The organism is Streptomyces roseifaciens (assembly GCF_001445655.1).
In the GTDB taxonomy this organism is placed as follows: Bacteria; Actinomycetota; Actinomycetes; order Streptomycetales; family Streptomycetaceae; genus Streptomyces; species Streptomyces aureoversilis.
In genome coordinates, this window is record NZ_LNBE01000004.1 from 225108 (window position 1) to 282778 (window position 57671).

The window sequence follows — 57671 nt, forward strand, 5'->3', positions numbered from 1 at the left end:
TCACGGCGGGCGTCGGCAACACCGTGCGGCTCTACCTCGCCGACCCGCGCCGCGCGAGCGACGTCAGCGCCGTCACGAACCTGCCCGGCGGCCCGGCCGTGCGGCCCGTGCACAAGACGCTCCTCGCCGACATCGGCGCGTGCCCGTCCCTGGGCGCGACCGCCCGGCAGCCGCAGCCGAACCCGCTGCTGGACAACATCGAGGGGCTCGCCGTCACCCGGCCGGCCACCGGGCGGAACGGAGGATTCCTCCGCCTGCTGCTGGTGAGCGACGACAACCAGAACCCTGCGCAGGTCACCCGGCTCTACTCGCTGACCGTGCGCCTGCCGCGGCCGTAGGGGGAGCGCACCGCCCGCCCTCGCGCCCGTACTTTGTTGCGCCGGGATGAAATCCGCAGCCCAGGGCGTTGGGCCCTCCGTCAGCAGGACGAGAGCGGCAGCGCAGGAGGCTCGGGTGGCAGCGGCGAGGGAAACCACAGGTCAAGGATGGGCCAGGCGGCTCGCCGGCTACTGCTGGCGCTACCGCGGCACGGTGCTCCTCGCCCTCGGCTCCTCGCTCGCCGGCATGGCCGTCATGGCGCTCGTGCCCCTCATACCCAAGCTGATCATCGACGACGTGATCGGCTCGCACCAGCGCCCGCTGGCCCCCTGGGCCACGCTCCTCATAGTCGCCGCCGTAGCCGTCTACGGCCTGACGTACGTCCGCCGCTACTACGGCGGACGCCTCGCCCTCGACGTCCAGCACGACCTGCGGACCGAGATGCACGAGGCCATCGCGCGGCTCGACGGCCGGCGCCAGGACGAGCTGTCCACCGGCCAGGTCGTCGGCCGCGCGACCAGCGACCTCCAGCTGATCCAGAGCCTCCTCTTCATGCTGCCGATGATGATCGGCAACCTCATGCTGTTCGCCATCTCGCTCGTCGTGATGGTGGTCCTCTCCCCGCTGCTGACCGTCGTCGCCCTCGCCGTCGCCCCCGCCCTGTGGATCCTCGCCAAGCACAGCCGCACCCGGCTCTTCCCCGCCACCTGGTACGCCCAGGGGCAGGCCGCGGCCGTCGCCGGCGTCGTGGACGGCTCGGTGACCGGCGTCCGCGTCGTCAAGGGCTTCGGCCAGGAGGCGCAGGAGAGCGCCAAGCTCCGCGAGGTGAGCCGCCGGCTCTTCGCCGGCCGCCTGCGCACCGTGCGCCTCAACTCCCGCTACACCCCGGCCCTGCAGGCCGTCCCCGCGCTCGGCCAGGTGGCCATGCTCGCCCTCGGCGGCTGGATGGCCACCCGCGGCCAGATCACCCTCGGCACGTTCGTCGCCTTCTCGACCTACCTGGCGCAGCTCGTCGGCCCCGTGCGGATGCTCACCATGGTCCTCACCGTCGGCCAGCAGGCCCGCGCGGGCGTCGAGCGCGTCCTCGAACTCGTCGACACCGAGCCGGTCGTCCAGGAGCGGCCCGGCGCCGTCGAGCTGCCCCGGGACGCCCCCGCCACAGTCGAGTTCGACGACGTCACCTTCGGCTACGACCCGGCGCGGCCCGTCCTCGACGGCTTCTCCCTGCGCCTGGAGCCCGGCGAGACCGTGGCCGTCGTCGGCGCCTCCGGCAGCGGCAAGTCCACCGTCTCGCTGCTGCTGCCGCGCTTCTACGACGTCACCGGCGGCGCCGTGCGCGTCGGCGGCCACGACGTCCGCGACCTCACGCTGCCCTCCCTGCGCGCCGCCATCGGGCTCGTCCCCGAGGACAGCTTCCTGTTCTCCGACAGCATCCGCGACAACATCGCCTACGGGCACCCGGACGCCACCGACGAGCAGATCCGCGCCGCCGCGCGCGCCGCGCAGGCCGACGGCTTCATCGGCGAGCTGCCCGACGGCTACGACACCGCCGTCGGCGAGCAGGGCCTGACCCTCTCCGGCGGCCAGCGCCAGCGCATCGCCCTGGCCCGCGCGATCCTCACCGACCCCCGTCTGCTGCTCCTGGACGACGCGACGTCCGCGGTCGACGCGCGCGTGGAGCACGAGATCCACGAGGCGCTGCGGAGCGTCATGGCGGGCCGTACGACCCTGCTGATCGCCCACCGCGCCTCCACGCTGGCGCTCGCCGACCGGATCGCGGTCCTGGACGGCGGCCGGCTCGTGGACGTCGGCACCGCGGACGAGCTGGAGGAGCGCTGCGAGCGGTACCGCCTCCTGCTGACCGATCCGGGTGAGCTGGCCGGGGTGACGAGGGACCCCGCGGGGCGCGCCGCTCCGGTCGCCCTCGCCGGGGTCTTCGACGGAGAGGCGTCCGCCGCGGGCGTCCTCGACCGTACGGATGTCCTCGACCGTACGGACGGCCACGCGCGCGTGGACGCTCCTTCCCGCCCCGAGGTCGACGCGACCCCGGTCAAGCCCCGGCGGTTCCTGGCCGACGGCGTCACCCCCTCCCTGTGGGTGCGCAAGGACGAGCCCGCCGGCAGCTCCGACGGCGTCACGGGCATGCCCGCCACGCCCGAACTGCTCGCCAAGGTGGCCGCACTGCCGCCCGCGGACGACACCCCCGACGTGGACGAGGAGCGGGCCGCGCGCCCGGAGGAGGCCTACGGGCTGCGGCAGCTGCTGCGCGGCTTCCGCACGCCGCTGCTGCTGAGCCTGCTGCTGGTGACGGTCGACGCCGGCGCCGGGCTGCTGCTGCCGGTGCTGATCCGGCACGGCATCGACCAGGGCGTCCAGCAGATCGCCCTGGGAGCGGTCTGGGCGGCCTCCGGGCTGGCCCTGCTCGTGGTCGCGGCCCAGTGGGCCGCCCAGGTCGCGGAGACGCGCATGACGGGCCGCACGGGCGAGCGCATCCTGTACGCCCTGCGCGTGAAGATCTTCGCCCAGCTCCAGCGGCTGGGGCTCGACTACTACGAGCGCGAGCTCACCGGCAAGATCATGACGCGGATGACGACGGACGTGGACGCCCTGTCGACGTTCCTGCAGACCGGCCTGGTCACCGCCGTCGTCTCCGTCCTCACCTTCTTCGGCATACTCGTCGCCCTCCTCGTCATCGACGTCGAACTGGCCCTCGTCGTCTTCGCGACGCTGCCCCCGCTGATCGCCGGGACCGTCGTCTTCCGCCGGCAGAGCGTCAAGGCGTACGAGCTGGCGCGCGAGCGCGTCGGGCTGGTCAACGCCGACCTGCAGGAGAGCGTCGCGGGCCTGCGCATCGTGCAGGCGTTCCGCCGCGAGGCGGCCGGCGCCCGGCGGTTCGCGGAGCGCAGCTGGTCCTACCGGCAGGCGCGCGTCCGCGGCCAGTGGCTGATATCGGTCTACTTCCCCTTCGTCCAGCTGCTGTCGTCCGTCGCCGCCGCCGCGGTGCTGATCGTCGGCGCCGGCCGGGTGGGCGACGGCACGCTCACGGCGGGCGCGCTGGTGGCCTACCTGCTCTACATCGACCTGTTCTTCGCGCCCGTCCAGCAGCTGTCGCAGGTCTTCGACGGCTACCAGCAGGCCACCGTCTCCCTCGGCCGGGTGCAGGGCCTGCTGCGCGAGCCGACCAGCACGCCCGTGGCCGAACGGCCGCGCCCGGTGCGGGAGCTGTCCGGCGAGATCGTCTTCGACGACGTCGCCTTCCACTACGGTGACGGCGAGAACGCCCTGTCCGGCATCAGCCTGACGATCCCGGCCGGGCAGACCGTCGCCTTCGTCGGCGAGACCGGCGCGGGCAAGTCCACCCTCGTCAAGCTGGTGGCGCGGTTCTACGACCCGACGGGCGGCGCGGTCCGCGTGGACGGCCACGACCTGCGCGAGCTGGACCCCACCGGCTACCGGCACCGGCTCGGCGTCGTCCCCCAGGAGCCCTACCTCTTCCCGGGCACGGTGCGCGACGCCATCGCCTACGGGCGTCCGGACGCCGCCGACGCCGAGGTGGAGGCCGCGGCCCGCGCGGTCGGCGCCCACGACATGATCGCCACGCTGGACGGCGGCTACCTGCACCCGGTCACCGAGCGGGGCCGCAACCTCTCCGCCGGCCAGCGCCAGCTGATCGCCCTGGCCCGGGCGGAGCTGGTCGACCCGGACGTCCTGCTGCTGGACGAGGCCACCGCCGCCCTGGACCTGGCCACCGAGGCGCTGGTCAACCGGGCCACGGACCGGCTGGCCGGGCGCCGCACGACGCTCGTGGTCGCCCACCGGCTGACCACGGCCGCCCGCGCGGACCGGGTGGTGGTCCTGGACCACGGCCGCGTCGTCGAGGACGGCACGCACGCCGGGCTGCTGGCCCGCGAGGGGCGCTACGCGGACCTGTGGCGGACGTTCACGGGCGAGGCGGTGCCTGCGTAGGCCGGAGGTGCCCCCGCCCGGTAGGTTGGCGCCGGACAAGCCCGGACCGGCCGTTTCTCACCGAGCGGGGGACTCGTGCGCAAGCTCACCTACTTCATCGCCACCACCATCGACGGCTTCATCGCCGGCCCCGGTGACGAGTTCGAGTTCATGATGTCGATCCTGGACGACGAGTACGTCGCCGCGCTGATCGAGAGCTATCCCGACACCGTCTCCGCGCGCGGCCGCGAGGCCGTCGGGCTCGGCGCGGACAACAGGGACTTCGACACGGTCCTGATGGGCCGCAACACCTACGAGCCGGGCCTGTCGATCGGCATGACCAGCCCGTACCCGCACCTGCGGCAGTACGTCGTCTCGAAGTCCCTCGCCACCAGCCCCGACCCCGCGATCACGGTCTTCTCCGGCGACCCGGTGGAGCTGGTCCGCGACCTCAAGCAGGAGGCGGGCAAGGGGATCTGGCTGTGCGGCGGGGCCAACCTCGCGGGTCAGCTGCGCGGCGAGATCGACGAGCTCGTGGTGAAGATCAACCCGTTCGTGGCGGGGAAGGGCATCCCGCTGTTCTCGGCGGAGTTCTCCCCGCAGCGCTACGACCTGAAGGGGACCCGCTCGTTCGGCAACGGCGTCGTGATGGTGTCGTACGCCAAGCGGACCGGCTGAGCCCGGCGGGCTGCCGGCGGCAGGGGCGGGAAGGGCGGGAGAAAAGGGTCTGGTGCGCAGGTCGGCCCCCCGGGTAGGTTCGCGGCGAACTTGCGAACCCAGGGGAGGGCGAATGCGCAAGGCTCTCAGATGGCTGCTGGCGCTGACGGTGCTCGTGGGCACCGTCGGTGCCGGCAGTGCCACGGCGGGGGCGGCCGACAAGGCCACCGAGCCGGACATCAAGGACCGTGTCCTGAAGATTCCGGGCATGAAGCTGGTCGAGGAGAAGCCCTACGAGGGCTACCGCTACCTCGTTCTGACCTACGATCAGCCGGTCGACCACCGGCACCCGGCCAAGGGCACCTTCCAGCAGCGCTTCACGCTGCTGCACAAGTCGACGGACCGGCCGACCGTCTTCTTCACTTCCGGCTACAACGTCAACACCAACCCCGGCCGCAGCGAGCCGACCCGCATCATCGACGGCAACCAGGTGTCGATGGAGTACCGTTTCTTCACCCCGTCGCGGCCGCAGCCCGCCGACTGGTCGAAGCTCGACATCTACCAGGCGGCCAGTGACCAGCACCGCCTCTTCGCGGCCCTCAAGCCGCTCTACGGCAAGAACTGGCTGGCCACCGGCGGCTCCAAGGGCGGCATGACGGCGACGTACTACCGCCGCTACTTCCCGGACGACATGAACGGCACCGTGGCCTACGTCGCGCCCAACGACATCGACAACAACGACGACTCGGCCTACGACCGGTTCTTCGCGAACGTCGGCGACCAGGCCTGCCGCACCCAGCTCAACTCGGTGCAGCGCCAGGCGCTGCAGCGCCGCGGCGAGTTCGTCGCCCGCTACCAGAAGTGGGCCGACGAGAACGGCAAGACCTTCAAGACCCTCGGCAGCATCGACAAGGCCTTCGAGAACGTCGTGGTCGACCTGGTCTGGTCGTTCTGGCAGTACCACCTGCAGAGCGAGTGCGCGTCCGTGCCCGCCACGAACGCCTCCACCGACGAGCTGTACAAGTTCGTGGACAACATCTCGGGCTTCGACGGCTACACCGACCAGGGCCTGGAGCGCTTCACCCCGTACTACTACCAGGCGGGCACCGAGCTCGGCGCGCCGAGCGTGAAGAACGCGCACCTCAAGGACCTGATCCGGCACCCCGAGGCGCTCAACCCGCGCGCGTACGTGCCGCGGGAGATCCCGATGAAGTTCAAGCGCGGCGCCATGACCGACGTCGACCGCTGGGTGCGCGAGGACAGCGAGCGGATGCTCTTCGTCTACGGGCAGAACGACCCGTGGAGCGGCGAGCCGTTCCGCCTCGGCAGGAACGCGGCCGCGCGTGACGACTACCGCTTCTACGCGCCCGGCGGCAACCACGGCTCGAACATCGCGCAGCTGGTCGCCGACGAGCGGGCCAAGGCCACGGCCAAGGTCCTGCAGTGGGCGGGCGTCGCCCCGGCGGCCGTCCGGCAGGACGAGGCGCACGCCAAGCCGCTCGCCCCGTACGACGCGAAGCTCGACAAGCCGGTCGTCGAGCAGCGGCAGGCCCTGCGGCCGTAACCGCGACCGCCCCCTCGGGGTGGGCTAGACCAGGCGGCGGGCGCACCCGACGGGTGCCCCGCCGCCCACTTGTACGTACAGGTCGGTCGAGGGCGGGCACTCCGGCCGGGCCCCGACCCGGGCCGTGATGCGGTACTCGGGGGCGTGGGCCGCCGAGCCGTCGCAGGCGGTCTCCTTCACGACCCCGTCCCGCTGGGTGTAGAGGCAGTCGCCGGTCACCGTCACCGGCCCGCCGCCCATGCCGGGGTCGCCCGGGTGCGGCGGCTGGAGGTTGCGCATGCAGGCGTAGCCCTCGGGCGCGCTGTGCGCCTCCGAGGCGCCCTGGTCGACGGCCGTGATGTGCAGGACGAAGTCGGTCTCGTCGGGGCAGCGCGGGCCGCCCGGGCGGGGGCCGTTGTAGCGGGCGAGGACCCGCGCCGCGGCCTCCCCGCTCCAGCAGGAGATCTCGGTGAAGGAGCCCGTGTTCCGCCCCGCGCACTCGCCGCGGGCCAGGAACGCCGGATCGCGCCCCGGGCGGGCGTGGGCGGCGGGGGTGCCGGCGGCGCCCGCAGCGGGCTGCTGGGTCCGGCAGCCGCTCAGCGCGGCGGTCGCGCCGGACGCGAGCAGCGCGAGCGCGAGCAGCGCCGTCCGCGGCGCGCCATGGCGCATGATGACCCCCGTCCCCCGATGCGCTCCAGCCTGGCTTCCCGGGCCCGGCGCACACCAGACGTGCCGGGCGCACGGCGGCGGTGGAAACGATGTGTGTGCGGGCGCGTGCCACCGGGCGTACGCCTGGTGCGCACGCCGTGCCCGTACGACCCTGCCCGTACGCCGTACCGTCCGCCCCGCCCGTCCGCCTGTTCCGCCCGGCCGGGCCCGCCGCCGGCGCTGTGGAGCGGGGGGCGCGCCGACGACGGCGTGTTGCCTTCCGCAGGCGGCGGAGAGGGAGAGTCAGCAACCGGCCGGCGGCGCGGGCCGACACCGCTCTGCGGGTACGGCGGCAGCACGGCCCTTGGACGGGCGGCGCCCCGGAGCGGTTCCCGCACCCGGCGCGCGTCAGTCGTGCGCGCGCCGCTTCCCGCCGAGCGCGGGCAGCCGCCGGGTCAGCAGCCGTGCGCGCGGCGCGAGCCGCCGGGCCATCGCGAACACCGACTCCGTACGGGAGCGGTCGCTGTCCAGGACGGTGAAGAGGTTGACTCCGAGGTAGAAGGTGATCGCGGCGTTGGCGAGGTCGCGCGGCGGGGTCAGGCGCGCGAGCGGCGTCCCGCCGATGACCCGCTCCAGGGTCTGCTCGACGAAGACGATCCACGGCTCGGCCCGCTCCCGGATCTCCGCGCGCAGCTCCGGCTTGGCGACGGCAGCGGCGACGAGCTCGGAGAACAGCGTCAGGTGCCCGGCCTCGATGTCGCTGCGGTACACGCGCGTGCCGGCGTCCACCAGGTCCTCGAGGGTGCGGGCGTCCGCGACCGCCTCGGTGAGCAACTCCATGCGCTCGGCGGAGGAGCGGTCGAGCGCCGCGAACAGCAGCGGGTCGACGCCCCCGAAGTGATAGAAGACCAGCGCCGAATTGACCCCCGCCTCCTTGGCGATCGTCCGCGCGCTCGACTTGGCGTACCCCTGCGTCCGCAGCACGGTGTCAGCCGCCCGGATCAGCCGTTCCTTGGTGTCCACCGACATGTGTGCAGCCCTCTCGCCGAGGCTGCATCATACGATTCGAGCGAGTGGTGCAACCATGCGATCAAGCCGGTTGACCAGCTGCTCAATGCCCTCCGGCCGGTGGTTCAGAACGTCCTCAGGGGCCACTGCTCGTGGAGCGTGCGGACGGCCTCGGTGATCGCGGGACGGCGGGCCGTGCCCGTGCGCCACAGGGCGAAGAGCCGCCGTACGGGCACCGGCTCCAGCGGCACGGCGCGCACGCCCGCGGGCAGCGGGCCCCGCCCCAGGCGGGGCATCAGCGTGATGCCGAGGCCCGCGGCGACCAGGGCGACGTGGGTGTGGTTCTCGGCGACCTGGTAGGCGAGGTCCGGCTCGTGCCCGGTGGCGCGCAGCGTCCGTACGAGCCAGTCGTGGCAGACGGCGCCAGGCGGCTGGCAGATCCAGCGGTGGTGCGGCAGGTCCGTCCGGTCGAGCACCTCGCGGCCGGCGAGTGGGTGGCCCTCCGGCACCAGCACGTCGCACCGGTCGTCACCGATCACCGCCCGCTGCAGGCCCTCCGGGGCGGCCAGCGGGGCGATGTCCCAGTCGTGCGTGACCGCGAGGTCGATGACCCCTTGGGAGACCAGGTCGGCCGACAGGTGCGGGTCCACCTCCAGCAGCCGGGCGTCCAGCGCCGGGTGGTCGCTGCCGAGCCGGGCGAGCACGCCGGGCAGCAGGCCGCGCGCGGCCGACGCGAACGCCCCGATGACCAGCCTGCCCGCCGGCCGTCCCCGGCGCTCCTCCAGCTCCGTCTCCGCCTGCTCGACCAGGGCCAGCAGCTGCCGGGCCGTGGCGGCCAGGTGCCGCCCCTCGTCGGTCAGCGCCACGCCCCGCCCGCGCCGCTCCAGCAGCGTCGTGCGCGTCTCCCGCTCCAGCTTGGTGACGGCCTGCGAGACGGCCGACGGCGTGTAGCCCAGGGCCACGGCCGCGGCGCTCACCGAACCGTGCACCGACACCGCGTGCAGCGCCCGCAGGCGGGTCAGGTCCAGCACGGAAGTCCCCCTCGTCGTTTCAGCGTTGCTGAATCCCATCATGAAGGAACCTGTGCTGGTGCTACAGAGTCCGGGCGGCGAGGCTGGCCCGTATGCGTCCCCTGCACCTCTCCCTCGCCGTTCTCGTAGCCGCCGTCTGGGGCGTCAACTTCGTCGTCATCGACGTCGGCCTCGACCACTTCCCGCCGCTGCTCTTCTCCGCCCTGCGCTTCCTCGCCGCGGCCGTGCCCGCCGTCTTCCTCGTCGGGCGGCCGCAGGTCCGGTGGCGCTGGATCGTGGCCGTCGGACTGGTCCTCGGGGTGGGCAAGTTCGGCCTGCTCTTCACCGGCATGCACCTGGGGATGCCGGCCGGCCTGTCCTCGCTCGTGCTGCAGGTGCAGGCGGTCTTCACCGCCCTCTTCGCCGTCGCCGCACTGGGCGAACGGCTCGGCCGCACCCGCCTGCTCGGCATGGCCCTGGCCCTGGCGGGCATCGCGGTTGCCGCCGTCGACGAGGGCACCTCCGGAACGCTCCTCGGCTTCGCGCTCGTCGTGGCCGCCGCGGCCCTGTGGGGCGTGTCCAACGTGATCACCCGCAAGGCTGCGCCGCCCGACGCACTGCGCTTCATGGTGTGGGTGAGCACCGTGCCGGTGCTGCCGCTCCTGCTGCTCTCGCTCCTCTTCGAGGGCCCGGAGGCGGACGCCGCGGCGCTGCGGTCGCTCGACTGGAGCGGCGCCGGGGCGATCCTCTTCGTCGCCTGGGTCTCCACCGTCCTCGGCTTCGGCGCGTGGGGCTTCCTGCTGCGCACCTACGACGCCTCGGCGGTCGCGCCCTTCACCCTGCTGGTGCCCGTCTTCGGCATGTCGTCGGCGGCGCTCGTGCTGGGCGAGGGCGTGAGCCCGCTGCGCTGGGGCGCGGCGGTGCTGCTGGTGTCCGGGGTGGGCGTCACGGCCCTGGCGGGGCGGCGGCGAGCAGGCCGCGCAAGTACTCCGCCCCCGGCGCCGCCAGTTGCCCGAAATCGGCCGCCTGCGGGTACCAGCGCTTCTCGTACTCCCAGCACAGCCAGCCGTCCCAGCCCGACCCGGTGAGCACCCGGACGCACTCGCCGAGCGGCAGCGCCCCCGCGCCCAGCGGCAGCGGATCGAGCGCCCCGGCCGAAGCGACGTCCTTCACCTGGACGTAGCCCAGGTGGGGGGCGAGCACGGGGAAGCTCTCGGCGGGCGTCTCGCCGCCGAGCCAGGTGTGCAGGACGTCCCACAGGGCGCCGATGTTGGCGTGACCCACGGGGCCGAGCACGCGGGCGGCGTCCGCGGCCCGGCGGTGCGAGTCGTGTGTCTCCAGCAGCACGTGGACGCCCCGGTCGGCGGCCAGGGGGGCCACCGTGCCCAGCCGCCGGGCCGCCGTCGCGTCGGCCTCCTCCGCGGGCAGGTCGCCGCCGCCGGGGAAGACCCGCACGTAGCGGGCGCCGAGGTCGGCCGCCAGGTGGACCAGGCCGGACAGCTCGTGCAGCACGGGCGCGTCGTCGCCGGCGGCGGCGACCCGTGCGTACCCGGCCACCGCCAGGATCTCCACGCCCTCGCCGGCGAACTCCGCGACCGCCGCCTCCCGCTCCTTCGCCCCGCACCCGGGGTGCACGGGCTCCTCCGGGTGGGCCCGCAGCTCCACGCCGTCCCAGCCGTGCGCACGGGCCAGCCGCACCACCTCCCACAGGGGCAGTCCGGGCACTCCGAGGGTGGAGAAGGCGAGCTTCATGGGGGTACGGGTTCCCCGGCCCGGAGGAGCTGGAACCTTACCTTCGGTACATCCATGGCTTACCCGGGGTAGCCGGAGGCGTCAAAATCGCACAAGGGGTAACGGAACGATAACTCCTTGAAAGCGCTGCAACCCTTTGCGGCCCGGGTGGGTCGTACTTGGCATCGGGCTTCCCGGGGAGGGATCCGGGGGGATTCAGGGGAAGCCGGTTTTGGGGGGATACGAGGGGCCCGGTCGTCGGACCGGGCCCCTCTGCCTTTCCCGCCCCGGGGGAGTTGTCCACAGGCCCGAACACCTGTCAGACCACGGCGGTACCGTCGGCGCATGGTCCAGATGGCAGTGGTCGAAGGTGTCCTGGAGCGGATCACCTACGCCAATGAGGAGAGCGGCTATACGGTCGCCCGCGTCGACACCGGCCGGGGCAGTGGCGATCTCCTCACGGTGGTCGGCTCGCTGCTCGGGGCGCAGCCGGGGGAGTCGCTGCGCCTGGAGGGCCGCTGGGGCTCCCACCCGCAGTACGGGCGGCAGTTCACCGTCGAGAACTACACCACCGTCCTTCCCGCCACCGTCCAGGGCATCCGCCGCTATCTGGGCTCCGGCCTGATCAAGGGCATCGGCCCGCGCATCGCCGACCGCATCACCGAGCACTTCGGCACCGACACCCTCGACGTCATCGAGCAGCAGCCGGAGCGCCTGATCGAGGTCCCCGGCCTCGGCCCGAAGCGCACGAAGCTGATCGGCGCCGCCTGGGAGGAGCAGAAGGCCATCAAGGAGGTCATGGTCTTCCTCCAGGGGGTGGGCGTCTCCACCTCCATCGCCGTGCGCATCTACAAGAAGTACGGCGACGCCTCCATCTCCGTCACCCGCAACCAGCCCTACCGCCTTGCGGCCGACGTCTGGGGCATCGGCTTCCTCACCGCCGACCGCATCGCCCAGGCCGTCGGCATCCCGCACGACAGCCCCGAGCGGGTCAAGGCCGGCCTGCAGTACGCCCTTTCCCAGTCCACCGACCAGGGCCACTGCTACCTCCCCGAGGAGCGGCTGATCGCGGACGCCGTGAAGCTCCTCCAGGTCGACACCGGTCTCGTCATCGACTGCCTCGCCGAACTGGCCGCCCAGAAGGGCGAGGAGGGTCCGGGCGTCGTCCGCGAGAGCGTTCCCGGCCCGGAGGACGGGCAGCCCGTCACTGCCGTCTACCTCGTCCCCTTCCACCGCGCCGAACTGTCCCTGGCCGGGCAGGTGAAGCGCCTGCTGGGCGCCGAGGGCGACCGGCTCGCCGCCTTCCGGGACGTCGACTGGGACCGGGCCCTCACCTGGCTCGCGGGCCGCACGGGCGCGCAGCTGGCCGCCGAGCAGCGGGAGGCGGTCCGCCTCGCGCTCACCAGCAGGGTCGCGGTGCTCACCGGCGGGCCCGGCTGCGGCAAGTCCTTCACCGTCCGCTCCGTGGTCGAACTGGCCCGGGCCAAGGGGGCGAAGGTGGTGCTCGCGGCGCCCACCGGGCGGGCCGCGAAGCGGCTCTCCGAGCTCACGGGCGCCGAGGCGTCCACCGTCCACCGCCTCCTGGAGCTCAAGCCCGGCGGGGACGCGGCGTACGACAAGGACCGCCCCCTGGACGCCGATCTGGTCGTCGTGGACGAGGCGTCCATGCTCGACCTGCTGCTGGCCAACAAGCTCGTCAAGGCCGTGGCCCCCGGAGCCCACCTGCTCCTGGTGGGCGATGTGGACCAACTGCCCTCCGTGGGCGCCGGGGAGGTGCTGCGCGACCTCCTGGCGCCCGGCGGTCCCGTCCCGGCCGTCCGGCTCACCCGCATCTTCCGGCAGGCGCAGCAGTCCGGCGTGGTCACCAATGCGCACCGCATCAACTCCGGGGCGCAGCCCATCACTCAGGGGATGACGGATTTCTTCCTCTTCGCCGAGGAGGACACCGAGGAGGCGGGCCGGCTCACCGTGGACGTGGCGGCGCGGCGCATCCCCGCCAAGTTCGGGCTCGACCCCCGCCGTGACGTCCAGGTGCTGGCGCCGATGCACCGCGGCCCGGCGGGCGCCGGCACCCTCAACGGACTGCTCCAGCAGGCCATTACGCCCGCCCGGCCCGACCTGCCCGAGAAGCGCTTCGGCGGCCGGGTCTTCCGCGTCGGCGACAAGGTCACCCAAGTGCGCAACAACTACGAAAAGGGGCAGAACGGAGTCTTCAACGGGACGGTGGGCGTCGTCACCGGGCTCGACGTCGTCGAGCAGCGGCTGACCGTGCGCACCGACGAGGACGAGGAGGTGGGCTACGACTTCGACGAACTCGACGAGCTCGCCCACGCCTACGCCGTGACCATCCACCGCTCGCAGGGCAGCGAGTACCCGGCCGTGGTGATCCCCGTCACCACGGGTGCCTGGATGATGCTCCAGCGCAATCTGCTCTATACCGCAGTAACCCGGGCAAAAAGGCTGGTGGTGCTGGTGGGCTCGCGGAAGGCGCTCGGACAGGCCGTACGGACCGTCTCCGCAGGCAGGAGATGTACGGCGCTCGATCACCGGCTGGCGAGGTGAGTCCGCTCGGGGAGGTTTTGTGAAGGGTCTAAAGGGCCATTCCGGCGCGCGAAGGGGCCCCGGGGAGCGCGGATCCGGGGTGGGATTCGTCTCTCATCGGTTTACCAACCGGGGCGAAGGGGGCAGTATGGCCAGGCTGGACGGCACTGAGTGCCGTCTTTAGGCCCTATGGCCGACCCCGAGTGCACGTGCATCGTCCAAATGGGGGAAGGTAGGGGTAGTCAGGGCACCTCGAAGAAGAGGCACAACGTCGGTGAGGGATGACGTGAGCGACAACTCTGTAGTACTGCGGTACGGGGACGGCGAATACACCTACCCGGTGGTCGACAGCACCGTCGGCGACAAGGGCTTCGATATCAGCAAGCTCCGCGCCCAGACCGGGCTGGTGACCCTGGACTCCGGTTACGGCAACACCGCCGCCTACAAATCCGCGATCACCTACCTCGACGGCGAGCAGGGCATCCTGCGCTACCGGGGCTACCCGATCGAGCAGCTCGCCGAGCGCAGCTCCTTCCTCGAGACCGCCTTCCTGCTGATCAACGGCGAGCTCCCGTCGGGCGACGAGCTGGACGCCTTCAAGGGCGAGATCACCCAGCACACCCTGCTCCACGAGGACGTCAAGCGCTTCTACGACGGCTTCCCGCGTGACGCGCACCCGATGGCGATGCTGTCCTCCGTGGTCAGCGCGCTGTCGACGTTCTACCAGGACAGCCACAACCCGTTCGACGAGAAGCAGCGCCACCTCTCCACGATCCGGCTGCTCGCCAAGCTGCCGACGATCGCGGCGTACGCGTACAAGAAGTCGATCGGCCACCCGGTGGTCTACCCGCGCAACGACCTCGGCTACGTCGAGAACTTCCTGCGCATGACCTTCTCGGTGCCCGCCGCCGAGTACGAGCTGGACCCGGTCGTCGTCAGCGCGCTCGACAAGCTGCTGATCCTGCACGCCGACCACGAGCAGAACTGCTCGACCTCGACCGTGCGCCTGGTGGGCTCCTCGCAGGCCAACCTCTTCGCGTCGATCTCCGCCGGCATCAACGCCCTGTGGGGCCCGCTGCACGGTGGCGCCAACCAGTCGGTGCTGGAGATGCTCGAGGGCATCCAGGCCGACGGCGGCGACGTCGACGCCTTCATCCGCAAGGTGAAGAACAAGGAGGACGGCGTCCGCCTGATGGGCTTCGGGCACCGCGTCTACAAGAGCTTCGACCCCCGGGCGAAGATCATCAAGGCGGCGGCGCACGATGTCCTCTCGGCGCTCGGCAAGTCCGACGAGCTGCTCGACATCGCGCTGAAGCTCGAGGAGCACGCGCTCTCCGACGACTACTTCGTCTCGCGCAACCTCTACCCGAACGTGGACTTCTACACCGGTCTGATCTACCGGGCCATGGGCTTCCCGACCGAGATGTTCACCGTGCTCTTCGCGCTCGGCCGCCTTCCGGGCTGGATCGCCCAGTGGCACGAGATGATCAAGGAGCCGGGTTCCCGCATCGGCCGCCCGCGCCAGATCTACACCGGCGTCATCGAGCGCGACCTGCCGGTCGAGCGCGCCTGATCCGTACGAGGCCGCGAGCCGCTAGGCCGCAAGCGAGGCCTTGAGCCGCGAGCGAGGCCTTGAGCCGACAAAAGCCCTGAGAGCCGCCATGGCTCTCAGGGCTTTTCGCAGGGCTGAGAAAAGCGCCCCGCCTCCGATCCCCCCACGGGTCGGAGCGGGGCGCTTCCCCGTTCCCCGGTACGGATTCCCCCCACGGGATCCGGCCGGGAGCCTCGGTGCGCGCGACCGACGCGATCTGCCGGGACGCGTACGTACGGGAGGGCCGCTCAAAGCTCCCCGGGTACGTGCCCCGGCCACGCGTGGCCGGTACCGTCCCCCAAGACGATCCAGCACTGCCTGGTTAGACCCTCGACCCCCCGCAATGGTTACGTTGGGATTGCTGTGATCTAGGTCTCTTGCCATAACGGGCGCAGTCGGGCAAGAGGGCAAGTGTGTGGGTGTTGTGTCACTTATGCGGCCGCGTGGGGCTCCGCGGCCGCCGCAGGTGATGCGTCAGCCGCGGCCGACGAGCTCGTAACCCGCCTCGTCCACCGCGGCGCGGACGGCCTCGTCGTCCAGGAGGGCCGAGGAGGTCACGGTGACCTCGCCGGCGGCGGCCACGGCCTTGACGGACACCACGCCGGGCAGGGCGGAGATCTCCTCCGTCACCGCGGACTCGCAGTGGCCGCAGGTCATGCCGGTCACGCGGTAGACGGTGACGGAGTCGGTGGTCTGGGAGCTCATGACGGTTCTCCTCGGAAGGGGTTGGTCGTGGTGCCGTGTGCCGTGCACCAGTGGGAACACCTTACCCCCTGGGGGTATTCCTGTGGGGGTGAACCGGACATCCGTGCCCGGGGGTTGTGCGCCGGGCGGCCGACCGACGGGGCCCCGGGCCGCACGTGCGGTCCGGGGCCGGAAGGGTGGGTGGGTGGAGGTCAGTTCCCGGTGTCGCGCCGGGAGCGGTTGCCCGGGCGGGCGGCCACCCAGGCACGGACGGTGTCCGCGAACCAGTAGGGCTTGCCGCCCTCGGTCAGATCGGGCTTGGGCAGCAACCCGTGCTTCCGGTAGGTCCGCACGGTATCGGTCTGCACGCCGATGTGCGCTGCGATCTCCTTGTAGGACCAGAGTCGACGGTCAGTCATCTCGCGCCTCTCCGCTGCGCCGCAGCGACGGAGGGGGATCCGTCGGGGGAGCTGCGGCGCGGCCTTGTCGATCACCACGACTGTTGTCCCTTGAACGACGCAGAGTGACCATCGATGAGGCGCTGTCGTACGGCTGTGACGGAAGGGCGGCGGGAATGTGACGCCCGTGACGTACGCATGACCCCGGATCAGCCGGTGACCCCGGATCAGCCGGTGACCCCGGATCAGCCGGTGGGGCCGGATTCCGCGGGGCCGGATTCCGCGGGGGCGGCCGGGCGGACCGGCCGGTTCTCCCGGCGGGACGTCTCGCACGCCTCCGCCACCAGCAGGGCGTGCAAGCCCTCGCGGGCCGGGCAGGGGTTGGGCACCTCGCCGCGGGCCGCCCGCAAGAAGGCGGCCAGCTCGGCGCGGTACGCGGCGCCGAACCGCTCCAGGAAGCCGGTCCAGGGGCGGGCCGGAGGGGGCGGGCCGGACGGCTCGGCGGACGTCGCGGGCGTACGGGCGTCCAGGCCCACGACCCACTGGTCGAGCTCCCCGGACAGCTCCGTCCGCACGTCGTAGCCCGCGCCGTTGCAGCGGGTCGCCGTCGCCGTCACCAGGGTGCCGTCGTCCAGGGTGAGCAGGACGGCGGCCGTGTCCACGTCGCCCGCCGCACGGAAGGCCCCCGCGCCCGCGCCGCCGGTCGCGCCCCGCGCGTACACCTCCGTCACCTCCCGGCCCGTCAGCCAGCGCACCGCGTCGAAGTCGTGCACCAGGCAGTCGCGGATCAGGCCGCCCGAGCGGGCCAGGAAGCCGGGCGGCGGGGGTGCGGGGTCGGACGTCACGGTGCGGATGGTGTGCACGCGGCCGAGCCGCCCCGTGCGCAGCGCCTCGCGCGCGGCGCGGAAACCGGCGTCGAAGCGCCGCTGGAACCCCAGCTGCAGCAGCGTCCCCGCGGCGTCGACCTCGCGCAGCGCGCGCAGCGTCCCGGGGACGTCGAGGGCGACCGGCTTCTCGCAGAACGCGGGCAGGCCGGCGCGGGCCGCGCGCGCGATCAGGCCGGGGTGGGCGGAGGTGGTCGCCGCGATCACGACCGCGTCGACGCCGCCGTCGAACACGGCCTCGGGGGAGGGTGCGGTACGGGCGCCGATGCGCTCGGCGACCGCGGCGGCCCGCTCGTGGTCGGCGTCCGCGACGACGACCTGCCCGACCCCGTCGAGCGCCGCGACCACGGCCGCGTGATGCGCCCCGATCCGCCCGGCCCCGACGACTCCGATCCGCATGACTGACTCCGTCCTGTGGCCCTGACACCACCGAGCCGGAACGGCCGGTGGCCGACCGCCGCGGGGTCCCCTGCCGGGAGGCGTGGCGGCGCCGTGGTGCCGTGGCGCGCGGGCGGTTGGGCACCGCCGGGCTGCGCCGTCGCGGTTGCTTGCCGTTGCGGCGGGGGGTGGATGCCCGGCATCCGAAGCGGTGCGCAGGCGAAGTGGTCCCGCCGCCGCGGTGGACAACCCCCGCCGGGGTGTCCGGCGGTGCCGAACGGCCGCCGTCGGCTGGGCACCGCCGGGCTGCGCCGTCGTGGTTGTCCGCCGTTGCGGCGGGGGGTGGATACCCGGCATCCGGAGCGGTGCGCGCCGGGGGCGTGGGCGGCGTGCATCCGCGAGGTTGCCGGCAGGCGAACTGGTCCCGCCGCCGTGGCGGGCAACCCCCGCCGGGCTGCGCTGTCGTGGTTGCTCGCGGTTGCGGCGGGGGGCCCGGCACCCGGACCGTGCGGGTCGCCGGCAGGGCGGTCCGCCTGCCGCCTCATGCGTACAGAGGTGGTCGCGGCGTCAGGTCCACTTCCGTGCGGGTGCCCGATGACTGGGCTCGGACGCCTGCTTCGCAGACCGCCGCTGCCGCGTACCCGTCCCACACGCTCGGCCCCTCCGTCACCCCGCGCCGCGTGGCGTCGACCCAGTGCTGGATCTCGCGGTCGTACGCGTCGCGGAAGCGGTCCACGTAGTCCTGGGCGACGGCGCCGCCCCAGCGGCCCGCCGCGTTCACGTACAGCCCGTGCGCGTCGCCGAGCCGCGCGCTGCCGCGCTCGGCCACCGCCTCGCACTGCACCTGGTAGCCGAAGCCGCAGTTGACGAAGATCTCGACGTCGGCGACCGCCCCGCCGGACGTTTCCAGGATGACCAGCTGAGGGTCGCTCAGGGCGTCCGGCGCGGCGGACGACGGGGCCGGTTTCACCACGCTCACCGCCGTGATCTCCTGCCCCAGCAGCCACCGCGTGGCGTCGATCTCGTGCACCACCGAGTCGTTGATCATCATCGCCTCGGTGAAGCCGGGCGGCGTGGCCACGTTGCGGTGCCGGCAGTGCAGCATCAGCGCCCGGCCGAGCGCCCCGCCGTCGAGCAGCGCCTTGAGCTGCACGTACTCGGCGTCGTAGCGCCGCATGAACCCCACCTGCACCCGCCGGTGCCCGAGCCGGACCTCCGCGTCCAGCACCCGCAGCGCGGACGCCGCATCGGGCGTGAGGGGCTTCTCGCACAGCACGGGCAGGTCGCGCGCGAGGGCGTCCAGCAGGGCCGCCTCGTGCGCGGGCCCGGGCGAGGCGATGAGCACGGCGTCGACGCCGGGCGCGTCCATCGCCGCGGCGGCGTCGGTGTGCGCCGCGCATCCGGGGATCCCCGCCGCAGCCTTCTCCGCGCGCTCGCCGTCGACGTCTATGACCGCGGCGACCCGGGCCCCGCTGATGACCTCGTCGATGCGCCGGACGTGGTCGGACCCCATCCGCCCCGTGCCGATGACGGCGACGCCGAGGGTGCCTTCGTGCTTCATGCGTCCCACTTTCCTCGTCTCAGACGCCGCAGCCGCGCAGGAACCCCCGCGTGCGCCGAGCGATCGGCAGCGGGCGGTCCGGCGGGCACGGGTACATGTCCTGTTCCACGATGGCGAACAGGTCCGCGTCCAGCCGGGAGGCCGCGTCGATGACGGGTTCCAGCGCGGGAACCCCCTGCGGGGGCTCGCACATGACGCCCTGTCGCACGGCGGGCCCGAAGGCCGTCCCCTTGGCGAGGACGTCCGCGAGGACCTCCGGGTCGACCTGCTTGAGGTGGAGGTAGCCGATCCGCTCCCCGTACGTCTCGATGAGCCGGACGCTGTCCCCGCCGCAGTACGCGTAATGCCCGGTGTCCAGGCAGAGGCTGACCAGCGACGCGTCCGTGGCGTCCAGGAAGCGCTCGACGTGCGCCTCGCCGTCGATGTGGGTGTCGGCGTGCGGGTGGACGACGATGCCGAGCCCGTAGCGCTCGCGGACCTCGCGGGCGAGCCGCTCCGTGCCGGCGGCGAGGTGGCGCCACTGCTCCGCGCTCAGCTCGGGGTCCTCGAGGATCTCGGCGGTCTTGTCGTCGCGCCAGAAGGAGGGGATGACGACGAGGTGGCGGGCGCCCATCGCGGCGGTGAGCTCGGCGACGGGGGCGACGTGCGCCCAGGTCGCCTCCCAGGCGGCCGGCCCGCGGTGCAGCGCGGTGAAGACCGTGCCGGCCGAGACCGTGAGGCCGCGCCGCTGCGTCTCGTCGCGCAGGCGGGCGGCGTCGGTCGGCAGATAGCCGTACGGGCCCAGCTCGATCCACTCGTAGCCCGCCTCGGCGACCTCGTCGAGGAACTGCCGCCACGGCAGCTGCGCGGGATCGTCGGCGAACCAGACGCCCCACGAGTCGGGGGCGGAACCGACCCGGATGCGGCGGCGGTCGGCGGCGGGGGGCGTCGCGTGGGGAGCGGGCATGGTGGCTCTCCTCGGGCGAGGGCGGGATTGCCCGTAGCTTCCTAGGGGGGCGGGGGAGTGTCAAGGCTTCGTCCGGACATACGGACGTAACGTCAAGGCACGTTCCGTTCACGTCTATATGTAAGGACAAATCCTTGACAGGGTCCGGCGGACCCGGCTAGACCTGAGCCGAATCGTCAGGAAGGGCGCCGATGAGCCAGCCGAGTCCGCGTACGTCCCCCACCCCGTTCGACCTGATCACCATGGGCCGGGTCGGCGTGGACCTGTATCCCCTGCAGACCGGCGTGCCGCTGGCGAAGGCCGAGACCTTCGGGAAGTTCCTGGGCGGCTCGCCCGCGAACGTCGCGGTCGCCGCGGCGCGGCTCGGCAGGCGCACGGCGCTCATCAGCCGCACCGGCGCCGACCCCTTCGGCGACTACCTCCACGACGCGCTGCGCGACTTCGGCGTCTCCGATCGGTGGGTGACGCCCGTCGCCGCCTACCCCACGCCCCTGACCTTCTGCGAGATCTTCCCGCCGGACGACTTCCCCCTCTACTTCTACCGCCGCCCCAAGGCCCCCGACCTGGAGATCCACCCCCACGAGCTCGACCTCGGCGCGATCCGGGACGCCCGCATCTTCTGGGCGACCGGCACCGGTCTGTGCGAGGAGCCCAGCCGGGCCGCGACGCTGGCCGCGCTCGCGGCGCGCGGGCGGCGCGGCGTCACGGTCCTCGACCTCGACTGGCGGCCGCTGTTCTGGGGCGGCGAGGGCGGCGCCTCGGGCGCGGGGGGGCGTACGGGGCCCGCCGCCATGGCCGCCGCCCGGCCGCACTACGCCGCCGCCCTCGCCCACGCCACGGTCGCCGTCGGCAACGCCGACGAGTGCGAGGTCGCCACCGGCGAGCGCGCGCCGCACGCCGCCGCGCGGGCGCTGCTCGCCGCCGGGGTCGAACTCGCCGTGGTGAAACGGGGACCCGAGGGCGTCCTCGCCGTCCACCGCGACGGGACGACGGCGGAAGTGCCGCCCGTGGAGGTCGAGGTCGTCAACGGCCTCGGCGCGGGCGACGCGTTCGGCGGTGCCCTGTGCCACGGGCTGCTGGCCGGCTGGCCGCTCGAACGGACGCTGAGGTACGCCAACGCGGCGGGGGCGCTGGTGGCCACGCGGCTGTCGTGCTCGGCGGCGATGCCGACGGGGGAGGAGATCGAGGGGCTGCTGAGCGAGGGCGCGGCGGTTGCCGGCGGGGCCGGCGGGGCCGGCGGGGCCGGCGAGTCCGGGGAGTCCGGTGCGTCCCGGGAGTCGGGTGGCCTCGGCGAATCCGGTGCGCCCGGCGAGTCGGGCGGCCTCGGGGAGCCCGGAGCCCCCGGGGAGTCGGGCGCCCTCGGCAAGTCCGGAGCCCCCGGGGGATCCGAAGCCCTCGGCGGGGCCGCCGCCTCCGGCGCCTCCCGCACTTCCGGCCCGGAAGCCGGCTCCTCCGGCTCGGGAATCGGCTCCTCCGGCCCGGAGGCCGACTTCTCCGGCCCGGGAACCAGTCCCTCCGGTCCGGAAGCCGGCGTCTCCGGCCCGGGAACCCGCCCCTCCGGCCCGGAAGCCCGCGCTCCCCGTACGGAGGTCCCCCGCTCGTGACCGTGCAGATCGCCGAGCTCGCCCGTATCCGCAGCCGGCACCCCGAGGCCATCGCCGAAGCCGCCGCCCGGCGTGCCCGGCGGCCGCTCGTCGGGGACAGCGGGCGCCTGATGATCATCGCGGCGGACCACCCCGCGCGCGGCGCCCTCGGTGTCGGCGACCGGCCCCTCGCCATGGCCGCCCGGCCCGACCTGCTGGAGCGGCTCTGCCTCGCGCTGTCCCGGCCCGGCGTCGACGGGGTCCTCGCCTCCGCCGACATCCTGGACGACCTGCTGCTGCTCGGCGCGCTGGAGAACAAGGTCGTCATCGGCTCCATGAACCGCGGCGGGCTGGCCGGCGCGGCCTTCGAGATGGACGACCGCTTCACCGGGCCCCGCGCGGAGGACCTCGCGGCGCTCGGCTTCGACGCGGGCAAGCTGCTGCTGCGCATCGACCCCGGCGACCCCGGCTCGCTCACGACCCTGCACGCGGCCGCCCGCGCCGTCGACGCGATGGCGGCGCGCCGGCTGCCGGTCTTCGTCGAACCGTTCCTCTCCCGGCGCATCGACGGCAGGGTCGTCAACGACCTGAGCGCCGAGGCCGTCACGAGGGCGATCGCCATCGCCTCCGGGCTGGGGGGCACGTCCGCCTACACCTGGCTCAAGGTGCCGGTGACGGACGACCCCGCGGACATGGCACGGGTGATGGAGACGTCGACACTGCCGGCCGTGCTCCTCGGGGGCGACGTCGGGGACGACCGGGACGCGGCGTACGAGCGCTGGCGGTCGGCGCTGCGCCTGCCGACGGTGCAGGGGCTGGTCGTGGGCCGGGCGCTGCTCTACCCGGCGGACGGGGACGTGGCGGGCGCGGTGGACAGGGCGGTGGGGTTGCTGTGACGGGTGCGCGGGTTGCGGCGCGGCCGGGCGCTACGGGGCGCGTCCGCGGGCGGGCGCGGGTGAGTGACGGCTCGCCGGCCGGTCCCCGCCCGTCACCAGGGGTGGATCCGGCACCGCCGGGCCGGTACGCGGTGGTTGCTCGCCGTTGCGGCGGGGGAAGGGCCCCGGCCCCACCCTTTCACCGTTTCCCGGGGGCAAGCCCCCGGCCCCCGGGGCCCTTCCGTCGCCCACTCCGCCCTCGCCAGGAGGCCTCCCCATGACTCCGCCCCCGATCCCGCCCTACGACGTGGACGTCGCCCCCGAGCAGGCCGGCTGGGCGTACTCCTCCCTCAGGGTGCTCACCCTTCCCCCCGGCGGCGCCCACACCTTCCCCACCGGTGACAGCGAGTGGATCGTGCTCCCCCTCCGCGGCGGCTGCGCCGTCACCACCGGCGACGGCGACTCCTTCGAACTCCGCGGCCGCGCGAGCCCTTTCTCGTCGACCACCGACTTCGCCTACGTTCCCCGCGACGCCACCGTCACCCTCACCACCCCGGCCGGCGGCCGCTTCGCCCTCGCCGGGGCCCGCTGCGAGCGCCGTCTGCCCGCCCGCTACGGCCCTGCCGAGGCCGTTCCCGTCGAGCTGCGCGGCTCCGGCACCTGTTCCCGTCAGGTCAACAACTTCGCCGCCGCAGGCGTCTTCGCGTGCGACAAGCTCATCGCCGTCGAGGTCCTCACTCCGGGCGGCAACTGGTCCTCCTATCCGCCCCACAAGCACGACGAGCACCACCCGGGCGAGGAGTCCGAGCTGGAGGAGATCTACTACTTCGAGATCGCGGACGGGCCCTCCGGCACCCCGGGCCTCGGCTACCAGCGCGTGTCGCCCTCGCGCGACAAGGGCACCGACGTCCTCGCCGAGGTCCGCACGGGCGACGTCGTGCTCATCCCCGACGGCTGGCACGGCCCGTCCATGGCCGCGCCCGGCCACGACATGTACTACCTCAACGTCATGGCCGGCCCCGGCGCGGAGCGCGAATGGCTCATCCGCGACCACCCCGACCATGCCTGGATCCGTACGACCTGGCCGGACCAGCCGGTCGACCCACGGCTGCCGCTCCACCCGGGAGGGAACCGATGACGACCGACGGGACGACCGACCGGATGACCGACCAGACAACCGACCGGACAACCGACCGGACGGCCACCCGCCGCCTCACCGTCGCCCAGGCCCTGGTGGCGTTCCTCGCCCGCCAGTACACCGAGCGCGACGGCCGCCGGCAGCGTCTGATCGCCGCCTGCTGGGGCATCTTCGGCCACGGCAACGTCGCCGGGATCGGGCAGGCGCTGCTGGAGTCCGGCGACGTCATGCCGTACCACCAGGGCCGCAACGAACAAGCGATGGTCCACGCGGCCGTGGGCTACGCCCGCCACCGCGACCGGCTCTCCGCGCACGCCGTCACCACGTCGATCGGCCCCGGCGCCACCAACCTCGTCACCGGCGCCGCCCTCGCCACGGTCAACCGCATCCCCGTTCTCCTGCTGCCCGGCGACACGTTCGCCGGGCGGCCCGCCGACCCCGTCCTGCAGCAGCTCGAACACCCCGGCGCGGGCGACGTGTCCGTCAACGACTGCCTGCGCCCGGTCTCCCGGTACTTCGACCGGATCACCCGTCCGGAGGCACTCATTCCGGCCGCCCTGCAGGCCGTACGCGTCCTCGCCGACCCCGTCGAGACCGGCGCCGTCACCCTCGCCCTGCCGCAGGACGTGCAGGCCGAGGCGTACGACTGGCCGGAGGAGTTCTTCGCCGAGCGCGTCTGGCGCGTGCGCCGCCCGGCCCCCGACCCGGCCGAACTGGCGGCGGCCGCGGCAGCCGTACGCGCCGCCCGCCGCCCCCTGCTGATCGCCGGCGGCGGCGTCCACCACAGCGAGGCCGAGGACGCGCTGCGCGCCCTCGCCGACGCGACCGGCATCCCCGTCGCCTCCACCCAGGCAGGCAAGGGATCCCTGCACCACGCCCACCCGGCGGACGTCGGCGGCATCGGCCATACCGGCACGGCCGTCGCCGACGACCTGGCCCGCACGGCCGACGTGGTCATCGGCATCGGCACCCGCTACAGCGACTTCACCACCGCCTCGAACACCCTCTTCGCCGCCCCGGACGTGCGCTTCGTCAACCTCAACACCGCCTCCTTCGACGCCCACAAGCTCTCCGCGCTGCCCCTCGTCGCGGACGCCCGCACCGGCCTGGAGGCGCTGACGGAGGCCCTGGCCGGCCACCGCGTCCCGGACGCGTACGAGAAGGAGTACACGGCCGGCAAGCAGGCCTGGGAGCGGCTCGTCACCCGGGCGTTCACCGCGCAGGACGCCGCCGCGCGCCCGACCCAGGCCCAGGTCCTCGGCGCCCTCGACGCCGTCGTCGACGACTCCGACGTCGTCATCAACGCCGCCGGCTCCCTCCCCGGCGACCTGCACAAGCTCTGGCGCGCCCGCTCCCGCCGCCAGTACCACCTCGAATACGGCTACTCCTGCATGGGCTACGAGATCCCGGCGGCGATCGGCGTCGCCCTGGCCGAGCCCGGCCGCCCGGTGTGGGCGCTCGTCGGCGACGGCACGTACCTGATGATGCCGACGGAGCTGGTCACCGCCGTGCAGGAGGGGATCCCCATCAAGGTGGTGCTGATCCAGAACCACGGGTACGCCTCGATCGGCGGCCTGTCCGAGGCCGTCGGCGGCGAGCGCTTCGGCACCGCCTACCGCTTCCGGGCCGCGGACGGCACGTACACCGGCGACCCGCTGCCCGTGGACCTGGCCGCCAACGCCGCCTCGCTCGGGATGCACGTGCTGCGCGCCCGCACGGCCGGTGAGCTGCGGGAGGCGCTGTCCGAGGCGCGCGCCTCCACGCGCCCCACATGTGTCTATGTCGAGACCGAAACAGCCGACACAGTGCCGGGCGCGCCCCCTGCCCAGGCGTGGTGGGATGTGCCTGTCGCCGGGACCGCGACCCGCCCGGCGGCCCGCAGGGCCCGGGAGGAGTACGAGCGCCACGCCACCGCCCGCCGCCGCTATCTTTGACCGTAGGAGAGGCCGACCGATGAAGACCGTCAACCACTGGATCGACGGCAAGGCCGTCGAGGGCACCTCCGGCACGTACGGGCCGGTCACCGACCCGGCGACGGGCGCGCGGACGACGCGGGTCGCCTTCGCCTCGGCGGAGGAGGTGGACGCCGCCGTCGCCGCGGCCAAGGCCGCCTTCGCGACGTGGGGCACGTCCTCCCTGGCCACCCGCACCGCGATCCTCTTCCGCTACCGCGCGCTGCTGGACGCCCACCGCGCCGAGCTCGCCGAGCTGATCACCGCCGAGCACGGCAAGGTGCACTCCGACGCCCTCGGCGAGGTCGCCCGCGGGCTGGAGATCGTCGAGCTGGCGTGCGGCATCACCACGCAGCTCAAGGGCGAGCTGTCGACCCAGGTGTCCGGCGGCGTGGACGTGGCGGCGATCCGCCAGCCGCTCGGCGTCGTCGCGGGCATCACGCCGTTCAACTTCCCGGCGATGGTGCCGATGTGGATGTTCCCGCTGGCGATCGCCTGCGGCAACACCTTCGTGCTCAAGCCCAGCGAGAAGGACCCCTCGCCCGCGATCCTGCTGGCCCAGCTGGCCGCCGAGGCCGGGCTGCCCGAGGGCGTCCTCAACGTCGTCAACGGCGACAAGGAGGCCGTCGACCGGCTGCTGACCCACCCGGACGTCGCCGCCGTCTCCTTCGTGGGCTCCACGCCCATCGCCCGCCACATCCACCGGGTGGCCGGTGAGCACGGCAAGCGCGTCCAGGCCCTCGGCGGCGCCAAGAACCACATGCTGGTGCTGCCCGACGCCGACCTCGACGCGGCCGCCGACGCCGCCGTCTCCGCCGCGTACGGCTCGGCCGGCGAGCGCTGCATGGCCGTCTCCGCGGTCGTCGCGGTGGGCTCGGCGGGCGACGAGCTGGTGGCGAAGATCCGCGAGCGCGCCGAGAAGATCAAGATCGGGCCGGGCGACGACCCCGCCTCCGAGATGGGCCCGCTCATCACCAGGGCCCACCGCGACAAGGTCGCCTCCTACGTGCACGGCGCGGCCGCCCAGGGCGCCGAGGTCGTCCTCGACGGCACCGGCTTCACGGTCGAGGGCTACGAGGACGGGCACTGGATCGGGCTGTCCCTGCTCGACAAGGTGCCCGTCGAGTCCGACGCCTACCGCGACGAGATCTTCGGCCCGGTGCTGTGCGTGCTGCGCGCGGAGTCCTACGAGGAGGGGCTGGCCCTCATCAACTCCTCGCCGTGGGGGAACGGCACGGCCGTCTTCACCCGGGACGGCGGCGCGGCCCGCCGCTTCCAGCTGGAGGTCGAGGCGGGGATGGTCGGCATCAACGTGCCCATCCCGGTGCCGGTCGGCTACCACTCCTTCGGCGGCTGGAAGGACTCCCTCTTCGGCGACCACCACATCTACGGGAACGACGGCGTCCACTTCTACACGCGCGGCAAGGTCGTCACCACGCGGTGGCCCGACCCGGCCGACAGCGGCGTGGACCTGGGCTTCCCGAGCCACCGCTGAGAACCTCCCGCTGCACGGAACGCGATCGTCCGGAACGTAAGCTCAGGCCATGACCTGGTCCAGTGCGCTGCGGAAGGCCGCGCGCGACGGGCTGACGATCGAGCGCACCAAGCTGACGCCCGTGGTCGCCGCCCGTGGCGCGCTCGGCGTCGCGATCGTGGTCGGGGTCATCCTGTGGCTGGGGACCCCGGTCCTCGCGGTGTCGTCCGCGTTCGGCGCGTTCTCCGCCGGGCTGGTGACGTTCCAGCGGAGCTGGCGGCCCCGCCCGGTGCTGGCGCTCGCCGTGGCGGTCGGCCTCGCCGTCAGCACGTTCCTCGGCTACGTGGCCGCCTTCGACCCCGTCGTCTTCGGCACCCTGCTGACCGTCTGGACGCTGCTCGCGGGCATGGCCTGGGCGGTCGGGCCGGTCTCCGGCCTGGTCGCCACGCAGACCATCGCCGTCATGCTCGTCACCGTCACGCTCCCGACGTCCGTCATGGGGGCGCTGCACCACGCCGGGCTGATCGCTGTCGGCGGGCTCGTCCAGGCGGCCCTCATCGTGCTCCTGCCCGTCCGCCCCTGGGGCGTCCAGCGGGACGCGCTCGCCGACGCGCTCGCCGCCGAGGCGGACTACGCGCGCCGCCTCCGGCACGACCCGCAGGCCGGCTTCGACCCCCAGCCGCTCATGGACGCCCGCGAGGCCGCCGAGCTGACCCCCCGCCAGGCCCGCAGCCGGCCCCGCCAGCTGGGCGGGCCGCGCGGCGTCGCCGAACGGCTGCGGCCCGTGCTCGCCGCGCTCGCCGACCCCGTCCTCGGCGCCCCCGCGGAGGGGCCCGAACGGGACCGCGCACGGGACCTGCTGGGCGCGGCGGCGACCGTGCTGGACGCGGTCGCGCGCGCCATCCGGTGGGGCAAGCCCGTGAAACTGCCCGAGGAGGCCACCGCCGTCCTCACCGTGCCCGCCACCGGGCCCGTCCTGCACGGCGCCGCGCGCCGCTCCGCCCTGCGCCTGATGGCCCTGCTCGGCGACGCGGTCGACGCCACCGACCAGCCCGTGCGCCGGACCCCCGCTCGCGGCGCCCGCGAACACCGGCACCTGCTGAGGCCCTCCGTGCCCCGGCTCGTGCCCGTCGCGCTGCGGGCACTGCGGCGCGAGGCGCGCTGGTCGTCGCCGGTCGGGCGGCACGCCGTACGGAGCGCCGCGGTGGTCCTCGCCGGCTACGCCGCCGGCACCGCCCTGCCGTGGGGGCACGCCTACTGGGCGCCCATGACCTCCGTGATGGTGATGCGGCCCGACTTCGGCCAGACGTACTCGCGAGGCGTCGCCCGGTTCGCCGGGACGGTCGTCGGCGTGGCCGTCGCCGGCGTGCTGATGGCCCTCACGCACCCCGGGCCGTGGGTGTGCGCCGGCATGTCGGTCGTGTGCGTCGGGCTGATGTACCTGCTCATGCGCACCGGCTACAGCGTGACGTCCGCGTGCATCACCGCGTACGTCGTCTTCCTCCTCGGCATCGCGGGGGAGGGCTGGTCGCAGACCGTCGAGGCGCGCGTCGCCCTCACCCTGCTCGGCGGGCTGCTGGCGATGGCCGCCTACGCGCTCTTCCCCACCTGGGAGACGCCCCGGCTGCGGGACCGGCTCGCCGAATGGCTCACCGCCAACGGGCACTACGCGCTCGCCGTGCTGGGCGCGTACGCCGAACCGGGGGAGCGGAAGCCGCGCCGCGTGCGCGAGGCCCTGCTCGACGCGCGCGCCGCCCGCACCGCCTGGGAGGAGATGGCCGGCCGCGCCCTGACCGAACCCGTGCGGCACCGCGGGCTCTCGCGCACCTCGGAGCGGGGGGCGGAGTCGGCGCTGGCCACGATGGGCCGGGCGACGCTGCTGATGGAGGCCCACCTGCCGGAGAAGGACGCCGAACCGTCGAAGGGCGCGGCCCGGTTCGCCGCCGCCGTGGCCGACTCCCTGCCGGCCGCCGCCGCGGCCGTCCGCGACCGCAAGCCCCTCGACTGGACGGCCCCTCAGGCGGCGCTCGCCGCGTGGCGCGCGGAGGAGGGCGAGGAGGGCGTGGCCGTCCGGGGCTCCGAACTCCTCATGGACGCCCTGAACGAACTGGCGACGGCCCTGTCCCCGGGCCCGGGCGGCCGAAACCGCGCCACCCGCAGACCATAGAGCCGCGCCCTCTCTCACGGCGCGCCCCCGATGAGCCCCGGCGGCCCACGGCACGGCACGGCCGGGGCCGGACGTTCGGCCGTCTTACGGTGTGAACAGGCGTTCCAGGTGGCCCTCCAGCAACGTCTTCGTCTCGTCCGGCGTGCACACCTCCAGCAGGAGATACGTCGTCAGGCCGTCCGTCAGGGCGATCAGAAGCATCGCTTCCGCCTCCGGGGCGCGGGTCGCATCCACCTCGCCCCGTGCGATCCCGGCCCGGACCTGGTCCGCGAAGAAGGCCCGCAGGGCCGGTACGCCCTCCCTCGCGTGGCCGCGCAGCCGTTCGTCGTGGAGGGCGCGTACGAAGTAGGCGATCTGGACCAGGTTCCCGGTGCGGCTCTTCTCGTCCAGGGGGAGCATCTCCGTGACCGTCTCCCGCAGGACGTCCCGCGGCGACGGCGGCGCGGCGAGGCCCATGAGGCGTGTGCGGATGCGCTCCTCCGCCAGCCCGCCCAGGTACTTGAGGGCGAAGACGAGCATCTCGTCCTTGCTGGAGAAGTAGTGCTGGAGCTGCCCCAGCGAGATGCCCGCCTCCGCCGCGACGTCGCGCAGGCTCGCGCCGTCGAGCCCCCGCGCGCACGCGATGCGCCACAGGGCCTCCGCGATCGCCCGGCGGCGCTCCTCGTGGTCCACGCGCTTGGGCACGCCCACCACCTCGCCTTTCCAAGTCGTTTGTATTGCTATAGCTTATTGCCATACAACTGACTTGGAAAACGGGAGCGGCACGCCCATGACAGGACACCGACGCGGCGCACACGCACAGACGCAACCCGGGCTCAGGCCACCCCGCAACGGCGTGGACCCGCGGGCCCGTCGCTGGTGGACCGTGCAGGCGCTGCTGACGGTCACCGGCCCCCTGCTGCTCGTCGCGGCCGCCCTGCTCGTCAACTCGCTGCTGTTCTTCCCCGGCGCCCTCCCCTGGCTCGCCCCGCTCGTCCTCGCCGTCCTCGTCCTGCCCGCCGCCGGCTACGTCCTGGCCATGCCGCGCCTGCGCTGCCGCGTCCACGCCTGGGAGGTCGGGGAGGCCGCGGTCTACGCCGCCGGCGGCTGGATCCTGCACAAGCGCCGCATAGCCCCGCTCTCGCGCGTCCAGACCGTCGACACCGTCCGCGGCCCGCTCCAGAGCCGCTACGGCCTTGCCACGGTCACCGTCACCACCGCCTCCACGGCCGGCGACGTCCGCATCACCGGCGTCTCCGACGAGGCCGCGGAGTGGCTGGCCGCCCGGATCACCGACGCCGCCCGACTCGTGCCCGGGGACGGTGACGCCGCATGAGCGAGCAGCTGCCCGACCGGCGCCCCGAGCAGTGGCGCACCCTCGACCCCCGCACGATCGCCGTGCACTGCACCTGGATGGGCGCGCCCCTCGGCTCGCTCGCCCTCACCGCGCTCGCCACCGGCGGCCGGTTCGACACGCGCGCGTGGATCACCCTCGCCGTGATCGGCGCCGTCTTCGCCGCCATCACTGCCAGCGGCGTCGTCACCTGGCGGCGCACCCGCTACCGCGTCACCGCCGACGCCGTCGAGCTCCGCACGGGCCTGTTCACGCGCAGCGTCCGCGCGATCCCCCTGCACCGCGTCCGCAACGTCGACATCACCGCCAACGCCGTCCAGCGCGTCCTCGGCCTCGCCGTGCTGCGCGCCGGCACCGGCGGCGGGGGGAGCGGCGGCGAGATCTCCCTGGAGGCCCTCGCCCGCCCCGAGGCCGTCCGGCTGCGCGCCGAGCTCCTCGCCCGCTCCGGAGCCGGCCGCGCCGACGACCCCGTGCTCGCCACCGCCGACCTGCGCCGGCTGCGCTACGCCCCGCTGACGTTCTGGGTCGTCGGCGGCGTCTTCGCCGCCGCGGGCGCCGTGTGGCGGATCCTCGACGGGATCGGCGTCGAGCCATGGCGCATCGGCATCGTCCGCCGCGCCTTCGAGGACTTCGGCCACAGCTTCCTGTGGGTCACGATCCCGCTCGCCCTCCTCGCGATCACCGCCCTCGGCGCCGTCGGCGCGGTGGCGCTGTACGCCGAGCAGTGGTGGGACTACCGCCTGGAGTGGACCGACGCGGCCACCCTGCGCGTCCGTCGCGGCCTGTTCACCACGCGGTCCGTCTCCATCGAGCGCGCCCGCCTGCGCGGCGTGACCCTGCGCGAGCCGCTCCTGCTGCGCGCGGGCGGCGGGGCGAGCGTCCGGGCCGTCGCGGGCGGCCTCGGCACCAAGGAGGAGAACCGCAGCCGCAGCGTCGTCCTGCCGCCCGCCTCGTACGGCGAGGCGCTGCGCGTGTGCGACGGGGTGCTGGGCGAGCCCCTCGGCGCGCCGGAGCTGGCGCCCCACCCGCGGGCCGCGCTCCGCCGTCGCATCGTGCGGGCGTTCGCGTGGTGCGTGCTGCCGCCCGCCGTCGCGCTGGCCGTGCTGGGCGCGCTCCTCACGCCCGTCCTGCTGTACTGCGCGGCGGGCTGGGTGCTCCTCGCCGCCCCCGTCGCGTGCGGGCTGGCGCGCGACGCCTACCGCGGGCTGGGCCACGGCCTCCGGGGCCGCTTCCTCTTCGTGCGCTCCGGCACCTTCGGCCGGGAGACGACGGCCCTGGACCGGTCGGCCGTGCTGGCGTGGACCTTCACCGACAGCCCCTTCTCCCGCCGGGCCGGCGTCGTCACCGCGACCGCCGCCGTCGCCGCGGGGGAGGGCGGATACCGCATTCGGGACATGTCCGCCGGTACCGCCGCGGCCTTCGCGGAGGCGGCGACTCCGGGGATGCTCGCCGAATTCCTGGAGCCTTCCCGGAGTGCGGCGAACAGCAGCCACACATAGAGGGATTTGTCCGGTCCTCTTGAAGTTTTCCGAGCAGTTTTTGTTATCGTCGCGCCCCATCCGCATCTCCTATGTGTCGGACCGAACGGATCGACTCCCGAAACGGAATGCCGGAGAAGGGTGGCGGAGCGTGAACAGTCAGAGCGTGGCCGTGGTCGAGGCGGCGCGAGCCGGGGACACGGCGGCACAGGACGAGCTCGTCGCCGCGTACCTGCCACTCGTCTACAACATCGTCGGCCGGGCCCTGGGCGGCCACGCCGACGTCGATGACGTGGTCCAGGAGACCATGCTCCGGGTCATCAACGGCCTCGGCGAGCTCCGCGACGCCGCCGCCTTCCGGTCCTGGCTCGTCGCCATCACCATGAACCAGATACGCAGCCACTGGCGGGAGCGCCCGGAGACTCCCGTCAGTGGCCTGCAGGAGGTCGCCGAAGTCCCCGACCCGGAGGCGGACTTCGTCGACATCACCATCGTCCGGCTCGGTCTGCAGGGGCAGCGCAAGGAGGTCGCCGAGGCCACGCGCTGGCTCGACGACGACGAGCAGACCGTGCTGTCCCTGTGGTGGCTGGAGGCCGCCGGCGAGCTGACGCGCGCCGAGGTCGCCGCCGCCCTCGACATGACCCCGCAGCACGCGGCCGTCCGCATCCAGCGCACCAAGGCCCAGCTGGACACCGCCCGCGGCGTCGTCCGGGCCCTCGCCGCCCAGCCCGCCTGTTCGCAGCTCGGCGACGTCGTCGCCTCCTGGGACGGCGCCCCCTCCGCCCTGTGGCGCAAGCGCGTCGCCCGCCACGTGCGCGGCTGTGGCCGCTGCGTCGGCGCGACGTCGGCCCTGGTCCCCGCCGAGGGGCTGCTCGTCGGCCTCGGCCTGGTGCCGCTGGGCGCCGGCCTGCTGGGCTGGTGGCGCGGCGGGTCGGTGCTGCAGACGCAGCAGGTGGCCCACGCGTCCCCGGCGGGATCCCCGGCCGGCGCCGGCGAAGGCACGCGTGCGGGCGCGCGCGTGGCCCGCCGCCGCGCGGGCAACGGCAACGGGGGCCACCGCGCGCGCCGCCCCCGCACCGCCAAGCGGGCCGCGGCCGGCGCCGCCGCCCTCGCCCTCCTCACGGGCGGCGTCCTCGGCGGCCTGTACCTCTTCACCGACTCGCCCGAGGAAACGTCCGTCTCCGCCAAGGACGGGCAGGCGCCGCAGAACCGGGTGAAGGCCCTCGACGCCGGCGCGTCCGTGCTGCCGTCCGCCGCCTCCCCGTCCGCCTCGGCGAGCGCGAGCGCCTCCGCCTCGGCCAAGCCGTCGGCGTCCGCGTCCGCCTCGTCCTCCGCCTCGCCCTCCGCGGAGCCGAGCCGGTCCGCCGCCTCCGCGAAGCCCTCGCCCGAGGCGAAGAGCGCGAGCCCGGCCAAGCGCGCCCCCAAATCCGCGAACCCCGGCGGCGGCTCGCTCGGCCAGCAGGTCACCGCCCTGGCCAACGCCGAGCGCGCCAAGGTCGGCTGCTCGCCGCTGACCGAGAACAGCAAGCTGGACGCCGCGGCCCAGGGCCACTCCGACGACATGGCCGCCCGCAGCTTCTTCAACCACACCAACCCCGACGGCAAGGGCCCCGGCGAGCGCGTCACCGCCGCCGGCTACAACTGGAGCACGTACGGCGAGAACATCGCCTACGGGCAGCAGTCGGCGTCCTCCGTCATGGACTCCTGGATGAAGAGCGACGGCCACCGCAAGAACATCCTCAACTGCTCCTTCAAGGAGATCGGCGTGGGCGTCAACCACGCCCCGGGCGGCCCCCGCTGGACCCAGGTCTTCGGCGCCCGCTGACCCGGCCGCAGACCCGGCCGGCGGGCCGCCCGCCGGCCCGTCGGCTCAGCGCCGTCGCCCGCCCTTGAGCGTGGCCCGCAGGTACTCGCGGTTCATCGCCCCGATCGCCGTGAGCGGGATGCCCTTGGGGCAGGCCACGGCGCACTCGCCGGTGTTCGTGCAGCCGCCGAAGCCCTGGTCGTCCATCGTGTCCACCATGTCCAGCACCCGGGACTCCCGCTCGGGGCCGCCCTGCGGGAGGACGTTGAGGTGGACGACCTTCGCGGAGGTGAAGAGCATCGCCGAGCCGTTGGGGCAGGCGGCCACGCACGCGCCGCAGCCGATGCACTCGGCGTGCTCGAAGGCGAGGTCGGCGACCGGCTTGGGCACGGGTGTGGCGTGGGCCTCGGGGGCGGAGCCGGTGGGGGCGGTGACGTAGCCGCCGGAGCCGATGATGCGGTCGAAGGCGGAGCGGTCGACGACCAGGTCCTTGACGACCGGGAAGGCCGCCGCCCGCCACGGCTCGACGTCGATGGTGTCGCCGTCGGCGAAGTGGCGCATGTGCAGCTGGCAGGTCGTGGTCCGCTCGGGCCCGTGCGCCTGCCCGTTGATGACCATGCCGCACGCGCCGCAGATGCCCTCGCGGCAGTCGTGGTCGAAGGCCACGGGCTCGTCGCCGGAGAGGATCAGCTCCTCGTTGAGGTGGTCGAGCATCTCCAGGAAGGACATGTCCTCGCTGATTCCCGTGACCCGGTAGGTGGTCATGGCGCCCGGCTCGCCGGCATTGCGCTGGCGCCAGATGCGCAGGGTGAGGTCCATTACGCGTAGCTCCGCTGGGTGGGGTGGACGTATTCGAAGGTCAGCGATTCTTTGTGGAGGACCGGCGCCCGGCCCGTCCCGGTGAATTCCCAGGCCGCCGCGTAGGAGAATTCCTCGTCCTTGCGTGCCGCCTCGCCCTCGGGCGTCGCGCTCTCCTCCCGGAAGTGGCCGCCGCAGGATTCCGAGCGGTGCAGGGCGTCCAGGCACATCAGCTCGGCGAGTTCGAGGTAGTCGACGATGCGGTTGGCCTTTTCCAGGGACTGGTTGAGTTCCTCGCCGGTCCCGGGCACCTTGATGCGGCGCCAGAACTCCTCGCGCAGGGCGGGTATGCGGCCGAGCGCCTTGCGCAGGCCCGTCTCCGTGCGGGCCATGCCGCATTCGTCCCAGAGCAGTTCGCCGAGCTCGCGGTGGAAGGAGTCCGGGGTGCGGTCGCCGTCGTTGGCGAGGAGGCGCTGCAGCCGGCCGGTCACCTCCGTGACGGCCTCGGTCACGGCCGGGTGGTCCCCGGGCACGGCGTCGTGCGGGTGCCGGGCCAGGAAGTCGTTGATGGTGGAGGGGAGGACGAAGTAGCCGTCGGCCAGGCCCTGCATCAGCGCCGAGGCGCCCAGGCGGTTGGCGCCGTGGTCGGAGAAGTTGGCCTCGCCGATCGCGAACAGGCCCGGCACGGTGGTCTGCAGGTCGTAGTCCACCCACAGGCCGCCCATGGTGTAGTGGATGGCCGGGTAGATCCGCATGGGGACCTCGTACGGGTTCTCCGCCGTGATCCGCTCGTACATCTCGAAGAGGTTGCCGTACCTGGCCTCGACGGCCTTGCGGCCCATGCGGGCGATGGCGTCGGCGAAGTCCAGGTAGACGCCCTGCCCGCCCGGGCCGACGCCGCGCCCCTCGTCGCAGACGTTCTTCGCGGCGCGCGAGGCGATGTCGCGGGGGACGAGGTTGCCGAAGGAGGGGTAGATCCGCTCCAGGTAGTAGTCGCGCTCGTCCTCGGGGATCGCGGCTGGCGGGCGCGTGTCGCCCTTGGCCCTGGGCACCCAGATGCGGCCGTCGTTGCGCAGCGACTCGCTCATCAGCGTCAGCTTCGACTGGTGGTCGCCGGAGCGCGGGATGCAGGTGGGGTGGATCTGGGTGAAGCAGGGGTTGGCGAAGTAGGCGCCGCGGCGGTGGGCCCGCCAGACCGCGGTCGCGTTGGAGTTCTTGGCGTTGGTGGAGAGATAGAAGACGTTGCCGTAACCGCCGCTGGCGAGGACCACCGCGTCCGCGACGTACGTGCTGACGGCCCCCGTGATCAGGTCGCGCGCCACGATCCCGCGCGCCCGCCCGTCGATGACGATCAGGTCGAGCATCTCGGTGCGGGCGTGCATCTCGACGTTGCCCGCGTCGATCTGGCGGCTGAGCGCCTGGTACGCGCCGAGCAGCAGCTGCTGGCCCGTCTGCCCGCGCGCGTAGAACGTCCGGGAGACCTGGACGCCGCCGAACGAGCGCGTGTCGAGCAGCCCGCCGTACTCGCGGGCGAACGGCACGCCCTGCGCCACGCACTGGTCGATGATCTCGACCGAGACCTGCGCGAGGCGGTGGACGTTGGACTCGCGGGCGCGGAAGTCGCCGCCCTTGACGGTGTCGTAGAAGAGGCGGTGCACGGAGTCGCCGTCGTTGCGGTAGTTCTTGGCGGCGTTGATGCCGCCCTGCGCGGCGATGGAGTGGGCGCGGCGCGGCGAGTCCTGGTAGCAGAACTGCACGACGTGGTAGCCCTGCTCGGCGAGGGTGGCGCCCGCGGCGCCGCCCGCGAGGCCGGTGCCGACGACGATGACGGTGTGCTTGCGGCGGTTCGCGGGGTTGACGAGCTTGGCCTCGAAGCGGCGCCGGTCCCAGCGCTCGGCTATGGGGCCGCCGGGGGCGGCGGTGTCGGTGACCGGCTCGCCGGTCGTGTAGTGCGTGTAGTCGGACGCGTGCGTGTGGTCGGACGAGAAGGACATGCTCAGCTCACGACTCCTGTCAGGACGCCCACGGGTACGGCTATGAAGCCGCAGGTCAGCACCAGCGCCAGCGCGTTGGCCAGGAACTTCAGCGCCCGGTCGCGGCGGGGGGAATTCGCCCCCAGCGTCTGGGCGGCGCTCCAGAAGCCGTGCCGGATGTGCAGCCCGAGGGCGAGCATCGCGGCGATGTAGAAGGCCGTGACGGCGGGGCGGTCGAGGGAGGCGACGAGGTTCTCGTAGGGGCGGCCCTCCTCGGCGTTGGGGTTGACCGTCAGCGTCGTCAGGTCGAGGACGTGCCAGACGATGAACAGCCCGAGGATCACGCCGCCCCAGCGCATGGTGCGGGTGGCGTAGCTCGCGCGCTGCCGCTTCCGTGCGTACTTCTGCGGGCGCGCGGCGAGGTCGCGGCGGCTGAGCTGGTACGCGGCCACGCCGTGCAGCACGACCGCCGTCCCGAGGGCGGCGCGGGCGATCCACAGGAACCACTCGTAGTGCAGGAAGGGTTCGCCGACGGTGCGGATCCAGTGCCCGTAGTGGTTGAACTCCCCGGCCCCGAAGAACACCTTCAGGTTGCCCACCACGTGGGCGACCAGGTACGCCAGCATGATCATGCCGGTGACCGCCATGACCGCCTTCTTGCCGACGGTCGAACGCCACACGGAGCCGATGAGGGACGGAGGACGGTCCGTCCGGGTCGCCAGTGCCATGGCACCGACGCTAGGCAGCGGCCGGTCGATCCGTCCAAGACATGATGAAGCTGGTTTCCATAGGCTCGTCCTATCTATGCTGCTGACCGTGCAACTCCAGCAGCTCCGCTACTTCGCGACCCTGGCCGAAGTCCGTCACTTCACCCGGGCCGCCGAGTCCCTGCACGTCGCCCAGCCGTCGCTGTCCCAGCAGATCCGCGCCCTGGAGCGGGAGCTGGGTGCGGAGCTCTTCCAGCGCGCCCGCGGCAACATCACCCTCACCGACGCCGGCGAGGCGCTGCTGCCGCTGGCCCGGAAGATCCTGGCCGACACCGAGACGGCCCGGCGCGAGGTGCAGGAGGTCGCCCAGCTGCGGCGCGGCCGGGTGCGCCTCGGCGCCCCGCCCAGCCTCTGCGCGAGCCTCGTCCCCGACGTCCTGCGGGCCTACCACGCCCGCTACCCGGGCATCGAGCTCCTCGTCGACGAGGGCGGCTCCCAGGACCTCGTCCGCACCCTCGCCGCCGGCGGCCTCGACCTCGCCCTGATCATCACGCCCCTGGCCGTCGGCGCCCCGGCCCTCGCCACGACCGAGCTCCTGCGCGAGGACCTCGTCGTCGTCTCCGCCCCCGGCGAGCCCCCGCCCGTCCGGCGCCGCGCCCTGCGCGTGGCGGACCTGGAGGGCCTGCCCCTGGTGATGTTCCGCCACGGCTACGACCTGCGCGAGATCACCATGGCGGCCTGCCGCGCCGCCGGCTTCGAGCCGGTCTTCACCGTCGAGGGCGGCGAGATGGACGCGGTCCTCGGCTTCGTCCGCGCGGGCCTGGGCCTGGCGGTGGTCCCGGGCATGGTGGCGGCCCGCTCGGGCCTGCGGGTCACCCCCTTCGAGGGCACCCGCATGCGCCGCACGATCGCCCTGGCCCACCGCAAGGACGTCGCCCCGCCGCGCGCGGCGCGCGAGCTGCGGACGGTGCTGCTGGAGCACCTGGGGGCGGCGGAGGCCTGAGGCGGCTCAGCCCCACAGCCCCCGCCCCAGCGCCACCCCAGCGAAGGCCGCGCCCAGCCCGCACACCACGCTCAGGACCGCGTTCGCCGCCGCGTACCCGCGGGCGCCCTCGCGGGTGAGGACCAGCGTCTCGTAGGAGAAGGTGGAGTACGTCGTGAGGGCGCCGCACAGGCCCGTACCCAGGAGCAGTTGCAGGTGGGAGGGCGCGGCGGTGGTGAGGACGCCCAGGATCAGGCTGCCCGCGACGTTCACGGTGAACGTGCCCCAGGGGAAGACCGAGTCGTGGCGCGACTGCACCGCACGGTCGGTGAGGTAGCGCAGGGGCGCGCCGGCCATCGCGCCGGCGACGACGAGGAGCCAGTTCACGCGCCACCCTCCGGCGCGGGCTCCAGCCGCGGGACCTCGACGGGCTCCAGCGTGACCAGACGCTCCCCGGTGACCGCGCCCAGCAGCGGCAGGAACGCCCGTACGCGCTCCTCCGTGTCCACGATCACCACGGTCACCGGCAGGTCCTCACTCAGGGAGAGCAGCCGCGCGGTGTGGACGACGGACGAGGCGCCGTAGCCCTCGATCCCGCGGAAGACCGTCGCCCCCGCGAGCCCGGCGGCGTGCGCACGGTGCACGATCTCGGTGGACAGCGGGCGGTGCTCCCAGCGGTCCGACTCGGTGAGGAAGACGGTCAGGCGAAGCGCCCTGCCCCGGGGCCTCGCGCCCTGCGGCGTCATCGCGCACGCCTCCGCAGCAGGAACGCCTTCGTCGCCGTGGCCGCCACCAGGACCGTCGCCAGTGCGCCGGCGAGCGTGCCCGCCAGATACGCGAGTGCCGTCGCCACGTGCCCGCCCTCGATCAGCCGCTGGACGTCCACCGTGTACGTGGAGAAGGTGGTGAACCCGCCGAGCACCCCCGTCCCGAGGAACGGCCGCAGCAGCCGGTGCGGCGCGGCGAGCTCGGCGATCACCGTCAGCAGCACCCCGATCAGGGCGCAGCCCACCACGTTGATCAGCAGGGTGGTCCAGGGGAAGGCACCGGCCGGCGTGGGCCACAGCAGCCCGGCGCCGTAGCGGGCGGCGGCCCCCGCGCCGCCTCCGAGGGAGACCGCGCAGACGACCGCGCCCTGTCCGCGTGTCACGGACGGGCGTCCCGGGGGAGTATGCGGGCGCGGGCCGCCGGTGACCGTCCCGGGCCGGGTCGTGCTCACGGTCGTTTCCGCCTCCTCCGCGCAGGGCTCCCGCCGGGCCGCGCGGGCGCTCCCAGGCTACCCAGCGGCGGGCCCCGCCGCCCTCGCCGTCCCCGTCACCCCCACCGCCGCGAGGTAGGCGTCGGCCCGGTCCGCGTCCATGAACCAGTCCTGGAAGCCGGCCGGGTCCGCGTAGCCGTTGAGGTAGCGGTGCGCGACCTCGGGGTGGTGCGCCGCCGCCGACATGATGCGCTGCACGTGTTCCGGCGGGGGCCCCAGCAGCAGGTTGTTGAAGGCCGTCACGTGCCGGGCGTGCTCCCAGTACGCGGCGAACGTGCGCAGCATCCACGTGCGGTCGAAGGGCTGTTCGCCGTGGCCGGTGATCTCCTGCAGGTACCGGGCGGCGCAGCGGGCCGCGCTGTTGGCGCCCTGTCCGCCGATCGGGTCGTTGAGGACGACGGCGTCGGCCATGCCCAGGACGTACGCGTCCGGTGCGACCCGGGCGACGGGGTGGCGCACGACGGGGGTCACGGCGCCGGTGAGCGCGGCGCCGCCGTCGGTCGGCTCCATGCCCCGGCACAGCTCGTACTCGCGGGGGAGCCGTCCGCGCAGCAGCTGCAGGGAGCGCTCCACCAAGGCGCCCGGCCCCGGCCGGTCGCCCCAGACGTCGAGGGGCCCGCCCGGCACCGCCTCCCACAGCAGCATCTCGCAGGGCCCGTCGAGCGTGAGGCCGTGCAGCACGTAGAACTCCCCGGCGCCGTCCACGGGGTTGATCCGCGCGTGCGGCCCGCCGAGGCCGTCCGGCCCGTGCGTGCCGCGCACGTAGCAGGCGGCGAGCGTCCGCTGCGGGCGGTCGTACGGGCTGTGCCGTCCGTCGCGCGCGAAGATCTCCGCGAGGGGGCCGCGGCCGGTGGCGACGACCGTCAGGTCGTGGGCGGCGGCGATCCCCGGCAGGTCGTCCGGGCCCACCGTGCCGTACACGACGCGCCCGCCGCGCTCCTCGAACAGCTCCAGCCAGCCCGCCGTCTTCACCCGCTGGTCGACGGACTGCGCGGGCGCGTCGAGGGGGACGGTGACCCCGCCCCCGGGAGCGTGCGGCCCCTCGGTGACGGCCATCCGGATGGCCGTCATCCGGGGTGTCCGCGCCTCCCACCGGTTCAGCCCGGCGGCGCGCTCCAGGGCGAGGGCGGGGCCGAACATCGCCGGCGTGGAGAGGATGCGCCCGGCCCGCACCTCCGCGGGCCTGCGGGCGGCGTACAGCGTGACCTCGTAGGACTCCGCGGGCCCTTCCGGCGGCTTCTCCGGCCGCAGTCCCAGGGCCAGCTGCAGCCCCGCCTGACCCGCTCCGACCACTGCGATCCTGCGCATCGCCGCCTCCGCGGGCCCGGAGGTCGCCTGCCGTGTGGTCCCGGTGCCGGGCCCCCACCCGTTGTAGCGGGGCGCGGCGCGCGCTGTACAGATGGCGTACGAATGCCGCACTGCCGTCCGGTGAGCGCACACCGGGCGGTCCGTGGGCGTCGTGCCGCCGCCCGTGCCGGCCCGGGGCGCGGCGCGCGGGCGCCATCATCGTCCGCGCCGCGCCGCACGCGTCCGGCACTGGCCTGATGGCGACGGTGCGGGGGACGGCTTCGGTGCAGGTCAGACGGGTGAATCGGAGGATGATACGACCGGTGGCCGGGGCAACGGCCCAGGACGGCCGGGCAGAGACAGCCGATTATGAGCCACGCGCGAGCCACCCTCGTACGCGCGCACGGGCCGCAAGCCGCCTTCTGAGCCTGCCCCGACCGGCCGGCCGGGCGGTCGAGAGTGCCATGAAGCAGGAGGGATGGCGCATTCCGGTATGGCAGGAAACCGTCGCTTCCCGAGCGTTCCCGTGGGCAGTCTTCTGGCCGGTCAGGCTCCGCCCCCGGGCGGGGCGCCCGCCCGGCAGGGTCGGTCGCAGGACCGAAACCGATCCAGGGAGGCACACGATGACGACGCAACCCCAGCTGCCCCGCGCGGTGGCGCCCCGGGAGCCGGTTCCCCAGCTCCAGCGCGCCGGGATGCTCGACCGGGTCGAGAAACGGCTGCGCGGCCTCCTCAACGACGAGCACCGGCGCTGGCGCACCGCCGACGCGCGGGGCGCCGGCATCGTGGAGTCCCTCGCCGAACTCGTCGCCGTGGGGGCCGACCGGGTCCGCCCGGTCATCCTCCTCACCGGCTATCTGGCGGCGGGCGGCGACCCGGAGGCGCCCGAGGCCGTCGAGGCCGCCGCCGCCCTCGAACTCCTCGACACCTGCACCCTCATCCGCAGCGACGTGCGCGACAACGCCGCCCTGCGCCGCGGCATCCCCACGCTGCACGTCAGCCGCGCCGCCGAGCACGAGCGCAACGGCTGGGCCGGCGAGCCCCGGCGCTTCGGCGAGTCCACCGCCACCCTGGCCGGCGACCTCTCCCTCTCGCTCGGCGACCGGCTCCCCGCCCGCCTGCCCGCCGCCGCGTGGCAGATCTGGGACGACATGCGCACCGAGCGCGTGATCGGCACCTACGCACACGAGGCGATGGCCGCCGAATACCTCGACGACCCGTGGCCCGGGCGGTGCATATCGGGCTGCGACCGGGGCTGCACGGCGGGCTGGTACGCCCTGCGGCACCCCCTCCGGCTGGGCGCGGCGCTCGCCGGCCGGAGCGACCTCGACACCGCCTACGACGCCTACGCCCGCTCGCTGCACGCCGCGTGGCGGCTGCGCGGCTTCCTCGACGGCGGCCCCGAGTACGACTGGGACGCGGAGCTGCTGCGGGAGATCCTCCTGGAGCGCGAGGAGCGCGGCATCGCCGAGCGCCTCATCCGCGAGCTGGTGGACCGGGCGTCGCGGACCGCGGCCTCCTCGCGGCTGGCCGACGGGTGGTGCGAGGAGCTGACGGCCTTCGCGGTGCGGATGGCGGCGGAGCGGGGGTAGGCGGCGGCGGGGGTGGACGGCGGCGGGACGAGCGGGCGGCGTGGACGGTGGGGAGGCGCTGCGCCGTACGGGGAATTCCGCCCGGGAATTACCGCGGATTTCTGTGTGGCGTATGCATGGACGGGATCGCGGAAAGGACGGGCCGCCGGGGGAGAAAGGCGGTCACCCATCCGCACCATGTACGAAACCTTTGCGAGCACCGGGCGTTGAAAAGCACACCCCGGCCCTTACCGGTCGGGCGCCCCCCAGTTCGACCGAGCAAGATCAAGCAGCAAAGGTGTCTCCCCCATGTCACGAATCGTCAAAACGGCTGCCCTGACCGCCACCGTCGGTGCGGCGCTCGCGGGTCTCGCCGGCCACGCGCTCGCCGACGCGGGCGCCAAGGGCGTGGCCGCCGGTTCCCCGGGCGTCATCTCGGGCAACGTCATCCAGGTCCCGATCCACGTCCCGATCAACCTCTGCGGCAACACGATCAACATCGTCGGACTGCTGAACCCCGCCTCCGGCAACACCTGCGTCAACGCCTCCGGTGGGCACGGCGGGTACGGGCACGGCGGGTACGGACACTAGGAGACGAAGGGCGGTCCCCGGGGTGCCCCCGCCCCGGGCCGCCGCCTCGGCGTGGCGCCCCGATCCCGTCGCGGGCGCCACACCCGTTCTCCTCGAGGGCACCCGACGTGGATGTCGGATTTCCGCGAGATCCGGGGCGGGCCGTCCGCCAATACTGGCGGCATGCACAACGACGTGGACCGGTGCGTCCGGGCCGTACAGTCCAAGGACGCCCGCTTCGACGGGTGGTTCTTCACCGCGGTGACGACCACGCGGATCTACTGCAGGCCGAGCTGCCCCGTGGTGCCGCCCAAGCCGCAGAACATGACCTTCTACCCGAGCGCGGCCGCCGCGCAGCAGGCCGGCTTCCGCGCCTGCAAGCGCTGCCGCCCCGACGCGAGCCCGGGCTCGCCGCGCTGGAACGAGCGGGCCGACCTGGCCGCCAGGGCCATGCGCCTGATCGCCGACGGGGTCGTGGACCGCGAAGGGGTGCCCGGCCTCGGGGCGCGGCTGGGGTACAGCACCCGCCAGATCGAGCGGCAGCTCGTCGCCGAGCTGGGCGCCGGCCCGCTCGCCCTGGCCCGCGCCCAGCGGGCGCAGACGGCACGGCTGCTGATCGAGACGACGCCGCTGCCGATGGGGGAGGTGGCCTTCGCCGCCGGCTTCGCCAGCATCCGCGCCTTCAACGACACCGTGCGGGAGGTCTTCGGGCTCTCCCCGAGCGAGCTGCGGGCCCGCGCCGCCGGCCGCGCCCGCCCGGCGCCCGCGACGACCGGCACGGTCTCCCTGCGGCTGCCGTACCGCGCGCCGCTCTTCCCGGACAACCTGTTCGGGCACCTGGCGGCCACCGGGGTGCCGGGCACCGAGGAGTGGCGGGAGGGCGCCTACCGCTGCACGATGCGGCTGCCGAACGGGCACGGCATCGCCACCCTCCGCCCGGCGGACGGGCACATCGGCTGCCGGCTGGCCCTGACCGACCTGCGTGACCTGGCCGCCGCGGTCAGCCGCTGCCGCCGCCTCCTGGACCTCGACGCCGACCCCGAGGCCGTCGACGGCCTCCTCGCCGGGGACCCGCTGCTCGCCCCGCTCGTCGGGCGCGCCCCGGGCCGCAGGGTGCCGCACACCGTGGACCCCGCGGAGTTCGCCCTGCGCGCGGTGCTCGGCCAGCAGGTGTCCACGGCGTCGGCCCGTACCCTCGCCGCCCGCCTGGTGACCGCCCACGGCACGCCCGTCGAGGACCCGGAGGGCGGCCTGACCCACCTGTTCCCCGCGCCCGCGGACCTGGCCGCACTCGACCCGGAGACGCTCGCCATGCCCGGCACCCGCCGCCGGACGTTCACCGCCCTCACCGCCGCCCTGGCCTCCGCGGAGCTCGACCTCGGCCCCGGCAGCGACTGGCAGCGGGCCCGCGAGCAGCTCGCCGCACTGCCCGGGATCGGCCCCTGGACCGTCGAGACGATCGCCATGCGCGCCCTCGGCGACCCGGACGCCTTCGTCGCCACCGACCTCGGCGTCCGCCTGGCCGCCGGCGCCCTGGGGCTGCCCGCCACCCCCGCGGCCCTCACCCGCAGCTCCCGGGCCTGGCAGCCGTGGCGCGCGTACGCCGTCCAGCACCTGTGGGCGACCGGCGACCACGCCATCAACCGCCTTCCGGCCTGATCGTCACCGAGGAACACCATGACCGACCGCACCCACACCCTGATGGACAGCCCGTACGGCCCCCTGACCCTGGTGGCCACCGGCGGCAGGCTCTCGGGCCTCTACATGGAGGGCCAGCGCCACCGGCCGCCCCAGGAGACCTTCGGCGACCCCGACCCGGCCCCCTTCGCCCGCGTACGCGAACAGCTGGAGGAGTACTTCGCCGGCAGCCGCACCGGGTTCGACCTCCCCCTCGCCCTGGCCGGGACCGACTTCCAGCGCACCGTCTGGAACGCCCTCCTGGAGATCCCGTACGGCGAAACCGTCTCCTACGGCCTGCTGGCCGCCCGCATCGGCCGCCCGTCCGCGGCCCGGGCCGTGGGCCTGGCCAACGGCAAGAACCCCGTCGGCATCATCGTCCCCTGCCACCGCGTCGTGGGCGCGACCGGCGCCCTCACCGGCTACGGCGGGGGCCTCCCGCGCAAACGGCGTCTGCTCGATTTCGAACGAGCAGGCATCATGACGTCGTGAGCGTGAGCATAAACATCGCAGGGCTGCCTCGGGAACGGATCGTCTTCGAGACCTCGCCGCTGGGCGAGTTGTGCCTCGCCCTGCACGCGCTGGCCGAGCCCGGCCACCACCCGGGGCTGACGGGCTGGGTCACGGCGACGGCCGCCGCGCTCCGGCCGGACCTCGCCGACCGCCTGCAGGAGGCCGACTTCCTGTGGCGCACCACGTTCTCCGACCTCTTCATGCCCTTCGCCGGGCTGCGCGGCGGCGCCGTCAGCCCGGGGGCCACCCTGGCCGACGAACTGGACCTGCTGGACCGGCTGGACGACGAGCAGTTCGTCACCACCGCCCTGGAGTTCTCCTGCCTCGCCCTCTACAACGAGGGCGGCCCCTCGGCGCTCACCGACCGGGCCGCGCGCACCCGCGCCCTGGAGCAGGCCGCCGCCCGCGGCCCCCGGCAGGTGGAGTTCACCGAGCGCCTGCTGAAGGACCCCGCCTCCGTACGGGCCTGGGTGCGGCGGCTGTTCGAGGACTGCGACGACGCGTTCTTCGCGGACATCTGGCAGCGGATCGAGCCCCGCCTGGCCGCCGACGCCCGGCACAAGACGGAGCTGCTGCGCCGCAAGGGGCTGCGCGAGGCCCTGGCCGACGTCTCCCCGGCCCTGGTCCTGGAGGACGGCGGCACCCGCATCAGGGTCGACAAGCTCGCCGAGGGAAGGACCACGGCGCTGGATCCCGCCGTGGGGCCCGGCCTGACGTTCGTGCCCTCGCACTTCGGCTGGCCGCACCTGATGGTCCTGCACCGGCCCGCGTGGCGCCCGGTCGTCCACTACCCGGTCGGTTCGCACGAACTGCCCGCGCCCACCTCGGTCGACCTGCTCAAGCTGCGCCTGGAAGCGCTGGCCCACCCCGTGCGGATGCAGGTGTGCCGCAGCACGGCCCGCACCGCGCACACGACGGGGGAGCTGGCCGGCGTCCTGGGCCTCAGCGCGCCGGAGGTCTCCCGGCACCTGTCGGTGCTGAAGAAGGCCGGGCTGATCACCGCCCGCCGCCGGGGCCGCTACGTCCTCTACCAGCTGGACGTCAGGGCGGTGGCGCGCCTCAGCAGCGACTTCCTGGAGGGAATCCTGCGCTGAGGCGCGGCCACCTGCGGCATCAGCTCTCGACGCCGTAGTACTGCGCGAGGAAGCCGATCACCTCCTCCGCGTGCGGGCTCAGCTCCGGCAGGTGCGCCGCGAGGGCGCTGCGCACGGCCCCGGCGAGCTCGGCCCGTCCGGTGGCCGCGCCCTTGACGTACGGGTCGAGGCGCCGGACGAGCTCGTAGTTGCTCTCCAGGTCGAGCTGACGCATCGTCCGCTCCAGCGGGGCGGCGCCGTCGGCCGGGACGGGCGGCAGCAGCCTGCTGACGAACGTGACGCGGTGCATCACGCGCCAGCACGGCGGCTTGCGGTCCGACTGCCGGGCCCGGCGCAGCGCGGCCGCGTTCGGGTCGGCGCCGTTCTCCAGCCAGGCCGGGTCGACGACCTTGTGGAAGAACGTGTCGAAGTGCTCGGTGTCCTCGCCGAGGTAGAAGCTGAGGAACCGGTACGCGTCCACCTTGCCCGGCGCGTTGACGGGCTTGCCGTCGGAGTCGAAGACCGGCTTGCGGTTGGCGTCGTACTGCTGGACGTTGCCCGACGGCGAGCAGGTGACGTTCAGCCCGAAGGAGCGCGTCGCCTCCTTGCCCCGCGCCCGGGTGACGGACAGGCCGCCGCCGACCGACGCGTCGAGCTGCGCGTTGACCCCGATGCCCATCACGTCGAAGGACGTGCCCACGGAGGCGCCCACGGAGCCGGACAGCGAGTACGAGCCGGACGTCGTCTCGCTGACGGCGTCGGTCGTCTCCGTCGTCTCGGCGAAGAAGCCGCCGTCCGCCGTCCAGACGTAGGTGTTGACCAGGTCGCGGCGCGAGAAGCCCGCACCGGCGGAGCTGCCCGCGGTCTCCCGCCCCTTGCCGGGCGAGGTGTCGCCGCCGATCGCGCCGCCCAGCACCCGGCCGGCCCGCTCGGCGGTGGGGTCCGGGGCGTGGGTGTCGGTGGAGACCGACTCGTAGTAGCCGCGCAGCCGCTGCTGCTCGCGCTGGATGCGCCGCTTGATCGCGTACGCCTCGCGCGGCTTGTAGTAGCTGTACTCGCCGTGGTCGCGGCCGCCCGCGTAGTCGGGGTCGAGGACCCGGCCGCGCTCGTCGAAGCCGATCGTTCCGTCGAGCGTGCCCTGCTTGGTGTAGCGGGGGTTGAGGGGGAACGGGACGACGTTCCAGTCCTTGGGGATGTCCGGGTTGGGCTGGATGCGGTAGGCGACCAGGGTGCCGCTGTGCGCGAGCCGCAGCGCGAAGACGTCCGCGGTCTGGGACTGGACCAGGGCGAAGCCGGTGTTGACGGGGACGTAGCGGCGGCCCAGGGCGGGGTTGAGGGGCTTGAGCGGGTCCTCCCAGCTGCCCGACAGGTCGACCTTCATCGCACGGGCGGTGTTCTCGCCCTGGGAGACGGCCGTCTCGTCGGCCCAGCTGTTGGAGAACTCCAGGCTGCCGCGCACGCCCACCGACACCTTGGCCTTCGCCATGGACTTGGCCACGCCGAAGCCCAGCGGCGCGGCGATCATCCACATGTCGACGTCGACCTCGTTGGAGAGGGCGAAGCCGAACGCCGCGTCGACGCTGCGCTCCTTGGCCGACGACAGCGAGTGGACGACCTGGTCGGCCTGGGTGAACTCCACCGAGGCGACGCCGTCGTAGGTCGCGCGGTCGGGGTCGACCGTGTTGGGCGTGAGGTTCTCCGAGGGCACCGGCGGGGCGCCCTCCACGTAGCCGACCAGCTGCGGGTCGAACTGCACCTGGCTGACCCACTCGCTGACGAGGTCGCCGACCTTGTAGCCGGTGACCAGGTGCCAGCGGCCGTCGCGCAGGTAGCCGTACGCCCGCTTGAGGACGCCGAACGCCTCGCCCTTGACGGTGTACTGCATGTCCGCGTACTCGGCGACGGCCGGCGCGCCCGAGACCGTCTCGTGGAACGGCGTGCGCATCGCGGCGAGCGCGGAGCGGACCTGGGCGGTGTCGCTGGAGACGGGGGCGGTGGACAGGACGGCGGCGGGCCGGGCGGGGGCGGCGCGCAGCGCCAGGTGGTTGCCGCGCAGCCCCTCGTCGCGCACGAGGTCGGCCGCCTCGTCGGTGGAGGCCCGGTCGAAGGACCAGTAGGCGATCAGGTCCTCCTTCTCGCCCCTGAGGCGGGTGAAGAGGTTGTCGAGGACCTGCTCCTGGGTACGGGCGGTCCGCCAGATCCGCACCTCCTCCAGGACGCCGTGGAAGGGCTGCCCGGCCTTGCCGTCCTTGAGCCGGGCGCCGAGGGAGAGCTGGGCGTCGCCGTGGTCCGCGAAGTCCGCGTCCGCGACGCCGGCGGGCTCCAGGGGGTCGCAGGCCACCGAGACGCCGTTGCGGTAGAGGCGGAAGAGGCTGCCGCGCGGGTCGGGGTTGGCCGTCCAGCGGGCCCCGCGCAGCCGGGCGGCGTGCGAACCGGTGGTGTCGGCCGCGGTGTTGCCCGCGTTCTCCTCGAACCGCCAGTGCGTCGTCAGCCCGCGGTCGCGCGCCGAGACGGGCGTGCCGAGCTGTGCCGCGTCGCGCGCCACGCCCCACAGCCGCGCCTCGGAGACGACGCCGGTGAAGGAGTGCGTCTCCAGGCCGTCCCGGGCGCGGCCGATGTCGAGCGTGCCGGTGTTGCCCTTGGGACCGGGCCCCTCGTAGCGGGCGGTGCCGGCCTCGCGGCCGTCGACGAAGAAGCGGATGTCCTGCCACTCCTGGAGGTCGACGGACTCCACGAGCTCCACGGTCTGCCTGACGGGCCTGCCGTCGGCGCCCGCCGCGGTGATCTCCTTGGAGCCCTTGCGCTCCTGCATCGACCGGCCGCCCTTGCGGACGACGGCGATCCGGTGGAACGTTCCGGCGGTGAGGCTCTCGGTGGAGGCGAACCGCACGAGCTTCCCGTCCGGCTCCTCGAAGCCGAACTCCAGCCGCCCGTCGGGCAGGACGAGCAGCCGGTACGGGACGCTGCCGCCCGCCCCGTCGGCGGCACGCCCCTTGGAGAGCAGGCCCTGGGGGGTGCCCAGGGCGTCGACGCGGCAGAACACCTCCACGGTGAGGTCGCCGGTGACGTCGAGCGCGTCGTTGTCGGGCACCTCCAGGTACGCCCCGTCGGCGAGCCCGACCGCCCACGACTGCTCGTAGGCGGCGGCCAGGTGGGTCCACTCGCGCAGGGGGAAGGAGGCGCGGGTGGCGGTGAGGCGGTTGCCCACGGCGGCGACGATGCGGTAGCCGGGGGTCTCGCCGGCGGTGAGCGCCTCGGGGGCGGTGGCCGTGGTGACGGTGCCGCGCAGGGTGACGGCGCAGTGCTGCGGCGAGCGGTCGGTGACGACCGGCTTCCCGTCGGGCCCGGAAGCCGGCCCCGTGCAGGACCAGCAGCCCCAGAGGCCGTCCTCGTCGCCCTTGAGCCGCGTCCCCATCCGCGCACGGATCTCGGTTGCGGTACGGGCGGTGGCCCACAGCCGCACCTCGTCCATCTCGACGCGCGCGTAGTCCGGGATCCAGCCGGCGTGGGAGCTGCCGAAGCTGAAGGGTCCGGATCCCCGGTACTCGCGCGTCGCCGTGCGCCGGGCCACCTCCGCGCCGTCCCGGTAGATCACCTGCTCACGGGAGGCCTTGGTGAAGACGCACGCCCAGTGGTGCCAGGCGGTGTCGGTGTACTTCTCCTTCGTGTCGAGGTCGTCCCCGTAGAAGGCGAAGGTGAAGGCGCCGTCCGCGCGGAAGCCGATGTGCAGGGAGGAGCTGTCGGCGGCGTGGGACGTGCCGTGGCCGACCACGATCTGCGGGCGGCCGTCGGGGGCCGCGGGCCGCCGCGCCCAGAACTCGACCGTGAAGTCGCCTGCGGACACGTCGAGCTGCGTGTCCGTGACGGCGACGCCGCTCTTTCCGTCGAAGGACAGCGCGGGGGTCGCGGGCGGCGCGGGCGGGGCCAGCAGGGTGAGGGAGAACGGGTTGTCGCCGGTGTTGGCGTGGACGACGCGGGCCGCTCCCCGCACCCGCTCGGGGTTGACCCACGCCTCCAGGGTCAGGTCGCCCGTCGCGGCGGCGCGGTCCAGCTGCCCGTCCATGGTCAGGACGTTCTGCCGGCCGTCGAAGGCGTACGCCCGGCCGGGCTTGTCCGCGCGCCAGCGGGGGCCGTGACCGGTGACGAGGTCGGGCACGGCGCCGAGCGGCACCTCCTGCGCCCGGCCCGGGTCGACGACCAGGAGCCGGGAACCGGCCGACAGCGGCACACCGGGCCGGTTGCTCTCGGCCTGCTGCGCGTAGTCGTACGCCTGGCCCGCCGCACCGTTGACAGCGGCGGCGAAGCCGGCGGCCCGGCGCGGCAGCCGGCGCCAGATCTCGCTCTCCTTGCCGCGCCGGATCGTCAGCTCGCACAGCCCGGCGTCGCCGACGTCCATGATCTGGATGGTCAGGCCGGCGAGGTCGGTGCCCGCGTCCCGGGCGGCGAACGTCATCGCCGTGCCGTCGGGACCGGCGAGCTGCCGGGTGGCGCGGGAGACGAGGGTGTCGTAGTACGTCGCGAAGAACTGCCCGTCGGCGCCCCGGAAGTACAGCACGACGCTGCCGGTGGCGCTGTCCAGCAGGTACGGGCGGTCGGCGCCGCGGGCGAACTCCAGCAGGGCGCCGGAGGAGCTGAGGCCGGTCCGGTCGACGGAGAGCTGCGGCATCGGCAGGGCGATGTCGTCCGCGCCCTTGAGGCCGCCGGTGAGGCGCGCGAGCTCCTCGCGCTTGGCGGTCAGCTCGGCCTGGATGACGGCGAGCTCCCGCTGCAGCCGGCCGATCTTCTCCTGGCCGGCGTCGGCCTCGCGCAGCCGGGCCTCGGCGAGCGCGAGGCGGTCGTGCTGGCTCTGGATCCCGGAGTCGTACCCGCGGGGCCGGAGCCGCTCCATGACGACCGCCGCCTCGCCGCTCGCGGTGACCGTGCCGAGGTCGTACTGGACCACCCGGTCGCGGTGGATGCGGTCGATGGCGCTGATCGCCTTGCCGCTGTAGCGGTTGACGAGGGCCGAGTGGCCGTCGCCGAGGTCGCGCACGGTGAAGTGGCTGTTCCAGCCGCTGATGTTGCGCCGCCACAGGACCAGCTCGGCGCCGTTGTCCCGGCTCTCGTCGCGGACGTGCACGTCGAGCTCGCCCGCCTCGTTCATCATGAAGTAGAGGGGGTAGCCGTCGTGGGTGCCGCCGTGATCGACGAAGTGCCAAACGGCGGTCGCGTCGTCCTTGTTCGTGGTCCTGACCAGCGGGGCCTCGTTCTGGAGCCGGCCCGACACCGCGAGGTACAGGTCCTGGCCGTCGCGCTGCTGCTTGAACCGCACGCGCCAGAACCACGCCAGCATGTTGTTGTCCAGCCGGCTCTTGAGCGCGTCGCGCTCCTCACGCGCCTGCTGCGCGTCCGCGGTCTGCGACGCCAGCCGCGCGATCTCCGTCTCCTTGCCCGCGGCCTCCCGGTCCAGCTCCCGGACCTGGGCGTCCAGCCGGCTGATCGCCTCGACGTCCCCGCTGGCCTCCGGTGCCGCGAGCACCGGCAGCGCCAGCTCGTCCGGCACCTGCGCGAGGCGCCCGTCCCGGCCGACGCCGAAGTCGACGGTGGCCGCGTACGCCTCGCCGGTGGCGGCACCGGTCTTCGGGTCGGGCCCGGAGGTGGCGTACGACAGGAGCACGCGCGCCTGGCGCTTGGCGGGCTTGGGCTCCTGCCCGTAGCCGACGGCGGTCTCCTCCTGCTGGTGGTAGAGGACCGCGGACAGGCCGGAGACGACCGCGCGGCCGGTCACGGCGAAGCTGTCACGCCGGACGCCCGGGTGGTCGCCGACGGGCGCCTCGGACGTCACCCACTTCGGGTCGCCGACGAGCTCGCCGTGGCGGGCGCCGTCGGTCTGGTCGTGCAGGCGGGTGCCGGAGCCCTCGTCGAAGCGGTAGTAGGCGACGAGGCCGGGGTCGTTGCCGACGAGGCGGACGGCCTTGTCGCGCTTGAGCTCGTCGGAGGTCCGGGCGCGGTCCCAGATCCGCACCTCGTCGAGCTCGGCGCGGGCGCCCTGGGCGAGTGCGCGGCCCAGCAGGAGGGGGCCGGTGCCGGTGTAGCCGGACTCCGTGGCGCGGCTGCCGGCCTCCTCGCCGTCGCGGTAGACGGTCTGCCGGCGGGCCCCGTGGTCGTAGACGCAGGCCCAGTGGTGCCAGGAGGTGTCCGTGACCGGGCCGTCGGCGTTGAGGTCGTCGGCGTAGAAGGCGAAGGTGAAGCGGTCGTCCTCGCGGAAGCCGATGTGCAGGGACTTGCGGGGAGCGCCCGCCTCGTCGCCGTGACCGACGAGGAACTCCTGGCGGCCCGTCGCCGTGCGCCGCGCCCAGAACTCGACGGTGAAGTCGCGGCCGGCCAGCTCCGGCCCCTCGGCGACGCGCACGTGCGCATCGCCCTCGCCGAAGGCCAGCGCGGTCTCCGCGTGCCCCTCCGTGCTGACCACGGGTATCAGTGGCTGCCCGGTGAACGGGCAGGTGCCGGGGGAGCGTTCGTATACGGCGTCGCGGTGCGCCGGGTCGGGGCTCGTCCAGGCCTGGGTGCCCTGGAGGTTGAACAGCCCGTCGCGGCCCTGCTCGACGTTGAAGGAGTCGATCCGGCCGGTGGCGTCGTTGTGCGCGAAGACCTGCCAGCGCTGCTGTCCGTGCACGGCGGTGGGGACCATCAGCGCGGCGAACCGGCCGCCGGAGAGGTTCCGTACGAACGACAGCTCCTGGGTCGGCTCGCGGAAGGGACGCCCCTCCATGTCCGTCGTACCCAGGCTGTCCTTGGCCGAATCCGGCCGGTCCTTGTGCCGGCTGCGCCGGTAGCGGGCCTCCAGTACGGGCTTCAGCTCCCCGCCGACGAGCAGGAAGCGGTCGCACAGCAGCGTGTCCGCGACGAGCGGGATCTTCGCGCCGTCGCGGTCCTTCGCATAGTCCGTACGGTCCGGGTCCCCGGACGACGCCCCGCCTGCCAGCTTGTGCACCGCGTCGGGGTGACCGGCGCCCACGGACTGGCGCAGCACCACGATGTGGGTGCCGTCGGACAGCGCGTGGAAGGGGGCGAGCTCGGTGAGCCTGGCCGTCGTGGACAGGAACGGGTCCGTCTCGTCCGCGCCCAGCCGCTCGCCGGGCGCGGCCTCGACCCTGCCGCCGCGCTTGACCGCGGGCAGCGCGGTGGCGCCCACGGCCGCGAAGCCCACGTCCGTGACCTCCGACGGGAAGGGCAGCGGCAGGGGGTTCTCCGACCAGTAGGCCGCGTCGAGTTCCCCCCTGGCCTCGTCGTGCCGCGCCAGGTCGAGGACCGTGTAGACGAGCCGCCGCCGGTCGTCCATGGCCAGGGCGACCGTGGTGCCCTGGTGCCGCACGGTGGTGGTGTGCACGTAGGAACGGTCGCTGTAGACCTTTAACAGATGCTGCTCGCCGGACAAGGCGTGTCCTCCAAGTGGTGCGGCCGGGGAGGCCGTGAAGCGGTGAGATCGGGCAAGAGTCGGGGAAGAGTCGGGGACACCCCCGCTGACCTGCGCCGCTCCCCGTCCGCGAGCGCAGCGATCACACGATTTACCGGCGCGAATCCCGCGTCAAGGAACGCTTTCCGCCAGCCGGTCCGGAAACAGGACCCACAGGACCCACCGGGGCCGCGGGGCGGGAGGGAAGCGAAAACGCCCCTCCCGGCTGGGAGGGGCGTGGGCGCCCGGCGTTTCCTGTCCGGGCCGCTATTCCGTGGTGCCGCGGCAGAGGCCCTCGACGCGGAACCACAGGCCCGGGGCGTAGACCGCATGGACGACGGCTTCCTCCCCTCTCGTGACCCGCAGGATCCTCAGGGTCCCGCCGGGAAGCACGTCGTATTGGTACGTGATCTCGGAATTGCCCTCGGCGGTGTCGTCGTAGGAGATGTCCGCCGTACGGTCGTTCGCGTATTCCTGCGGCGGACGATTTTCCACCAGTTTGATGAAGACGCTCATGGATGGTCCTTGCGTGAGCTTTCCCCTCCGGGACGAGGGGAGGCCGCGGGGTCCACCGGGTTCGGAGGCCCGGCCGGTTTCCCGGCCGGTGGGGACGCGTGCCCGCCCTCGGTCTCCCACTCCTCTTCGCGGCCCCGTGACTCCGTCGCGTCGCCGGCCGTTCGCTCGTCCTCCATCAGCCTGCTCGCGGTGAGGAGGCCTCCGGGGGTGGTCGCGGCGGACATCAGCCGGGCGGCTGCGGCCGGGTCGGTCTCCGGCGGGATGATCAGCAGGTCCAAGCGGTCCGCGCTGTAGGAGAACAGGAGGAGCTTGTGCGGGTCCTGCTCATTCGCGAACCACCCCACGTGCACCGTGTGTCCGGTGACGGCAACCGTGCGCGGGATCACGGGCCAGAAGGCCGGATTCACCGTGACGCGGGTGACCCGCCCCCAGGAGTGGTCCAGCCTCTCCGCCAGCGCGGGGAGCTCGCGGGAGAGGTCCCGCGAGCGAGGCCACCAGGCGCCGTCCAGAAGCCCCGACGCCGTCCCCGGCGTCAGGGACAGGCGAGCGGGCGGCGAAGGGGCGTCGTCGGTGGTCGTACGGTCGATGGCGGCAACCATGATGCGAACCTGCCCCCGGGCTCGTCGTCGACTGCCCGGCACCGTGACTCGCCGGGAACGACACCCGCATGGAGGCCGGTGTGCGAAGTGTTCCCGGTTTCTCCACCCTACTCCGGCAGGCGGTCCGCAGACCCTGCGCGACCAGGCAACGTCACCCGGGCCGGACAGATCCTCATCGACGCCGGAGGCACCCGGAGGCGCCCGGCGGACCCGAACGCCGGGGCGACGGCCCGGGGTCAGCCGAGGAAGGACAGCCGGACCCGGCGATCGGCGCCGCCTTGATCGGCGGTCACCAGGACGACGGACTGGGAGGTCCCCAGCTCCAGCTCACCGCCGACCACGGGCAGCGTGGCGTGGGGTGGGACCAGAGCGGGGAGCATGCGATCAGGGCCGGAGCCCGTACCTCCGTGACGGTCCTGCCCGGGGTCGTCCGCGGGAAGAACCACACGGAGGGCCGCCAGCAGGTCGTTGTCGCTGCCCGCGCCGGTCTCGATGACAGCCAGACCGGATGTCGCGTGCGGGGTGAAGACGTTCAGCAGCCCGTCCCGCCCGTGAGCGACCTCCCGGAGGAACGCGGAGCACGCGTTCGTCAGGTCGTGCATGGTCTCGGCGGAGCCGGTCGTAACGTCGACGGTGCGGGTGGTGAAGGTGCCGGTCATGGTTCACCAGTACCCGCTGCACGGGAGGAGTGCTGACGGCTGGACGGGTTGTTCCGCCGGGACTCCGGTCGCCGGAGCTGCCCCCCCCGTGACGTCCTCGGCCACCCGCCGAACCTCATCCGACCAGCAAAAACGCCCCTCCCGGAGGAGGGGCGTGCGGTGTGGAGCGAGCGCCCCCGGCAGGACTCGAACCTGCGGCCAAGCGCTTAGAAGGCGCCTGCTCTATCCACTGAGCTACGGGGGCCGGTGTGTGCGGCGGTCGCGGACGGCTGAAGCCCCGGGCTCGGTGGTGCCGTGACCTTGCCGGGGACAAGGATAGGGCTCCGCTCACCTCGTCCCGGTTGCTTCACCTCCGTGCCACGATGTGGAGGTTTAGTGAAGCGGTCCTGATAATCGCAGGCGGGTACGAATCTTGCACCGTTTTTCACGCCCCAGGCGACGGGTGTTGTGTACTCGTTATGCCTGAGCCCCGTGCGCCACGCCTCGCGCGCCATGGCCTATACGCTTCAAAATCACACCAGAATTGGGCATTCTGCACGTGTGGCGACCTTGGAAGTACGGCCCCGACTGCTCGACGCACTGTCCGCACTGCGTGACCGTGTCGACGCCGCACGCTTCCCCCTCCCCCTTCCCGGCGCCGCCCGCGCCCGCCGAAACCGTGCCGAACTCCTGGCGCAACTCGATGACTACTTGGTGCCCCGCCTGTGCGCCCCCGAAGCGCCGCTCCTCGCCGTCGTCGGGGGATCGACCGGGGCGGGCAAGTCCACCCTCGTCAACTCCCTGGTGGGACGACGGGTCACCGAGGCGGGGGTCCTGCGGCCGACGACCCGTACGCCTGTGCTGGTCTGCCACCCGGACGACCACCACTGGTTCGCGGGGCAGCGGGTGCTGCCCGAGCTGCGCCGCGTCTGGGTGCCCGCCCAGGACGTCACCACCCTCTACGACACCGACCCCGACGGCCGCCGCAGCGACGAGGACGCCGCCGCCGAACCCCCCTCCCTGCGCATCGAGACCGACCGCGCCATGCCGCCCGGCCTCGCCCTCGTCGACGCCCCCGACATCGACTCCCTCGTCGCGCGCAACCGCGAGCTCGCCGCCGAGCTGATCTGCGCCGCCGACATCTGGGTGCTCGTCACCACCGCGACGCGGTACGCGGATGCGGTGCCCTGGCACCTGATGCGCACCGCCAAGGAGTACGACGTCACGCTCGTCACCGTGCTCGACCGCGTGCCCCACCAGGTCGCCACCGAGGTCTCCCGGCACTACGGCGCGCTGCTGGCGGCCGCGGGCCTCGGAGACGTGCCGCGCTTCACCATCCCCGAGCTCCCCGAGTCCGCGGGCGGCGGCACCGGGCTGCTGCCCGACACCGCCGTCGCGGGACTGCGCGGCTGGCTCCACCAGCGCGCCCAGGACCCCGCCGCCCGCGCCGTGGCCTCCGCCCGCACCGTCGCCGGGCTGCTGGCCTCCCTGGCCTCCCGGCTGCCCGGGCTCGCCGGTGCCGCCGCCGTCCAGCACGCCGCCGCCGTCCGGCTGATGCAGCGCGTGGAGGACGCCTACGCGAGGGCCTCGGCGCGCGTGCGGTCCGGGGTCGCCGCCGGGGAGACCCTCGCGGGCGACGCCCTCACCCACTGGCACGGCCACCCCGACGACAGCACCTCCGACGAGCTGCTCGGCGCGCTCACGGCCTCCCTCGCCGCCCTGGTCGGCTGCGCCGTCGCCGCCGCAGACGAGGAGGTCGCGGCGGCCTGCACGGGCGACCCGGCCGCGGACGCCGTCCTCGCCCCGCGCGACCCGGACGGGGCCGTCGGCCGGATCGGCGTCGCCGTGCGCCGCTGGCGGCGCTGCCTGGAGGAGCTCGCGGAGGAGGAGGTGCGGGCCGCCGAGAAGGGCGCCGGCGTCGACGCCGACCGGGCCGCCGCGCTGCTGGCCGCCGCCCTGCTGGGCGGCGGGACCGCCCGCGCGGCCGGCGAGAGCCTCGCCGAACTGCTCGGCGCCCAGGGCGCCCTGCGCCTGCGCGACCGCGGCGGGCAGCTCCTGGCCGAGTGCCTCGGCGGCGTGCTCGACGCCGAGCGCGACCGCCGCACCGCCCCGCTCGAAGCCCTCGACGTCACCCCCGACCACCAGGTCGAGCTCATCGCCGCGCTGTCCGTACTGCAGAGGGAGAGGTGACCACCGTGCGCCCCGCCGACCAATCCGCCGATCGATCTGCCGACCGATCCGCCGACCGGCGTGCCGGAACCCGGGACGAACGGTCCGCCGGCCGCCGCCCCGCCCCCGACACCGCCACCTCCGCGGGCAGCTGGGACGACGGCCTCATCGCCCGCCGCGCACGGCCCGACCGCCCCCCGCGCGCGGGCAGCGCACCAGAGGCGCGCAACGCGCCCCCGCCGCGCCCGGAGACCCTCC

43 protein-coding genes, 1 tRNA gene and 2 pseudogenes (2 of these 46 cut by a window edge) are annotated in these 57671 nt (G+C 73.8%); 24 read left to right on the forward strand and 22 right to left on the reverse strand.

The features are described from left to right. The 4 genes from AS857_RS18150 to AS857_RS18165 all read left to right on the forward strand — a co-directional run. Positions 1-338 carry the final stretch of an esterase-like activity of phytase family protein gene (locus AS857_RS18150; RefSeq protein ID WP_058044363.1) on the forward strand. The gene continues 748 nt to the left of window position 1, outside the view, so the window shows 338 of its 1086 coding nt (coding positions 749-1086); its start codon lies off the left edge, out of view; it ends in the stop codon at positions 336-338. Between the two features lie 46 nt (positions 339-384). Next, entirely contained in the window at positions 385-4284 is a 3900-nt protein-coding gene (locus AS857_RS18155; protein ID WP_079110490.1) for an ABC transporter ATP-binding protein, read from the forward strand. 75 nt (positions 4285-4359) lie between these two features. After that, positions 4360-4941, forward strand: coding sequence for a dihydrofolate reductase family protein (locus AS857_RS18160; protein WP_058044365.1), 582 nt, complete (start codon positions 4360-4362; stop codon positions 4939-4941). Positions 4942-5053: 112 nt separating this feature from the next. Continuing rightward, positions 5054-6484: a S28 family serine protease gene (locus tag AS857_RS18165; protein ID WP_058044366.1), complete on the forward strand. Its 1431-nt coding sequence runs from the start codon at positions 5054-5056 to the stop codon at positions 6482-6484. Positions 6485-6508: 24 nt separating this feature from the next. Here the strand turns inward: AS857_RS18165 and AS857_RS18170 are convergent, their stop codons facing one another. The 3 genes from AS857_RS18170 to AS857_RS18180 all read right to left on the reverse strand — a co-directional run bounded on the left by AS857_RS18170 (position 6509) and on the right by AS857_RS18180 (position 9150). Next, positions 6509-7132 carry a hypothetical protein gene (locus tag AS857_RS18170; protein WP_058044367.1) on the reverse strand — a complete coding sequence of 208 codons (624 nt, stop codon included), beginning with the start codon at positions 7130-7132 and terminating at the stop codon, positions 6509-6511. 387 nt (positions 7133-7519) lie between these two features. Then, entirely contained in the window at positions 7520-8140 is a 621-nt protein-coding gene (locus AS857_RS18175) for a TetR/AcrR family transcriptional regulator (protein ID WP_058044368.1), read from the reverse strand. 104 nt (positions 8141-8244) lie between these two features. Further along, a complete protein-coding gene (locus AS857_RS18180; protein ID WP_058044369.1) occupies positions 8245-9150 on the reverse strand; it encodes a LysR family transcriptional regulator in 906 nt (301 codons plus the stop codon). 92 nt (positions 9151-9242) lie between these two features. Here AS857_RS18180 and AS857_RS18185 point away from each other — a divergent pair, with 92 nt between their 5' ends. Beyond that, positions 9243-10217 carry an EamA family transporter gene (locus AS857_RS18185; RefSeq protein WP_107105631.1) on the forward strand — a complete coding sequence of 325 codons (975 nt, stop codon included), beginning with the start codon at positions 9243-9245 and terminating at the stop codon, positions 10215-10217. On the opposite strand, the pseudogene AS857_RS18190 reads toward AS857_RS18185, so the two are convergent. Then, positions 10204-10881, reverse strand: a pseudogene (locus tag AS857_RS18190) (sugar phosphate isomerase/epimerase family protein); the annotation flags it as partial. The gene AS857_RS18185 and the pseudogene AS857_RS18190 sit on opposite strands and share 14 nt — an antisense overlap. A gap of 324 nt (positions 10882-11205) precedes the next feature. Here AS857_RS18190 and recD2 point away from each other — a divergent pair. Together recD2 and AS857_RS18200 are read left to right on the forward strand one after the other, a co-directional pair. Next, on the forward strand, positions 11206-13422 hold the full coding sequence (gene recD2, locus AS857_RS18195) for an SF1B family DNA helicase RecD2 (RefSeq protein WP_058044371.1): 2217 nt from the start codon (positions 11206-11208) through the stop codon (positions 13420-13422). 265 nt (positions 13423-13687) lie between these two features. Further along, the gene (locus AS857_RS18200; protein ID WP_058044372.1) at positions 13688-14974 is read left to right on the forward strand and encodes a citrate synthase; all 1287 of its coding nucleotides are present in this window, start codon (positions 13688-13690) and stop codon (positions 14972-14974) included. A 492-nt stretch (positions 14975-15466) separates the two neighbouring features. On the opposite strand, the gene AS857_RS18205 is transcribed toward AS857_RS18200, so the two are convergent. The 5 genes from AS857_RS18205 to AS857_RS18225 all read right to left on the reverse strand — a co-directional run bounded on the left by AS857_RS18205 (position 15467) and on the right by AS857_RS18225 (position 19843). Then, a complete protein-coding gene (locus tag AS857_RS18205) occupies positions 15467-15697 on the reverse strand; it encodes a heavy-metal-associated domain-containing protein (protein WP_058044373.1) in 231 nt (76 codons plus the stop codon). 191 nt (positions 15698-15888) lie between these two features. Further along, positions 15889-16095 carry a helix-turn-helix transcriptional regulator gene (locus AS857_RS18210; RefSeq protein ID WP_058046882.1) on the reverse strand — a complete coding sequence of 69 codons (207 nt, stop codon included), beginning with the start codon at positions 16093-16095 and terminating at the stop codon, positions 15889-15891. Between the two features lie 224 nt (positions 16096-16319). Beyond that, a complete protein-coding gene (locus AS857_RS18215) occupies positions 16320-17357 on the reverse strand; it encodes a Gfo/Idh/MocA family protein (RefSeq protein WP_058044374.1) in 1038 nt (345 codons plus the stop codon). 520 nt (positions 17358-17877) lie between these two features. Next, a complete protein-coding gene (locus AS857_RS18220; RefSeq protein WP_058044375.1) occupies positions 17878-18897 on the reverse strand; it encodes a Gfo/Idh/MocA family protein in 1020 nt (339 codons plus the stop codon). 19 nt (positions 18898-18916) lie between these two features. Next, complete coding sequence (locus tag AS857_RS18225; RefSeq protein WP_058044376.1) at positions 18917-19843, reverse strand: sugar phosphate isomerase/epimerase family protein; 927 nt, start codon at positions 19841-19843, stop codon at positions 18917-18919. 191 nt (positions 19844-20034) lie between these two features. Here AS857_RS18225 and iolC point away from each other — a divergent pair. The 6 genes and pseudogenes from iolC to AS857_RS18255 form a co-directional block, all read left to right on the forward strand. After that, positions 20035-21049, forward strand: a pseudogene (gene iolC / locus AS857_RS18230) (5-dehydro-2-deoxygluconokinase); the annotation flags it as partial. A 394-nt stretch (positions 21050-21443) separates the two neighbouring features. After that, entirely contained in the window at positions 21444-22322 is an 879-nt protein-coding gene (locus AS857_RS18235; protein ID WP_058044377.1) for a Cgl0159 family (beta/alpha)8-fold protein, read from the forward strand. Between the two features lie 256 nt (positions 22323-22578). Then, the gene (gene iolB, locus AS857_RS18240) at positions 22579-23439 is read left to right on the forward strand and encodes a 5-deoxy-glucuronate isomerase (RefSeq protein ID WP_058044378.1); all 861 of its coding nucleotides are present in this window, start codon (positions 22579-22581) and stop codon (positions 23437-23439) included. Between the two features lie 23 nt (positions 23440-23462). Continuing rightward, positions 23463-25373, forward strand: coding sequence for a 3D-(3,5/4)-trihydroxycyclohexane-1,2-dione acylhydrolase (decyclizing) (gene iolD / locus AS857_RS18245; protein ID WP_058046883.1), 1911 nt, complete (start codon positions 23463-23465; stop codon positions 25371-25373). Between the two features lie 19 nt (positions 25374-25392). Next, on the forward strand, positions 25393-26886 hold the full coding sequence (locus AS857_RS18250) for a CoA-acylating methylmalonate-semialdehyde dehydrogenase (protein WP_058044379.1): 1494 nt from the start codon (positions 25393-25395) through the stop codon (positions 26884-26886). 49 nt (positions 26887-26935) lie between these two features. After that, positions 26936-29032 (forward strand): FUSC family protein, encoded by a 2097-nt coding sequence (locus AS857_RS18255; protein WP_058044380.1) that lies wholly within the window; start codon positions 26936-26938, stop codon positions 29030-29032. An 84-nt stretch (positions 29033-29116) separates the two neighbouring features. Here the strand turns inward: AS857_RS18255 and AS857_RS18260 are convergent, their stop codons facing one another. After that, positions 29117-29716, reverse strand: coding sequence for a TetR/AcrR family transcriptional regulator (locus AS857_RS18260; RefSeq protein WP_058046884.1), 600 nt, complete (start codon positions 29714-29716; stop codon positions 29117-29119). 85 nt (positions 29717-29801) lie between these two features. On the opposite strand from AS857_RS18260, the gene AS857_RS18265 reads away from it, so the two are divergent. The 3 genes from AS857_RS18265 to AS857_RS18275 all read left to right on the forward strand — a co-directional run bounded on the left by AS857_RS18265 (position 29802) and on the right by AS857_RS18275 (position 33668). Next, a complete protein-coding gene (locus AS857_RS18265; protein ID WP_058044381.1) occupies positions 29802-30347 on the forward strand; it encodes a PH domain-containing protein in 546 nt (181 codons plus the stop codon). Further along, positions 30344-31864, forward strand: a complete 1521-nt coding sequence (locus AS857_RS18270) for a PH domain-containing protein (RefSeq protein ID WP_063804337.1) — start codon at positions 30344-30346, stop codon at positions 31862-31864. The genes AS857_RS18265 and AS857_RS18270 overlap by 4 nt, the downstream gene beginning before the upstream one ends. Positions 31865-31994: 130 nt before the next feature. Continuing rightward, a complete protein-coding gene (locus AS857_RS18275) occupies positions 31995-33668 on the forward strand; it encodes a sigma-70 family RNA polymerase sigma factor (protein ID WP_058044382.1) in 1674 nt (557 codons plus the stop codon). Positions 33669-33713: 45 nt separating this feature from the next. On the opposite strand, the gene AS857_RS18280 is transcribed toward AS857_RS18275, so the two are convergent. Genes AS857_RS18280 through AS857_RS18290 form a run of 3 tightly spaced genes read right to left on the reverse strand, consistent with a single transcriptional unit; the run spans position 33714 to position 37146 of the window. Then, a complete protein-coding gene (locus AS857_RS18280) occupies positions 33714-34466 on the reverse strand; it encodes a succinate dehydrogenase/fumarate reductase iron-sulfur subunit (protein WP_058044383.1) in 753 nt (250 codons plus the stop codon). Further along, entirely contained in the window at positions 34466-36439 is a 1974-nt protein-coding gene (locus AS857_RS18285) for a fumarate reductase/succinate dehydrogenase flavoprotein subunit (protein ID WP_058044384.1), read from the reverse strand. Before AS857_RS18285 ends, AS857_RS18280 begins: the two co-directional genes overlap by 1 nt. A gap of 2 nt (positions 36440-36441) precedes the next feature. Continuing rightward, positions 36442-37146 (reverse strand): succinate dehydrogenase cytochrome b subunit, encoded by a 705-nt coding sequence (locus AS857_RS18290; RefSeq protein WP_058044385.1) that lies wholly within the window; start codon positions 37144-37146, stop codon positions 36442-36444. A gap of 88 nt (positions 37147-37234) precedes the next feature. Between AS857_RS18290 and AS857_RS18295 the strand changes: the two genes are divergently transcribed. Beyond that, positions 37235-38128: a LysR substrate-binding domain-containing protein gene (locus AS857_RS18295; protein ID WP_058046885.1), complete on the forward strand. Its 894-nt coding sequence runs from the start codon at positions 37235-37237 to the stop codon at positions 38126-38128. A 6-nt stretch (positions 38129-38134) separates the two neighbouring features. On the opposite strand, the gene crcB (AS857_RS18300) is transcribed toward AS857_RS18295, so the two are convergent. The 4 genes from crcB (AS857_RS18300) to AS857_RS18315 form a co-directional block, all read right to left on the reverse strand. Next, positions 38135-38494 carry a fluoride efflux transporter CrcB gene (gene crcB / locus AS857_RS18300; RefSeq protein ID WP_058044386.1) on the reverse strand — a complete coding sequence of 120 codons (360 nt, stop codon included), beginning with the start codon at positions 38492-38494 and terminating at the stop codon, positions 38135-38137. After that, complete coding sequence (locus tag AS857_RS18305; protein ID WP_058044387.1) at positions 38491-38853, reverse strand: DUF190 domain-containing protein; 363 nt, start codon at positions 38851-38853, stop codon at positions 38491-38493. The genes crcB (AS857_RS18300) and AS857_RS18305 overlap by 4 nt, the downstream gene beginning before the upstream one ends. Beyond that, on the reverse strand, positions 38850-39257 hold the full coding sequence (crcB, locus tag AS857_RS18310; RefSeq protein ID WP_058044388.1) for a fluoride efflux transporter CrcB: 408 nt from the start codon (positions 39255-39257) through the stop codon (positions 38850-38852). The genes AS857_RS18305 and crcB (AS857_RS18310) overlap by 4 nt, the downstream gene beginning before the upstream one ends. Positions 39258-39383: 126 nt before the next feature. Then, a complete protein-coding gene (locus AS857_RS18315) occupies positions 39384-40673 on the reverse strand; it encodes a styrene monooxygenase/indole monooxygenase family protein (RefSeq protein ID WP_058044389.1) in 1290 nt (429 codons plus the stop codon). A gap of 602 nt (positions 40674-41275) precedes the next feature. On the opposite strand from AS857_RS18315, the gene AS857_RS18320 reads away from it, so the two are divergent. From AS857_RS18320 to AS857_RS18340, 5 genes are all read left to right on the forward strand, one after another. Continuing rightward, positions 41276-42244: a polyprenyl synthetase family protein gene (locus AS857_RS18320; RefSeq protein ID WP_245700274.1), complete on the forward strand. Its 969-nt coding sequence runs from the start codon at positions 41276-41278 to the stop codon at positions 42242-42244. A gap of 288 nt (positions 42245-42532) precedes the next feature. Next, a complete protein-coding gene (locus tag AS857_RS18325; protein WP_058044390.1) occupies positions 42533-42814 on the forward strand; it encodes a chaplin in 282 nt (93 codons plus the stop codon). A gap of 162 nt (positions 42815-42976) precedes the next feature. Then, positions 42977-44452 (forward strand): AlkA N-terminal domain-containing protein, encoded by a 1476-nt coding sequence (locus AS857_RS18330; RefSeq protein WP_058044391.1) that lies wholly within the window; start codon positions 42977-42979, stop codon positions 44450-44452. An 18-nt stretch (positions 44453-44470) separates the two neighbouring features. After that, a complete protein-coding gene (locus tag AS857_RS18335) occupies positions 44471-44962 on the forward strand; it encodes a methylated-DNA--[protein]-cysteine S-methyltransferase (RefSeq protein WP_058044392.1) in 492 nt (163 codons plus the stop codon). Positions 44963-44964: 2 nt separating this feature from the next. Beyond that, positions 44965-46077, forward strand: coding sequence for a DUF5937 family protein (locus AS857_RS18340; RefSeq protein ID WP_058044393.1), 1113 nt, complete (start codon positions 44965-44967; stop codon positions 46075-46077). A 19-nt stretch (positions 46078-46096) separates the two neighbouring features. Here the strand turns inward: AS857_RS18340 and AS857_RS18345 are convergent, their stop codons facing one another. The 5 genes from AS857_RS18345 to AS857_RS18365 form a co-directional block, all read right to left on the reverse strand. Continuing rightward, positions 46097-53473 carry a LamG-like jellyroll fold domain-containing protein gene (locus AS857_RS18345; RefSeq protein WP_058044394.1) on the reverse strand — a complete coding sequence of 2459 codons (7377 nt, stop codon included), beginning with the start codon at positions 53471-53473 and terminating at the stop codon, positions 46097-46099. A 285-nt stretch (positions 53474-53758) separates the two neighbouring features. Continuing rightward, complete coding sequence (locus AS857_RS18350; protein WP_058044395.1) at positions 53759-54007, reverse strand: hypothetical protein; 249 nt, start codon at positions 54005-54007, stop codon at positions 53759-53761. Then, complete coding sequence (locus AS857_RS18355; RefSeq protein WP_058044396.1) at positions 54004-54606, reverse strand: DUF5994 family protein; 603 nt, start codon at positions 54604-54606, stop codon at positions 54004-54006. The genes AS857_RS18350 and AS857_RS18355 overlap by 4 nt, the downstream gene beginning before the upstream one ends. A 236-nt stretch (positions 54607-54842) precedes the next feature. Further along, positions 54843-55265, reverse strand: coding sequence for a YjbQ family protein (locus tag AS857_RS18360; protein ID WP_058044397.1), 423 nt, complete (start codon positions 55263-55265; stop codon positions 54843-54845). A 171-nt stretch (positions 55266-55436) separates the two neighbouring features. Continuing rightward, positions 55437-55509: transfer RNA gene (locus AS857_RS18365), tRNA-Arg, on the reverse strand. A 305-nt stretch (positions 55510-55814) separates the two neighbouring features. Between AS857_RS18365 and AS857_RS41530 the strand changes: the two genes are divergently transcribed. Both AS857_RS41530 and AS857_RS37835 read left to right on the forward strand, forming a co-directional pair. Beyond that, entirely contained in the window at positions 55815-57434 is a 1620-nt protein-coding gene (locus AS857_RS41530) for a dynamin family protein (protein ID WP_058046887.1), read from the forward strand. Beyond that, positions 57431-57671, forward strand: partial view of a GTPase gene (locus AS857_RS37835; protein WP_245700287.1) — the beginning only. It continues 1985 nt past the right edge of the window; 241 of the gene's 2226 nt are visible here — the first part of the coding sequence; its start codon is at positions 57431-57433; its stop codon lies beyond the right edge, outside the window. The genes AS857_RS41530 and AS857_RS37835 overlap by 4 nt, the downstream gene beginning before the upstream one ends.

Bases quoted from the DNA above. Each gene is read 5' to 3' on its own strand.
- AS857_RS18155 (WP_079110490.1), top strand. From the start codon at position 385: ATGAAATCCGCAGCCCAGGGCGTTGGGCCCTCCGTCAGCAGGACGAGA.
- AS857_RS18165 (WP_058044366.1), top strand. From the start codon at position 5,054: ATGCGCAAGGCTCTCAGATGGCTGCTGGCGCTGACGGTGCTCGTGGGC.
- AS857_RS18170 (WP_058044367.1), bottom strand. From the start codon at position 7,132: ATGCGCCATGGCGCGCCGCGGACGGCGCTGCTCGCGCTCGCGCTGCTC.
- AS857_RS18175 (WP_058044368.1), bottom strand. From the start codon at position 8,140: ATGTCGGTGGACACCAAGGAACGGCTGATCCGGGCGGCTGACACCGTG.
- AS857_RS18185 (WP_107105631.1), top strand. From the start codon at position 9,243: ATGCGTCCCCTGCACCTCTCCCTCGCCGTTCTCGTAGCCGCCGTCTGG.
- recD2 (WP_058044371.1), top strand. From the start codon at position 11,206: ATGGTCCAGATGGCAGTGGTCGAAGGTGTCCTGGAGCGGATCACCTAC.
- AS857_RS18205 (WP_058044373.1), bottom strand. From the start codon at position 15,697: ATGAGCTCCCAGACCACCGACTCCGTCACCGTCTACCGCGTGACCGGC.
- AS857_RS18210 (WP_058046882.1), bottom strand. From the start codon at position 16,095: ATGACTGACCGTCGACTCTGGTCCTACAAGGAGATCGCAGCGCACATC.
- AS857_RS18215 (WP_058044374.1), bottom strand. From the start codon at position 17,357: ATGCGGATCGGAGTCGTCGGGGCCGGGCGGATCGGGGCGCATCACGCG.
- AS857_RS18220 (WP_058044375.1), bottom strand. From the start codon at position 18,897: ATGAAGCACGAAGGCACCCTCGGCGTCGCCGTCATCGGCACGGGGCGG.
- AS857_RS18225 (WP_058044376.1), bottom strand. From the start codon at position 19,843: ATGCCCGCTCCCCACGCGACGCCCCCCGCCGCCGACCGCCGCCGCATC.
- iolB (WP_058044378.1), top strand. From the start codon at position 22,579: ATGACTCCGCCCCCGATCCCGCCCTACGACGTGGACGTCGCCCCCGAG.
- iolD (WP_058046883.1), top strand. From the start codon at position 23,463: ATGACCGACCAGACAACCGACCGGACAACCGACCGGACGGCCACCCGC.
- AS857_RS18250 (WP_058044379.1), top strand. From the start codon at position 25,393: ATGAAGACCGTCAACCACTGGATCGACGGCAAGGCCGTCGAGGGCACC.
- AS857_RS18255 (WP_058044380.1), top strand. From the start codon at position 26,936: ATGACCTGGTCCAGTGCGCTGCGGAAGGCCGCGCGCGACGGGCTGACG.
- AS857_RS18265 (WP_058044381.1), top strand. From the start codon at position 29,802: ATGACAGGACACCGACGCGGCGCACACGCACAGACGCAACCCGGGCTC.
- AS857_RS18270 (WP_063804337.1), top strand. From the start codon at position 30,344: ATGAGCGAGCAGCTGCCCGACCGGCGCCCCGAGCAGTGGCGCACCCTC.
- AS857_RS18280 (WP_058044383.1), bottom strand. From the start codon at position 34,466: ATGGACCTCACCCTGCGCATCTGGCGCCAGCGCAATGCCGGCGAGCCG.
- AS857_RS18285 (WP_058044384.1), bottom strand. From the start codon at position 36,439: ATGTCCTTCTCGTCCGACCACACGCACGCGTCCGACTACACGCACTAC.
- AS857_RS18290 (WP_058044385.1), bottom strand. From the start codon at position 37,146: ATGGCACTGGCGACCCGGACGGACCGTCCTCCGTCCCTCATCGGCTCC.
- AS857_RS18305 (WP_058044387.1), bottom strand. From the start codon at position 38,853: ATGACGCCGCAGGGCGCGAGGCCCCGGGGCAGGGCGCTTCGCCTGACC.
- AS857_RS18315 (WP_058044389.1), bottom strand. From the start codon at position 40,673: ATGCGCAGGATCGCAGTGGTCGGAGCGGGTCAGGCGGGGCTGCAGCTG.
- AS857_RS18320 (WP_245700274.1), top strand. From the start codon at position 41,276: ATGACGACGCAACCCCAGCTGCCCCGCGCGGTGGCGCCCCGGGAGCCG.
- AS857_RS18325 (WP_058044390.1), top strand. From the start codon at position 42,533: ATGTCACGAATCGTCAAAACGGCTGCCCTGACCGCCACCGTCGGTGCG.
- AS857_RS18330 (WP_058044391.1), top strand. From the start codon at position 42,977: ATGCACAACGACGTGGACCGGTGCGTCCGGGCCGTACAGTCCAAGGAC.
- AS857_RS18335 (WP_058044392.1), top strand. From the start codon at position 44,471: ATGACCGACCGCACCCACACCCTGATGGACAGCCCGTACGGCCCCCTG.
- AS857_RS18350 (WP_058044395.1), bottom strand. From the start codon at position 54,007: ATGAGCGTCTTCATCAAACTGGTGGAAAATCGTCCGCCGCAGGAATAC.
- AS857_RS18355 (WP_058044396.1), bottom strand. From the start codon at position 54,606: ATGGTTGCCGCCATCGACCGTACGACCACCGACGACGCCCCTTCGCCG.
- AS857_RS18360 (WP_058044397.1), bottom strand. From the start codon at position 55,265: ATGACCGGCACCTTCACCACCCGCACCGTCGACGTTACGACCGGCTCC.